Here is a 57171-nt window from a genome sequence, read left to right on the forward strand (position 1 = left end):
CAAGATCATCCAATGCCGTGAAACGGGTTAATGCTAAATTTCGGCATTGACTTTCGGCACGCTGTTGAGTTCTCAAGAATCGGACGCACACCGCGCTTGTTTCTCTCGATCCAAGCTCCGGGGCAACCCGCCAAACATTACTGTTCCGGCCGAAGCCAGTCAAATCGGCTTCTTTCATCCCAGTCTCCCGGCGTGGCCCAGTGACCGAAACCCGCTAAGGGCGTGTTTCGGCTGCTAAGACCTTCAGGGAGTCCGAAGCGGCCGGCCGCTTTCGCGTCCCGCACCCGCTCCAACAAGAAGAACATTACTGACATTCGCGGTGAAGATGCAAATCGGGGTTTGGACCTTGACCCAACCCTTGCACTGTCTCTTCGGCCCGCCGGCCGTCGTCCCTCTCGTCACACCAGTCACCCGCGTCTCCCCGGGCCACACCTCCATGATGCCGCACCCGTTCAACTCGCACCGGGGTCAAGTCGCAAGGGCAGGACCCCAACAGAGTCGGACACCGAAGAGGCGGACACAGCAGTGGGTGGGAACCGGAGTACCGGCTCCCACCCATCGAGTACTGCACCGTCCAGCAGACGCCTCTCGGCGAGTGGCCGCTCGTAGCGGCTGAGTGTGAGGCCCGGGGGTCATGTACCGGACGGCATCAGATGTAACCCACTCCCCCACGAACCTATTCCCAGCGCTCAGGCCAACCGGGAGCACTCCACTTCCACCCCGTCCTGGACGAACACCAAGCCGCCATCACCGGTCAGTCGCAGCTCCGCGTCCACGCCCCACCGCGCGCCGAAACGACCCTTCCCTCGCGGCCCGAACCTCAGCGCCGGTTGCCGATCGAACACCACCTCGAGGCCGCCATCAGCACCAGCCACCTCGAAGTACACGTTCTCTCGCAGCTGGTACCTGCCAGTGAGCCTCTTGAGCGCCGTCTCATCAGCGTCCGCTCGCTCAATGAGCTCCCTCGGGTAGCCCTGCCACCCGTACGACGCGGCCATCCGCGTGAGCACCTTCTCGACTACGTGAGTGCCGCCATCCCCGTTGGTCATCACCGCCGCGCCTTGGCCCGTGTCCCGGTAGGCGACCAGGTGGCATTTGAAGCCCTTGTTCGATCCGCCGTGCCCGAAGCGCGCACCGCCATCAGCCAGGAAGACCCCGAGCCCCAGCGCGTCCATTCCGTCGTAGGGATCGACCATCGGGATCTGAGGAGTCAACATCTCCCGCGCCAGCTCCTGCGAGACGAGGGCACCCGCGGCGCCTACATACGCGCTCTTGATTCCCAATGCGAAGGCCACTAGATCAGTGGGAGTGGTCCAGAGACCAGCGGCGGCAAGTTCGGGATACGAGTGCCATCTGCCCTCCACTGGACGACCGAGCTCATCGTGGGCAGTGGCTGCCCGATCCTGGAGTTCCGGCGGCAGTGGTTGGGCGAAGTCGCTGTCCGACATGCCCAGCGGTTCGAAGACGAGTTCCCGCGCGAGCTGGCGGAACGGCGTACCGGTGACGTCTTCGAGGAGTTGTTGCAGTACGACGGTCCCGCCGCCGGAGTACCGGAACAGGGTGCCGGGCACCAGGTCGACGCGGACTCCGAACGTGTTGGTCGGGTTGACGCCATTGAGGATCTCGACCGGCGTTGGCAGCTCGGCGCCACGCTTGTACCCCGGAAAGCCGGGAACCGTCAGGCCGGCGGTATGGCTCGCCAGCTGCCGCAATGTGACGACCGGGCGCCATTCACCCGTGGGTGGAATCTGCCACGACGTAAGCCATCGGTTGACGTCGTCATCGAGGTCGAGCAGTCCCCTGTCGACCAGCCGAAGCATGGCGAACACCGCGACCGGCTTGCTGATGGAGCACGCCTGGAAGAGCGTTCCGGTGGTGATCGGGGTCGTTCCGCCGGCTTCGGCAACGCCTAGGCTGCCTTGCTCGGCAAATACGCCGTCGTCGATCAACGCCCAGCTCGCACCCGGAACCTTGAATTGCTCGAGATCCTCGCCGGTCAGTACGTCAGCCAACGCGTCCTCCCCTGTCAGGTCACTCCGAGCCTAAGGGTGAGCAGACGCGAACAGCACGGCCGCGGGGTGTTGGGGCCGCGGCCGTGCCGCTGGATCAGCGGGATGGTTGCGGGGCTTCGCAGTCGATCTTCGGGTTGGCGCCGAGGTAGTTCAGCGGGCCGGCCACGATGGTGAACGCGATCGTACTGATCTTTGCGCAGCTGGCATCCGATCCTCTGAAGTAGTTTCGCTGCGCGGCTGCCGCGACACCGATGAGCAACCACACGACCACAAGGATCGTGAGGACACGAGAACCAGTCGTAGAGGCTCTACGAGTGACCATCTCCACCTCCTGACGAGACCACCCCCGTGGATCCACACTCTGGTGCCCGCCGGTGACACACCGAAACGTCGCGGCTCAGACCTCAGCGAAGTCGAAGTAAGGCTTGATCTGCGTGTTGACGTAGTTGCCGATGCTGGGCGCGGCAAGGAGACCGGCGTACGTCGGCTGCGGCACTTCGTAGTACTGGTAGACGCTGCCGTTCACGTACTCGAGCTCGAGCGTGCCGGTGGACATGTCGTAGCCCACCGACCGCACGCTCGTCGAGGTCACCGGTCGTCGCCTCATCTGTTTGTCCCTTCGCTTTTCAGCGAACGACAGTTACGTAGTACCGGCCGGTCGTCAAGGCGGGCCGGGTGTCTCGCTGGAGCCGACGGCTCTGCCCGCCATCTGTACATCCGCGGTCCGCAACGCGGCGAGGATGCGCGACAGTTCGCCGACCGCGGCGTTCAACTGGTCGACCATCGAATCGTCCAGCGCCGAAAGCTCGGGCTGCGGTACGCCGAGACTCGCGGCGAAGCGCGACTGCGCTTCAGGCGACGCCAAGTGGAGCGACGTGTCGAGCGCCTCCTGGAGCTGTGGGCTGGGAACCATGTCAGGTCGCTTTCGCCACTTGGCCACGGTGCGTGGCGAGATGCCGAGGTGTTCGGCGAAGGCCTCGCCGGTCAACCGCATCGCCGCCTGCAAGGCGCGCGCGTGCCGGCCCGTCCATTGGTCGATGACTGTCATCGGCCCGCTCCTCCCAGCTGTGCTCGATCACTCTGTGCAATCAGATTACGTGGGTCGAGTGACCTCATGGGTGCACAATCGGTGCCCTGTGGATAGCGGTCCGGTTCATGGTGAAGCGAGGCCGGCGAGCGTTGACTGTGGGCCATGGACGAGATCAGTGGCAGACCAGCGACGATGCTCCGGCCACCGCGCAGACACCTGAAAGTCGCCGCGGCCGCCGGACCACGACGCTTCCATCTCCTTCGGCACGTCGACGTCTCAGGTGTGAGCGGCACCGGCGTCGTCGCCGAGGGCGTCGAATGGTCCGACGGCACCGTCACCCTCCACTGGGGCGGCAGGTTCCCGACCACGACCGTCTGGCAGGACGGCATCGACGCCCTCCTCACCATCCATGGTCACAACGGCGCCACCACAATCCGATGGATAGACAACTGACAAGCCCGGTAGGGCCGGCCCCTCCCCTGCACGCGGGCCGGCCCTATCGACCAAGCCGATCAGCCTTGTTCCGAAGGCTTTTCACCTTGATCGTCGGCCTCGTCGGCCGGCTGTTCCTGTTGTCCCGACAACTCCGGTACTACGAGCGCCAGTTGGCTGTGCTCGTTGTCCCAGCGGTGTTCGAGGGTGTCGAGCGGGATGTCGTTGGCGGCCGCGGACAGCCGGGTGAGCGTGCCCAGCAGGTCCACGCACTGGGCAACCTCGCCAGGGTTGTTGGCCAGCCACCAGACGACCGCCGAGCCCGGCGTGGCGAGCACGTCGTCCCGCAGATAGGCGCGTTTGTCCTGCTCCAGTTGTCGTTCCAGCAACAAGGTCTGTGCCCGGCGCTGAAGGGCGGTGATGTTCTGAAGGTGCTTGAGGTCCGCCTCGGGGAGCTTGAGCCGTACTTCGGTGGCCCAGGTGCGGACTTGGCCTTTCTCGTCAAGATCCGGCTCGCCGAGCACGGAGGCGAGACGATGCTGGTTCAGCGCCTCCTCCGACGGTTGCTGGGTCGCCGTCAGCGCCTTGGCCCTGCTGAGCAACGCGTCGACGGCGACGCTGCCGAGGTCGGCGTGACGCAGTCCGGTCATCACGGGCGACCACTGAACGATCGCGGAGAAGCTGAAGTGGTAGTCGGGCGATGCCGATGGCAGGCGTACTCCGGCGATGGTTCGCGTCGGTGGTGCCGTGAAGACAGGTTCCCGATCCACGGGCTTCGGAGCCGGTGGCGCGACAGGTGCGGCGGGAGCTGGCTTGTCCGGCGTCCAGACCAGGGCCAAGAGGATCAGCACGAGTGTCGAAGCAAGCGCGGCAGCCCACGGCGGCATGCTCAGGATCATTGCGAGGAGGTAAGAGCCGGCGACGATCGCGGCCGCCGTGAGGAGTGTCCGTCGCGTGGGCGTCATCGCGGACCGCCTTCAGCTCTCTTGGCGAGAGGGGCGACTGCAGTTCTCGGGGCGAGACCGACGACTGCAAGTCTCGCAGTGAGACGGACGGCTAGCAGGATCGGTGCGGAGTTCCGCGGGTGGGTAATTGCTGCGGAATGCCGGAGGTGTTCGAGGATCGCCACGGCTGCTCGCCTTTCACCCCGTGCTGATCACCTCACATCAGAACCACAAAGAGTCTGACACGCATCACAGACGGTAGCGACGGCACGCGTGTCGCCGTGGTGTCGACCTGCGGGGGTGCCTGAGGAAGCTGGCGGATTGCTGCCGTCGGAGTTGGCGGAATCAATGCAACACCGGGCAGCATGACGCTGTTTGCCGCGCTCGCCGTAGCGGTCCTGTGAACGAGCTGCGCTTCCCGACGTAGTTGTTGCTGGCTGGACCGCGCTTCTCGACGTAGGGGGATCCGTCTGTGAGCGGACGTCATGCTGCGGTGGAAGACCTAGGATCGCGGCATGCAAGCGCGTATTGGTTCGTTTCGGCTGTCTGCGGTTGCGGTGGATTTGCTGCTTGCGCTGTTCATTACCGTGATGCAGGTCCAGGGCACTCTCGCCAAGGTGGCCGCGGATCCTCAATCCGTACTTCGGCCTCTCGGGGAGTTTGGCAACCTTGGCTACGTCCTGCTGATCGTTAGTGGTGTTGTGATCGCAGTGCGGCGTAGGTTTCCGGTGGCGGTTTTCGCGGTTACCGCGACCGCCAGTTTGGTCTACTACGCCCTGGACTTTCCCGACGCGCCCGGCTGGCTTGCGCTGTTTGTCGCGCTTTACACCCTCACCTCGTACGGCGACGGGCGGCGGTCGCTTGTGATTGCCGGGGTCGGGATCGCCGTGCTGAGTACCGGTTGGTTGCTTGCTGCAACGGATATTGAGCCGGCCGCCGCGGTCGGGTGGGTGTTCTTCCGGATCGGGGCGTCTGTGATGAGCGCGGCGCTCGGTGAGTCGGTACGGTCCCGCCGCGTTATCGCCGCCGACGCGTTGGAGCGAGCCGAACTGGCTGAGCGGACCCGCGAAGAGGAAGCTCGCGCTCGGGTCGATGAGGAACGACTCCGGATCGCCCGCGAGGTCCACGACACGGTCGCTCACGCCATCGCGGTCATCAACGTCCAGTCCGGAGTCACCGCCCACCTGCTCGAAAAGCAGCCCGAACGGATCCGCGAGACGCTGCTGGCCATTCAGCAATCCAGCTCGCAGGCGCTGCGCGAAATGCGGTCCATTCTCGGCGTACTCCGGGACGCTCACGACGGGCGAGTGCCGCATCCCGGCCTCGGGCAGATCGACGAGCTGATCACGAAGGCACGCCAGGCCGGACTCGACGTCACCCTCGAGAACCCACCGCCCGCCGCCGAACTGCCCAGCGCGGTGGACTTTGCCGCGTACCGAATCGTCCAGGAGTCGATCACCAACGTGATCCGCCATGTCGGGCCGACCCGGGTGAACGTCGGGGTCGGGTACGGAGTTGACTCTCTCGAGGTGAGCGTGACCAACGAAGGCGGCCCTGTTCCCGCCAAGGCATCCGCAGTACCGGGGCGTGGGATCATCGGCATGCGCGAGCGGTGTCAGCTGCTCGGCGGTCGGCTCGACGCCGGTCCGGTGGCTGACGGCGGGTTCGCGGTCACCGCACGACTGCCCTATGCGCCGGTGGGAGAGACAGACTCTTGAACATGTCCTTCGACGACGACCCGATCAAGGTGCTGCTCGTCGACGACGAGGGTCTGGTGCGGTCAGGGTTCCGGGCGCTGCTGGACGCCGAGGACGGGATCGAGGTGGTCGGTGAAGCCACCAACGGTGCGCAGGCGGTCGAGCAAGCCCGTGCCGCCCGGCCCGATGTCGTGCTGATGGATATCCGGATGCCGACGATGGACGTCATTGAGGCGACCAGAGAGATCGTCGGGACGCCGGGGCTTCAGGATGTTCGCGTCCTCATCCTGACCACGTACGACACCGACGCTTATGTCTTTGAGGGTCTGCAGGCCGGTGCCAGCGGGTTTCTGCTCAAGGACGCCGGTCCGGCCGAGCTGCTGCACGGCATCCGGGTCGTGGCCGCCGGAGACTCGCTGCTCGCTCCGCGGATCACCCGTCGGCTCATCTCGCAGTTCACCGCCAGGCGAGCAGCCAGCCAGACCTCCGAGAAACGGCTCGCGGTCCTCACCGAGCGTGAGAAGCAAGTCGTGGCCCTGGTCGGTCATGGCATGAGCAACGACGAGATCGGCGCCGAACTGTTCCTCAGCCCGGCCACCGCACGCACCCATGTCAGCCACGCCATGGTGAAACTCGCCGCCCGCGACCGAGCGCAACTCGTCGTCATCGCCTACCAAACCGGCCTGGTCACGCCCTGACCAGTTGTCGCACAGCTGGCGCGGCAGGGCGGCACGGGGCGAGGTGGCACGGGGCGAGGTGGCACGGGGCGAGGTGGCACGGGGCGAGGTGGCACGGGGCCGGGGCGGCACGGGGCGGGGCGGCACGGCGGTGGCACGGGCGGGGTGGCACGGGCGAGTGCCGGGGCGGGGCGGCGGGGCGGCACGGGGAGAGGTGCCCGGGCGGGGTGGCACGGGGTGGGGTGCCCGGGCGGGCTGGCACGGGGCGAGGTGCCAGGGCGGGGTGGCACGGGGCTGGTGGCGTGGGGCGAGATGCCGGGCGGGGTGGCGCGGCCGGAGTTACCCGCCACGCTTCCGCGGCGAGGCGGCGCGGCGCGGCGCGGAGGGCACTGGGCGGGTTAGTAGCAGGCGCGGTGCGCGGGGCTGGGCGGCACGGGTGGGGGTCCACGGGGCTGGGCTGCACGGGGCGAGGTGCACGGGCTGGGCGGCACGCGCGGGGAGCACCAGGCGGCGTGGTACGGCGGGGTGGCGCGGCGGGGGGACGGGCGAGGTGCGCGGGGCTGGGTGGTGTCGGGCGGGGTGTCCCGGGGCGGGGTGACGCCATGCTTTCGGGGTGGGTTGGTGGTGGGTGGGTGTTGGGTGGGGGTTAGCCGGCTAGGGAGCGGAGGGCTCGGCGGCTGGGGGTTAGGAGGACTGGTTTGTAGGGGCAGCGGGCGTCGGTGAGGGTTTCGTACGCCCGGATGGCTCGGTCGGCGGCGTCCCAGCCTTGCTCGGCGGGGCTTTTGCCGAGGCCTCGGTTGCGGATCAGGGCGCCGTAGAAGGCGGAGCAGAAGACAGTGGCCTCGTACCAGCCGACGACTGTGCTGGTGCCGATGTAGGTGATGTCGTCCTGGAGGCAGTCGCGGATCGCGCGTTGCCACTTGCCGATGCCGGTCTTGCAGCCGTCGGCGATCACCACGCCGCTGGCGATGCCCCAGGAGCGGTCCAGGAACCAGTCGGCGAGCGCGGTCAGCGATACCTGGGTCTGGCCGTCGGTGGACAGGAAGGAGGGCTCCTCGCTGTGGTCACCGTGAGCCATCACGTGCAGCACGCTCGACGGGGTGGTCAGGGCGGAGAAGGCGGTTTCGTGGTCGCGGGTGCGGACGAAGTTCACGTCGATCACCGGGCTGTTCCAGCCTGCGTTGATGTTGCTCGTGATGCCCTGGACGAACGTCATCGACGCGTCGAAGGAACTGTCCAGGCCGAGGTCCACCAGCGTGATCAATCGGTTCTTCATCGCCCACCCCTCACCATGCTCCGATCCCCGCGGAACCCCATGATGACCCAGCCCACCGACAATCCGCTGCCTACGTCTCGGCTGTCAGTCTCGGCCGTCCCGATCGGCCCCGATCGGCCGCCTGGCAAGGGATGGGGAGAGCGATTGCCGGTCGCGGGATACGGTGGCCGGGAGACCGCTGGCGCCGCTTTGGAGGATCGATGAGCACCGTTCCAACCGTCACTCTGAGCAACGGGACCGTCATGCCGCGGCTTGGGCTCGGGACCTCTCCGATGGGCGATGACGACGCCGAGCGGGCCGTCGTACAGGCTCTCGAGGTCGGCTATCGCCTGGTCGACACCGCCGAGAACTATCGCAACGAGGTCGGCGTCGGACGGGCGTTGCGGGCCTCCGGGGTCGCGCGGGACGAACTGTTCGTCACCTCGAAGTTCAACAAGCGGTGGCACAGCGTCGAGGGTGCGCGAACGGCGTTCGAGGCGAGCGCGGAGAAGCTGGGACTCGAGTACCTCGACCTACTGCTCATCCACTGGCCCAACCCAGACCAAGACCGGTACGTCGAGGCCTGGCGCGGGCTGATCGAGCTCCGCGAGGCCGGCCTGGTCCGTGCGATCGGTACCTCCAACTTCAAGCCGTCCCATCTCCAGCGACTCATCGACGAGACCGGCGTCGCCCCCGAGGTGAACCAGGTCCAGCTGAGCCCGGTGTGGACCAAGCAGACCGAGCGGGAGTTCCACGCGGCCCACAACATCGTCACCGAGGCCTGGAGCCCACTCGGCAAGGGCACTGACCTGCTGGACCACCCGACTGTCGCAGCAGTGGCCAAGACTCACGACAAGACGCCGGGCCAGGTCGTACTGCGGTGGGAGGTCCAGCAGGACGTAGTACCGATCCCTAAGTCGTCCAAGCGGGAGCGGCTTGAGCAGAACATCGCGGTGTTCGACTTCGAGCTCACTGCCGACGAGATGGCTGCCCTGGACGCACTGGACGGCATCGGCAAGGCTCCGGCCGACTCAGACAGGTTCGGCCACTAGGCTCACTAGGAGCCTTTGGTGGCGATGTAGTAGGCGTTGAAGGCGTCTGCCTCGACCTGAGCGACCTCTACTGAGGTGAAGCCGGCTTCGGCGAGCATCTGCTCTGCCTTCTGCCGGCCCCAGACCGTGCCGAGGCCGTCGCCGCCCAGCGAGAGGGACACCGTCATGCAGTGCAAGGTCGAGACGCCGTAGAGGAACGTGGCGAACGGGTTGTCGAGGTTGTCCTCCAGGTTGCTCGACGCCTGGATGTCCACCATCAGGAACACTCCGCCGGGTCGCAGCGAGGCAGCAATGCCTGCAAGCACCTGTGCCGGGTGGGCCTGGTCGTGGATGCTGTCGAACGCCGTGACCAGGTCGAACCGCTCCCGCTCCCCCAGCTCGGCCACATCCCGTACTACGAACTCCGCGTTCCGCAAGCCGAGTCTGGCGGCCTCCTCGCGCCCGGCGGCGACGCCTTCCTCGGAGAAGTCGTAGCCCGTGCAGCGGCTCCGCGGATACGCCTGGGCGATCAGGTTGACGGCGTGCCCGCTGCCGCAGCCGACATCGGCGACGTCGATCCCGCTCTCGAGCCGCTCGGGCAACCCCGGCACCAACGGGAGGATGTGGTCGATCAGGGCGGCATCGAAGACTGCCCCGCTGTCCTCCGCCATCAGCCGGTGGAACTCGCCGTACTCCGAGTAGGGCACGCCGCCGCCGTTGCGGAAGCAGTCGATCAGGTGGAACTCGACTCCGGCGAGCAGCGAGACGAACTGGGTCGCTCCGGCGAGGTTGCCGGGTCCCGCAGCACGGGTGAGCGACGCAGCGTGCTCCGGTGGGAGCCAGTACGTGCGGTCGGCGGCGTAGTACTCGACTACTCGTGCAGTGGTCATCGCGCCGAGCCATTCGCGCACGTAGCGCTCCTGGAGGTTCGCAGCGCCGGCTATCTCGTGACTGGTAGCGGGCGGCAACTGCGACAGCGTCTCGTACAGGCCGACCTGGTGGCCGATGCTGATCAGCAGCGCGAGAGTGGCGTTGTTGAGTACGCCGCCCATCTGCTCGCCGAAGGCCTCGGCACGGGCCTGGTCGAAGGCCTGGTCGGGTGCGGGGGTGAGTGTGTCGGTCATGATGACTCCTTCAGCCGGTTGCTCTGAGCATCGATCGGCGACCGGCCCGGAACATCGGTGAACTCACCTATTTCTGGTCGTGCAGCGCGAAGGCAGCGGCCTCGGTGCGGTTCCGCAGGCCCAACTTCGACAGCAGGCTGGCCACGTGATGCTCTACGGTCCGGCGACTGATGTAGAGGCGCTCGGCGATCTCCGGGTTCGGCAGGCCCTCTGCCAGCAGCCGAAGCACGTCCTGCTCGCGCTTGGTCAACAGGCCGACACCCCTCGGCCCTACCCGAGCCGCAGCCGCACCGGCCGAGCGCAACCAGTTGGCGGCCCTGTCAGCATCACCGGATGCGCCTAGGTCCTCGAACACCGCCAAAGCCCGGCGTACCTCGGCAACTGCCAGCTCGGCCTCGAGCGCGGTCGCCAGAGCCATCCGTGTGCGGGCCACTTCGAGCGGCATCTCCAGCTGGCTGAACCTGGCCTGGGCTGAGGTCAGCAGGGCCACCGTGCCAGTTGCCCGTCCCAGCAAGCGTTCCGCCCGTGCAGTGATAAGCACACTGTCTGTCTCAGCCCCAAGCTCAGCCAGCCGACGACCTTCGGCTGCTGCTCCCTCAACATCCCCCAGCGCCAAGCAGGCCTCTCCCGCCACCTCCAGAAGCCGAGCCTCCTCCAGGCCGGTCGCACTGCTGAGCTGACGCTGGACATAGGCCAAAGCCATCGTGTGCTCCTCGGCAGCCAGATAAGTGGCCGCAAGCACAGGCCTCACGACGAGGTGACCCTCAAACTCTTCGAGCAACCGCTGCGCTTCACCCACCCGCCCCTGAGCCAACCGCAGATCAGCAAGGTAGGCAGCAGCCTGAGCCCGTACTGCGGGCAGCGACTCCCTCGCCAACTCCGCAGCGGCAGCCAACTCCACCTCGGCCCGCGCCCAGTCGCCGGTCGACACCAGTACTGCGCCGTACGACGCCCGGCAGACCGCGTTGAGGTACGGACAGCCGTAGCGCGCGATGAAGTCGTCCAGCGAGCGAGTCCAGTGGACTACTCGGCTGAAGTCGGCACCTCGGACACAGCACTGCATCAGCACGCAACTGGTGAAGACGACCGTGTCCAGACTCGACCCCTCGCCACCCAGCGCACCGGTCAGCGCCTCGTCGAGCAGCGCAGTACCGGCTTCGACCTGGCCGAGATCGATCAAGACAGCGCCCCGCATGCTCAACGCGCAGAGCTCCAGGTCGTGATCGCCTGTCTCCACCGCGATCCGGTGGGCCTCCTCCGCATCGAGTGCGGCCTTCGCCGGGTCGTCCTCAGCGTCGGCGCGGGCGAGTAGCGCCCACGCATTGAGCAGAGGCACGCCCAGCGGCTCGGCCAGCCGGACCGCTCGGGCCGCCCAGCCCCGTGCGACCACCCGGTTCCCTGCGTTGGCTACGTTGAGCAGGCTGAGCCCCACGGCGACCTCAACGGCCTGAGCCGGGTCCGTGCGACTGAAGATCCCGTAGGCGCGCTCCCAACAGGAGAAAGCCTTCCGGACATCCCCCAGCCACCAGTACGCCGTACCCAGGCCGGAGAGGCTCTCGGCGGTCGCATCCCTCTCGACCAGCTCGCCGAAAGCCTCCCGTGCCTTGACCCACTCCCCGCCGGCCAACGCGGCTCCACCCGCCGCCAGCAGAGAAGCAACCTCCACCACACTCCGACGGTACTCCCAGGTCAGGTGGTGAAGGAGCCTGTGACGACCGAGTACGACTCGACGCCGTTTCGCTGTGACCAGAGGCGGATGCGGATCAGCGTGCCGTCCGGGACGGAGAAGTTGCAGAACGAGAAGCCCTGATAGTCGGCGACCGTGGTGTCGTCGAAGCACTCGTGAGCGTCGTACCAGAAGCCGACCTGGCTCTGGTAGAGCTGGATGGCCGCGCGAGCGCTGTAGCCATCAGCCTGGTCGTCATGCACGCCGAGCCATTCGCCGTCGGTGCAGTAGATCGCCGAACTGAGCCGCGAGTTGATGATCTCCTTGTTGTAGTGCTGGTAGCAGTTGGCTGCGGTGTTGGCATAAGCCGGCAGCGCAGCAGTCAGAGCTGATGCGGCCAGCACTCCGGCAGCGGCGAGCGCGGCCGCAGTACGGCGAAGAGAAACAGACATCGTGGGCGGCTCCTCAGATAGGCGGTCCGGAGAGCTTAGGCACCCACGACCACCGATACGACCACGATCCCCTGGCCAGAACCGGAACCTGTCCGGTACTTGCCAACAGCAAGCAGACGCACTGCGGCCCCCGGGGGAATGGGAAGTTCCCGGGGGCCGTGGTGCTATCAACCAGGGTCAGCTGCAGCGAAGGAGCTGCCGCAGCAACTAGCTGCAGCCGGAGGTGCTGCCGCAGCCTTCGCAGACGTAGCAGGAGCCGGAGGGGCGCATCTTGGTGCCGCAGGTGAAGCAGAGCGGGGCGTCGACCGAGGTGCCGGTGATGAGTTCGAACATCTCGGCGGTGGTGCGGACCTCGGAGCTGACCGGCTTGGCCGCCGCGGCTTCGGCCGGGGCCGCTTCCTCGGGCTCGGCCTTGTCGGTGATCGGCTCGACGGACTTCAGCGACTCGGCTTCCGACACCTCGACCGGGGCCGGCTCGTAGGAACCGGTGTCGAGCTGACGGGAGCGCTCCTCGGCGGAGTAGATGCCCAGGGCGGCGCGCTCGTCGAAGGACAGGTGGTCCAGCGCCAGCCGGCGGAAGATGTAGTCCATGATCGACTGCGCCATCCGGACGTCCGGGTCGTCGGTCAGACCGGCCGGCTCGAACTTCAGGTTGGTGAACTTCTGGACGTAGGTCTCCAGCGGCACACCGTGCTGCAGCGCGATCGAGATCGCGATCGAGAAGGCGTCCATCACGCCGGCCAGGGTCGAGCCCTGCTTGCCCATCTTGAGGAAGACCTCGCCCAGACCGTCGTCGGGGTAGGAGCCTGCCGTCATGTAACCCTCCGCGCCACCGACGCTGAACGAGGTGGTGCGGGACGGGCGGGACTTCGGCAGCCGCTTGCGGGTCGGCCGGTACTCGATGATCTTCTCGACGACCTTCTCGGCCGCGGCCTCGGTCGACGCGTCAGCCTTCTTGGCCTTCGAGTCCGACAGCGGCTGGCCGACCTTGCAGTTGTCGCGGTAGACGGCCAGCGCCTTCAGGCCGAGCTTCCAGCCCTGGAAGTAGACGTCGGCGATCTCCTCGACCGTCGCGGTCTCGGGCAGGTTGACCGTCTTCGAGATCGCGCCGGACAGGAACGGCTGCGCCGCCGCCATCATCCGCACGTGGCCCATCGGCTTGATCGCGCGCTCACCCATCGCGGTGTCGAAGATCGAGTAGTGCTCGGTCTTCAGGCCCGGTGCGTCGACGACGTGACCGTGCTCGGCGATGTACTCGACGATCGCCTCGATCGTCTCCTCGGTGTAGCCGTACTGACGCAGCGCCCGCGGCACCGTCTGGTTGACGATCTGCATCGAGCCGCCGCCGACCAGCTTCTTGAACTTGACCAGCGAGAAGTCCGGCTCGATCCCGGTCGTGTCGCAGTCCATCATGAAGCCGATCGTGCCGGTCGGGGCCAGCACCGAGGCCTGCGCGTTGCGCCAGCCGTTCTTCGCGCCGATCTTCAGCACGCCCTCCCAGGCGGCCGTCGCGTGCTTCTGCACGTCGGCGTCGATCTCGTGCACGGTCCGGATCGCGTCGTTGGCCGCGGCGTGCTTGCGCATCACCCGGGTGTGCGCGTCCTTGTTGCGCTCGAAACCGTCGTACGGGCCGACGATGCCGGCCAGCTCGGCCGACCGCTTGTACGACGTACCGGTCATCAGCGAGGTGATAGCGCCCGCCAGTGCGCGACCACCGTCGGAGTCGTAGGCGTGCCCGGTCGCCATCAGCAGCGCGCCGAGGTTCGCGTACCCGATGCCCAGCTGCCGGTAGGCGCGGGTGGTCTCGCCGATCGCCTCGGTCGGGAAGTCGGCGAAGCAGATCGAGATGTCCATCGCGGTGATGATCAGCTCGACCGCCTTGACGAAGTTGACCGAGTCGAACTTGTCGTCGTCGGTGAGGAACTTCATCAGGTTCAGCGAGGCCAGGTTGCAGGACGAGTTGTCCAGGTGCATGTACTCCGAGCACGGGTTGGACGCGGTGATCCGGCCCGTCTCCGGGGTGGTGTGCCAGTCGTTGATCGTGTCGTCGTACTGGATGCCCGGGTCGGCGCAGGCCCAGGCGGCGTGGCTGATCTTGTCGAACAGCTCGCGGGCGTCGACGGTCTCGATGATCGAGTTGTCGATCCGGGCCCGCAGGCCGAACTCGCCGCGCTCCTCGACCGCGCGCATGAACTCGTCGGTGACCCGGACCGAGTTGTTGGCGTTCTGGTACTGCACCGAGGTGATGTCGCGGCCGCCGAGGTCCATGTCGTACCCGGCGTCGCGGAGGACGCGGATCTTGTCCTCCTCGCGCATCTTGGTCTCGACGAACTCCTCGATGTCGGGGTGGTCGACGTCCAGCACGACCATCTTGGCCGCGCGGCGGGTGGCGCCACCGGACTTGATGGTGCCCGCGGACGCGTCCGCACCGCGCATGAAGCTGACCGGGCCGGACGCGGTGCCGCCGGAGGACTGCAGCAGCTCCTTGGAGGAACGGATCCGGGACAGGTTCAGGCCGGCACCGGAGCCGCCCTTGAAGATCAGGCCCTCTTCCTTGTACCAGTTCAGGATCGAGTCCATCGAGTCGTCGACGGCGAGGATGAAGCAGGCCGACACCTGCTGCGGGGACGTCGTACCGACGTTGAACCAGACCGGCGAGTTGAAGCTGAAGTACTGGTGCAGCAGCATCCAGGTGAGCTCGTGCTCGAACACCTCGGCGTCGGCCGCGGTGGCGAAGTACCCGTGCTCCTCGCCGGCCTTGCGGTAGGTCTTCACGACCCGGTCGAGCAGCTGCTTGAGGCTCCACTCCCGGTTGTCGTGACCGACGGCGCCGCGGAAGTACTTGGTGGTGACGATCGTCGAGGCGTTCACGCTCCAGTAGTCGGGGAACTCGACTCCGCGCTGCTCGAAGACGGTCTCACCCGTCTTCCAGTTCTGCTGCACGACGTCGCGGCGCTCCCACGTCACCTCGTCGTAGGGGTGAACACCCTCGGTCGTGAAGATGCGCTCGATGGTGAGTCCCGCGGGCGCGTTCTTGCGCCCCCGGAACCCGGCCGCCGACCTCTTGGTCGACCCCGAGTGGCCGGTCACCGTCTCTGTCATGATTGCTCCTCGCCTCTGAAATGCGCCCTGTGTCAAAGCCACGATCTGTCGGGATCGCCCCGTTGAGTGCTGCACTGCGGTAACGCCTGGTGCTGCGGTTCCCCGATTTATGTCTGTACGGACGGCTCGGTGCCCTGGGGCTCCTTCTCGGCCCTGAGCAACGCGATCTCCGTCTCGAAGTCGTCGGCCGACTCGAACTGCCGGTAGACACTCGCGAAGCGCAGGTACGCGACCTCGTCGAGCTCCCGCAGCGGTCCGAGGATCGCCAGGCCGACCTCGTGGGCCGGCACCTCCGGCGAGCCGCTGCCCTTCAGCGCGTCCTCGACCTGCTGGCCCAGCCGGGCCAGGGCGTCCACGCCGACCGGCCGGCCCTTGCAGGCCTTGCCGACTCCGTTGATGACCTTCTCCCGGCTGAACGGCTCGGTGGCGCCGGAGCGCTTCACGACCGTGAGCTGCATCTGCTCGACGGTGGTGAACCGCTTCTCGCAGACCGGGCACTGCCGGCGGCGGCGGATCGCTCCGCCGTCCTCGGCGACCCGGCTGTCGACCACCCGGGAGTCCACGTGCCGGCAGTACGGACAGTGCACGACGAATCACTCCTCCCGTGAGGCGCCGAACGCGACGCTTGTGGATCAGCCTGGGGACAACTTGTGTATGACCTGTGAGTAACTGACCACTACCTGTGGAAAATTACACCCGTGTAACCACTACATCTAGGGATGCTACGTCCCTGCTCCGACAGTTTGCAAGAACGCCCGGATCTCGCGCGCGTCTCCTTGTTCCAACACCCGCACGGGCCCGTGTAGTCCCGCGTGGCGCCGTCGCGAAGCCCGTTCCGAGGAGCAAAATGCGGCCGGCCGGACCCCGGGGTGACCTACCCTGGAGCCCGGCCGGCGGAGTGTTGTCACCGCCTCCCGAGGAGTGCGATCAGCGCGTCGCGAGGAGTCGTGACTCGGTCACGATCAGCTCCCGCCGTACTGCGCTCAACCCCGCCGCGGCGGGGGTCGCAGCGTACGTGGCCAGTACGCCGTACTGGCGCCGGCCGACCAGTCCGGTCATCGTGGCGACCGCATTCTGAGACGCGCCGGAGGTCAGGATGAGATGGGCGAGGCCGGTCGGTGTCGGGACAATCTCGAAGGTGGACGCCGCGACCGGCGTGTCGGCGGTCAGCACCTTGATCTCGTGCGGACCGAGGGCCAGGGTGCTGGCATCCACGACCGTGCCATTGGCCACCGGCCGGCCGTCGAGAGTGATCGACTCCCCCACAGTCGTCGCGATCGTGATCTGCTGAGCACGATCGAGCTTCGCTCCGGCCGCCGGAGACAGGACGCGCGGCTTGTCGCGCTGCAGGAAAGCCGCGTTCCAGCCGGCCAGCTCGGCGGGACGGTTCGTGATGATTCCGTCCACACCTGCCTTCTCGAGCGCGTCCCAGCGCGCCGCGTCGTCGACTGTCCACACGTTCACGGCGACCCCGGCTGCGTGCAGTTCGTTGACTGCGGCCGGACGAGCCGCCAGGGCGGCATCCGACGGGTTGTACGCCGAAAGGCCGAGGTCCTTGGCGATGGCGACCGGATCGGGGTCGAGCGTGCTGCGGAGCAGGCCGAGCGGCAGTTCGGGCGCCAGCTCGTGCATCCAGCGCAGGTGCTGCGGCTCGAAGCTCTGCACGAAGACCCGGCTGCTCATCCCCCTGCTCCGGATCTCACTGACGATCCGCGCGACCGAGTCCTCGGTGTGCACTCCCTTGGTCTCGAGCAGCAGGTTGCCGCCCCGCGTCTTCAGGCCGTCGAGCTGAGAGGCCAGCGTCGGAACCCGCTGCCCCGCGAAAGCGGGAGCGAACCACGAACCGGCATCCAGCGCGGCAACTTGCGCTGCGGTCAACGACCGAACGGCACCGGTCCCATCGGTGGTCCGATCCACCGTGGTGTCGTGCAGGATCACCGGTACGCCGTCCTTCGTCGGCTGGACGTCGTTCTCGATCCACTCGGCCCGGGCACGCCGCGCGACCTCGTCCGAAGCAGCCGTGTTCTCCGGCGCGGCCGACGAGGCGCCGCGATGCGCCCAGACCCGCAGCGGTTCACCGGGCTTGCGGATGAACGACTCCCGAGCCAACGGAGTCACCTTGAGGTCATCGAAGGACACCGTCGCGCCATTGACGACCAGCGCCTGTACTCCGCCAGGCGTGCGACTCACCATGCTGGTTCGCAGGGACTCGCGGCCATCGACGTACCAGGTGGCCCTGGTACCGCGGACCTCGACGGCGAGGGCGACCTCCTTGCCGACACCGACGAGCAGTGGAGCGGCGGCCGTGTCGGTGACCTTCCAGGTGTTCGCGGTCGTCCGTTGTGCGAACTCGAGCCCGTTCGTGGCGGTCGAGCCGTTGCGGAGGGTCGCGATTGACCAAGGGACTGTGCCGGCCGGGGCGAGGTCGAGGCCGAAGGCGACCCAGCGGGCAGCATCGACGGCCGAGTCGAAGCGGAGGTGGCTTTCGATGCGGTAGTCGGTCAGTGGGGTGCCGAAGGTGATGCGGCTCAGCTGGCTGGAGGATGTCGACGTACCGACGAGGCGGCCGCTTTGGACCTTCCAGGTGCCGTCGACCGCGTTCCAGCCGGTCGGGAGCGCGGCGCCGTCGAACGTCTCGTTGACCGTGGGCGCGGCCAAAGTGTCGTTGGCCGTTGGGGCGTTGGCGGAGGTTGCCGGGGGGTCGGCCTGCGCTGGAGGAGCGGCGAGCAAGGCGGTGATCGCGACGAGCGCGGTGAGCGCTGCTCCGGGGCGGTGTCGAGTGAGCTTCATGGGCACCGAACGTAGGAAAGTAACGCGAACTTCGCCAGAGCCGGTGATGAATTGACCGCCAACACTGGACGACCGCGGCGATGGGCGAGGATGGCAGACATGAAACCGGTCATCCTCGACGTCGACACCGGACTGGACGACGCCTGCGCCCTGCTCCTCGCCGCCCGGCACCCCGATCTCGACCTCAAAGCAGTCACCTGCGTCGGCGGCAACGTCGGCCTGGACGAGGTCGTCGTCAACACGCTGACGGTGCTCGATGCAGCCGGCCGCCCGGATGTTCCGGTCGGCCGCGGCGCCGCACTCCCTTTGCTGCAACCCGTCCGCGCGGCCCCTCATGTCCACGGCGTCGACGGCCTCGGCGACATCGACTGGCCGAAATCCACCCGTACTGCGGACGCCCGGCACGCTGTCGAACTGCTGCGTGACGCGCTGCTGGAGGCTTCCCGGACCGGCGAACTGATCACTCTGATCCCGTTGGCACCAATGACCAACATCGCGTTGCTCCTCCGGACCTATCCCGAAGCGGCCGCGGGGCTGCGCGAGATCGTCTTCATGGGTGGCGCTATCGGGATCGGCAACGCGACCGCGTCGGCGGAGTTCAACATCTGGACCGACCCGGAGGCTGCCGCGATCACGCTCAACGCGGCCACTGAGCTCGGCGTACCGGTGACCATGTACGGGCTGGACGTGTTCTACGACGTGATGATTCCGCTGGCCGAGGCGAAGGCGCTCAGTGGATCCGAGTCGGCCGAACTGGCTCGGCGGCTGATCGAGAAGCGCAGTGCGCTCTACGGGTCGGATGGAGCGAGCATCGGCGACGGGGGTGCGGTCTGCGCGGTGATCGATCCGGAGGGCCTGACCACCCAGGCGTTCCCGGTGCGGGTGGAGTTGTCGGGTAGTTGGTCGCGGGGGCGCACGCTCGTCGACACGCGGGACTGGACGGGTGATCTGACCAGCGACCCGTACGGCGCGGCGCCGTCCGTAGTACAGGTGGCGACGGCGGTGGACGGCCGGCGCTATGCCGATCTCTGGCTGGCGACGGTGCGGTAGTCCTTGGTTGGCCGAAGTACGCGTAACTCTTCGGCTGGGTCGTGAGGCGTCCGGAATCGGCCACCGGGTTGTTCGGACAAAGCGGGCGTGGTTGCATGGCAAACGTTTGCCGCTGCCCGCTTGGCCTCACGAGGAGTCCGTTTTGTCCACAGTTGCCCAGGAACGTCGCCGCTACGCCGTGGTCGGACTTGGAGCCCGCGCCCAGACCTTCGTGAACGCCCTGGCCGGCCCGTACGCCGATCGCGCCGAACTGGTCGGCTTCTGCGACGTGAACCAGACCCGGATGGCGGTGCACAACCGTTGGCTGGCCGAGAAGTTCGGCGCGGCCGCAGTTCCGCAGTACGACGCTGCCGACTTCGGCCGGATGCTGACCGAGCAGCGCGTGGACGCCGTCGTGGTGACCTCGATGGACCGGACGCACGACGACTACATCGTGACCGCGCTCGAGGCCGGGTTGGACGTGATCACCGAGAAGCCGATGACGATCGACTCCGAGCGGTGCCGGCGAATTCTGGCGGCGGCGGAGAAGTCGGCGGGGTCGGTGCGGGTGGCGTTCAACTACCGGTACAACCCGGTGCACGCGAAGGTCCGTGAGGTGATCGCTTCGGGGGCGATCGGGGACATCGGGTCGGTGCATTTCGAGTGGCTGCTCGACGTCCGGCACGGCGCGGACTACTTCCGCCGCTGGCATCGCGACAAGGCGAACGCGGGCGGGTTGATGGTGCACAAGGCGACCCATCATTTCGACCTGGTCAACTGGTGGATCGGTGCCGAGCCGGTGACGGTGTTCGCCGACGGGAAGCTGTTCTTCTACGGGGATGTGAACGGGAAGAAGCGCGGGCTGGCACGTGATTACGAGCGCGCCGATTCCTCGGCCGCGGCGGCGGACGATCCGTTTGCGATCAAGCTGGCCGCGACGCCGCAATTGCGGGAGCTGTATCTGGAGGCCGAGCACGAGGACGGCTATCACCGCGACCAGAACGTGTTCGCGCCGGGAATCACGATCGAGGACGACATGGCGGTGCTGGTCAGATATTCGACTGGGGCGTCGCTGAGCTATCACCTGACGGCGTACTCGCCGTGGGAGGGCTACCGGATCGGCTTCAACGGGAGCGCGGGGCGGCTGGAACTTCTGGTCCGGGAGAACACCTACGCGACGCCGCCGGAGGACCAGCAGCACGCGACTGCGGTGCAGCACGGTGATGCGAAGCCGGGTGAGACCGAAGCGCTGCTGACCTTGCACCCCCTGTGGGAGCCGCCGCAGACGCTGCTGCACGGCGAACTCGGCCAAGGCCACGGCGGCGGAGACGCTCGCCTGCTCGAGTCCCTGTTCGGCGACCCCACCGAAGACCCACTCGGCCGAGGCGCAGACCACCAAGACGGCGCCCGCTCCCTCCTCATCGGCCTAGCAGCCAACCAGTCCTTCGAAACCGGCCAGGCAGTACAGGTCAGCACCTTGCTGAGCTGACCGGGCAGGTCAGCGGACGGGGACCTGGAGGGTTTGGCCGGGGGTCACGTCGGCGGCATTGCGGAGGTTGTTGAGGTCGGCGATCTTCTCGACCACGACGGTCGGGTCCTCGGTCGGGTTGGTCTCCTGGGCGATGGACCACAGCGTCTGGCCGGCGCCGACCTGGACCTGGATGGTGTGGTCGAACGTGGGCTGCGGGTCCAGGACGCCGGCCACCCGGAGGCCGAGGACCGCGATGGCCGCGCCGAAGACCAGGACCGAAGCGGTGGTCAGCAGCATGCGGCCGCGGCGGGTCAACCGGAGGGCCGGGGGCTCGATGTCGGTCGACCAGGCGGCCCGGGCGCGGCTTGCCGCCGAGCCAGGCCGCTCCGCAAGACGCGCCTGGATGTGCCTGTCCAGCGCCTCGCGACCCAGCACCTCGCCGGAGCAGGCGCGAACAGGGAGGGGCTCCGTGGTCGTCCCGGGGATCCGGCGGCGCCGACGCGTCTCGCCGGGTGACTGGGTCACCTCGGTCGCGGGCGTCACCACGCCTGATGTCAGGGCTCCTGACGTCAGTGCCGCTGTGCTCATCGGATCCTCCAGACCTCGTTCGTTGCAGTCGTTCGGGTGCCTCGTTCGGTGTCGATCCCCTGTCTATCGGCCGCCACCGACAGTTTTCGGCGAGCCGGCCTGTAGACCGCTCCCGGACCGTTCCGGGCGACCGATCCGAACACCTGTTCGATCGAACGCCTGTACGAATGATTAACCGACAGCCGCCCGGTACGCAACCATTTCCAACCATGACACGCCGGAGAAATTCCCGCCCGGGCCGGGCCCTATAACCCGACACGCGAACAAACGTGCGAACCGACACGCCTTCGAACAGATGTTTGAAGAATCTCAGGATTCGGTCTACGGTCTTCTCAGTCGACAAAGCCTGGCCGGTGCCCGACCGCCGGCCCGACCCGAGGAGAGCCAGACGATGGCCAGGACGCCGAGCGGTTCCAGCAAGGACGATCGCAGTACCGCGGAGGTTTCCGCCAAGACCGTGTCCGAGCTGCCCGACGGTCCTGCCGACGCCACCGGCCTGACCCCGCGCCAGCGGCGTGTCCTGGACGTCATCCGCGACTCCGTCGACAGCCGGGGCTACCCGCCGTCGATGCGCGAGATCGGCGAGAAGGTCGGCCTGACCAGCTCGTCCTCGGTGTCGCACCAGCTGAAGGTGCTCGAGCAGAAGGGCCTGCTCCGCCGCGACCCGAACCGGCCGCGCGCGATCGAGGTCCGCTACCCCGGCGAGGTCGCCGACGCGGCCCGGCGCAGCTCGCTCGGCGCCGTCCGGCAGACCGCGTACGACGAGACCGGGGCCGGCGACGCGCACCCGGCCGCGGCGTACGTGCCGGTGGTCGGCCGGATCGCCGCCGGTGGCCCGATCCTTGCCGAGCAGGACATCGAGGAGGTCTTCCCGTTGCCCAGGGCAATGGTTGGGGAAGGCACCTTGTTCATGCTGAAGGTCAAGGGTGAGTCGATGATCGAGGCCGCCATCTGCGACGGCGACTGGGTCGTCGTGCGCCAGCAGCAGACCGCCGACAACGGTGACATCGTCGCCGCGATGATCGACGGCGAGGCGACCGTGAAGACGTTCAAGAAGACCGCGACCGAGATCCTGCTGCTGCCGCACAACCCCGCCTTCGAGCCGATCGACGGCAAGGACGCGGTCATTCTCGGAAAGGTCGTAACAGTTCTGCGGCGTGTCTGACATCTCAGACGGCGCGCGGAGTCGCGCGGGACATGTCAGGATTGAGATATGACGACTGTCTATGACTTCAGCGCCACCCGGATCGAAGGCAATGAACAGTCTCTTGCCGACTTCCGCGACCAGGTGCTCCTGGTGGTGAACACGGCTTCCCAGTGCAGCCAGACGCCGCAGTACACCGGACTCCAGAAGCTCTACAAGACCTACCGCAAACAGGGCTTCTCGGTGCTCGGTTTTCCCTGCGACCAGTTCGGCCACCAGGAGCCCGGCGACGAGAACGAGATCGCGAACTTCTGCTCGACGATCTACCACGTCACGTTCCCGATGTTCGCAAAGATCGACGTGAACGGTTCCAAGACGCTTCCGCTGTACAACTGGCTGAAGCGCGAGCAGGGCGGCCTGCTCGGGGGCCGGATCAAATGGAACTTCACCAAGTTCCTGATCGGCCGCGACGGGGGCGTGATCGCGCGCTACGCGCCGACAGCGACACCGGAGAAACTGGCGGACAAGATCGAGGCGGCGCTCGCCGTACCGGTCTCCAGCCGGCGCGAGTCGGCCGACTGATCCACCAGCGGTAACTGGCATCGATTCCGGGCCACGCCTGGAATCGATGCCGTTTTTCTGCCTGCGACACTGTGTCAACCCACGTCGCAGTGCAAACCACAAACGGCCACCCGCCGCCTCCCGTCGTCGGCCCGGTGAAGCAGCCGTTGGTTGAAGAACACGTGTGCAATTACGGACAGGCCGTTTGATCTTTGCTGAGATCTGGACGTTACGGTCATGGCCGTTATACGGTCTGGGGATCCGTCGCAGGGAGATCCGCCATGATTCCGCGCCGTCGTTCTCTTCAGCATGCCTTGGGGTTCGCGCCTCGTTCCCACTCCGCTTCCGCTCGTCGCCGACGGCTCTGGCCGGGGTTGCTCGCGGTGCTGGTCATGTTCGGTGCGGGTGTCGTGCCGATCTCCGCGCAGGCCGCACAGGTCACGCCCACGGCCGATGTCATCCAGGACCTCGGCACACCGCTCACCTCGCTGACGGTGATGGAGGGCGCGTTCGGGCGAGAGGCCGACGGGCGCGCCGTCGTGTACGCCGTACCGGCCGGTGAGAACGCGCAGCTCAACATCGTCGACCTGCAGACCCGGGAACGCCTGCGCACCATCCCGCTGGCGGGAGCCGCCGGGGCGTGGGCGATCACGATCGCCAGCGACGGCAGCGTGTACGTCGGCACGTATCCGAACGCGCACCTCTACCGCTATCGCCCCGAGACGCAAACCGTCACCGACCTCGGGGCGCCGGTGGGTGGTGAGACGTTCATGTTCGGGCTCACCGCGGGCCGGGACGGTGCCGTGTACGCCGGCACGTACCCGAATGCGCACGCGTTCAAGTACGACCCGGTCACCAACAAGTTCACCGACTACGGCTCGATGGACCCGGTGCAGCAGTACGTCCGGGCCGCTGCCTACGACCCCGATCACAACGCGCTGTTCGTCGGACTCGCGACGCCGGTGGGGAAGCTGATCAGGATCGACCTGGAGACCGGCGCCAGGGAGGACCTCACTCCCCCGGACCTGCATGCCAAGGACATCCAGGAGCTGGACTACGCGAACGGCCGGGTTTTCGCCAATGCCGCCGGGCGGTTGGTGGTGTTCGACGCGGTGACCGGCAAGCAGCTCGTCTTCACCGACCGGACCACCAACACCCCGATCACGGAGTACCCGATCGGCGCCCGGGGCGTCTCGCCGGCCGGGCCGGGTGGCGTCTACTTCACCTCCAACCTGAATCTCACCCGCTACGACACGACCAACGACACGGTCGGCCCGGTGGACTCCGGAGTCCGGGTCACCCGAGGTGGCGCGATGGGGTACGGGTGGATCGTCGAAGGCGGCCGGCCGATCCTCTACGGCCTGGGCGGAAACTACTCCGGTGGCACCTGGCGCTACGACCCACAGACCGGCGTACTGCAGCAGTGGTCGTCGCCGTTCCTGTACGTGCCCAGCCCGTTGATGCACACGATCGCTGATCCGGTCACGGGAAACATCCTGCTCAACGCCTTCCTCAACGGCACCACCGCCACCTACGACCCAGCCACCACCCGGACGATAGTCACCGCCCGGCAAGGACAGGTCGAGGGCTGGGCCTGGAACGCTGCGAACCAGCTGTACGTCGGCGTCTACCCGTACGGCCGGCTGCAGCACTGGGACCCCCATGCCCCGGCGAGCCCGACCAATCCACGGATTCTCTTCGACCTGGTGGACAGCCATCTGCAGAACCGGCCGGTGTCGGTCGTCCCCTCAGGAGATCGCGTCTACGTGGGCACCACTCCCGGGTACGGCGAGTACGGCGGCGCGTTCACCGTCTACACCATCTCCACGGATCAGTTCGTGGTGCACCGAAACATCGTCGCCGACCAGACGATCGCGTCGATTCAGCCCGTCGGCTCGGCCGTGTGGGCCGGCTCCAGCATCGAGGGCGGGCAGGGCACCGAGCCGCGCGCGACCGAGGCGCACCTGGTCAAGGTCGACCCGGCGACCGGCGCGGTGACCACGGACCTCGTACCGGTGCCGGGTGCGGAGAGCATCACCGAGCTGAGCATCGGACCCGACGGCAAGCTGTGGGGACTGGCCGACGGCACGGTGTTCGTCGCCGACCCGACGACCGGTGAGGTCAGCCGCCGGATCGCCGTCTTCGACAGCGAGACCGGATCCGCCGACGGTGCAATGTCCTGGCGCGACGGCTACCTGTACGCCGTCAACGACGGCCGGCTGTTCGTCGTGGACAGCCTGGCGGGGACGAAGACCATCCTGCGCGACCGCGGGCTCCTCCGGCTCACCCAGGCGCCGACCGGTACCTACTACATGCTGCTCCGGCCGGACGGCGACACCAGCCACACTCACATCGCCTCCTACACGCCGCCAGTCGATCCCTGTCCCAAGTCGGATCTGCGGGCGACCGTCTGGACCGGCAACATTGACAGCAAGGTGGCCAACCGCCATCTCCGCTATGGCTGCACTCTCATCGACGAGCTCCCCGACGCCGAGGCGACGTGGCCCAGCCACAAGGCCTACGTCAACGCCGTCGGTGCCAAGGTCTCGCAGTTGGTGCAGGCCGGCCTGATCACCTACCCGGAGGGCTACACCATCCTGCTCTCCGCCCAACGCTCCAACGTCGGCCGCTGACCCGGGGGCCGGCCGGCCGCTGGTCCAGGGCCCGTCCGATCCGCTGGCCGGCCGCTGATCCGGGGCCGCCCGATCCGCTGGACGGCCGCTAGCGGATCGGGCGGTACCGCAGGTTCACCTGCGCGGTGGGTGTGCCGTTGACCAGTTCCAGGTTGACCGGCGCACCCCCGGGGTTGTCGAACAACCGGATCCCGTCCCCGAGCAGGACCGGCGCGACGTGCAGCTCGATCTCGTCGATCAGCCCGCGGTCGAGCAGCTGCCGCCCGATCGAGGCCGAGAAGACCTCCAGGTTCTTGCCGTTCGCGGCCTCCAGACCGATCCGGACCGCCTCGGCCACGTCGCAGTTCAGCAACGTCACGCCGTCGACCTCCGCCGCGTCCTCGGGATGGTGGGTGAGGATGAAGACCGGGCCCTGCCACGCGCCGCCGTAGATGCCGCTCGGATCGGGAAAGGCCTCCCACCCGTCCCGGCCGCCCAGTACTGCGCCGGTCGTCTCGGCGTACTCGTCGACCAGGCTGGAGCGGTTCGACCCCGTCATCCAGTCCATCGAGTGGTTCGGGCCGGCGACGAAGCCGTCCAGCGACATGGTGAAGTGCCACAGCACCTTGCCCGCCGCGGTCTGTGGATCGGTGTCGGAAACCTGCATGGTGATCCTCTCCTCATGACGTGACTGTTGCCGGTACGTCGGAGGCGCCGCCGGCAACTCGACAAGGGGTCAGCGGATGACGGAGTCCGGGTCGATGTCCAGGCGGAGACCTCGCCAGACGGGGTGCCGGAGGCGGCCGTCGGCAGCCCAGCCGGAGTAGGTGATCTCCGCGACCAGGAGTGGGTCGAGCCAATGCGCCGCGCGGCGGTCGGCGTTCGGAATGGTGGCGGGGTTGAACGGCGGGGTGTCGACCTCGAGGGCCGCCAGCTCGGCACTCAGCATCTCCAGCATGGCGAAGTCGAGGCCGGAGCCGACCTTGCCGATCAGGACCAGTTCTCCGCCGGGCGAGTCGTAGGCACCGCAGTACAGGGAGCCGATCTTGCCCTCGCGGTTGCCTTCGCCGGGGTGCCAGCCGCAGAGGATCACGTCGCGGGTCAGGACCGGCTTGACCTTGATCCAGTCGGAGCTGCGTTTGCCGGGCAGGTACCGCGACTTGCGCCGCTTGGCCACCACGCCTTCCAGCCCGGTCGAGGCGGACAACTCCAGTGTCTCTTCGCCGTCGGTGTACGCCGGTGGCACCTCCCAGAACGGGTCACCGAGCTCGAGGGAGTCCAGCAGCGCCCGGCGGTCGTCGTAGGTTGCCTCCAGCAACGACCGGCCGGCGAACCGGAGTACGTCGAAGACCCGGACCGAGACGGGCACCTGCTTGATCAGCTGGGCCAGCTGCCGCGGGTCGCGAACGTGCATCCTGCGCTGCAGCAGCCCGAACGACGGCGCACCCGACTCGTCCAGCGTGACGATCTCACCGTCCAGTACCGCAGGCAGCTCCAGCCCCGGCGCCGTGGCGAGCCCGAGCAGCTCCGGGTAGCCGCCGGAAACGTCCCGGCTGTTCCGCGACCACAACCGGCAGCCGCTCGCGTCGACCTCCGCGATCACCCGGATGCCGTCCCACTTCATCTCGTACGACCAGCCCGGCCCGGACGGCATCTTGCCGAGCGCCGCCATCATCGGCAGCACCGGTGGGCTGGTCGAGGGACTCATGAGTCCTGGAGTCTCTTCAAGGCGCCGAGCACCTTCTCACGATCGGCGGTCGGCCACATCGGAGGCAAGGAGGCGCGCAGGTAGCCGCCGTACCGGGCGGTGACGATGCGTGGATCGAGGATCGCGACCACGCCGCGATCGGTGGTCCGGCGGATCAGCCGGCCGGTGCCCTGCGCCAACAACAAGGCGGCGTGCGTCGCGGCGACCGCCATGAAGCCGTTGCCGCCGGCTTCGTCCACAGCTCGCTGCCGGGCAGCCATCAACGGCTCGTCCGGACGCGGGAACGGCACCCGGTCGATGATCACCAGGTTGCAGGTCGACCCCGGGACGTCGATGCCCTGCCACAGCGACAGCGTGCCGAACAGCGAGGTCTCCGGGTCGTCGACGAACTCCCGGGACAATTCGCCCAGCTGCGCGTCGCCCTGGCAGAGCACCTTGAGATCCGTCGCCTCCCGGACGGCCGCCGTCGCCGCCTCGGCCGCGCGCCTCGACGAGAACAACCCGAGCGTCCGGCCGCCCGCGGCCGTGATCAGGTCGATGATCTCGTCGAACTGCTTCTTGCCGAGCCCGTCGCGATGCGGTGGCGGCAGGTGCTTGGCGACGTACAGGATGCCTTGTTTCTCGTACTCGAACGGGGAGCCGACGTCGAGCCCGCGCCACGGCAGCGGGGCGGTCTCCGAGTCGGTGTCGACCGACGGCATCTCGTCGGCGGGCTCCAGCTTGTCGGCGGGCCGGAGCCCGACCTGCCGGGCGATCGCGTCGAAGTCGCCACCCAGGGTGAGGGTCGCCGAGGTCAGGATGACGGTGCGGTCCTTCAGCACCAGCTCGCGCAGCAGCCCGGCGACGGTCAGCGGCGCGATCCGCAGCTCGCGGCCGAACCGGTCCCGGTCGACCAGCCAGACCACGTCCAGGTCGCTCAGCGCGGCGACCCGCTCGGCGACGTCGAAGATCTCCTTGACCGCACCCTTGGACTGCCGTTTCGCGCCGTCGGGGTCGTCGTCCTTGTCGTCGGACTTCTTGTTCAGGTCCGAGTACACGCTGCGGGCCGCGTCGCGGACCAGCGCCGCGGCCTCCAGGACAACCCCGTTCGACGCCTCGATCCGGCCTTCGCGCGTCTCGTCGAGGGCTGCCCGCAGCGCGTCCGAGGCGTCGATCAGGTCGTCGGCCTTGTCGTCGTCGATGAATCGGCGGGCCCGCTTGGCGGCCCGCTCGACCATCTGCGGCGACAGCTCGTCCCCTGCCGCGCCGGTCACTCGGGCCGGCAGCTCGTGGGCCTCGTCCACGATCACCACGTCGTGCTCGGGCAGGACGGTCCGGTTCTCGAACGCGTCGATCGACAACAGCGCGTGGTTGGTGATCACGATGTCGGCCTTGCGCGCTTCTTCCTTGGCCTTCTCGGCGAAACACTCCTCGCCGTACGGGCACTTCTGCGCGCCGAGGCACTCACGGGCGGCGATCGCGACCTGCTGCCAGGCCTGGTACTGGTGGGAGGGCGCGTGGTCGCGGTCGCCGGCCTCGCCGTCCAGGAGTTGCTGCTCGGCCCAGTCGCGCAGCTCGAGCACCTGCTGGCCGACCGGGCCGGCCGGTGGCATGTCGATCAGCATGCCGTCGTCGTCGGGCGCGCCTTCGCGGATGCGGTGCAGGCACGCGTAGTTGTTGCGGCCCTTCTGGATCGCGTACGACGGGCGGCGCGGCAGCAGCTTCTCGGTGGCGTCGAGCAACGCCGGCACATCCCGGTCGACCAGCTGCGACTGCAGCGTCAGGGTCGCCGTCGAGACGACCACCCGGCGATCCTCCACCGCATGGATCAGGGCCGGCACCAGGTAGCCGAGCGACTTGCCGGTACCGGTGCCCGCCTGCACCAGGAGGTGCGATCCGTCGTGCATCGAAGCGTTCACCGCTTCGGCCATCTCGACCTGGCCCGGACGCGTCTGACCACCGATTCCGGAGACCGCGGCCTCCAGGAGTTCCCGCACTTCGACACCCACCGCATCACCCTAGCCGCAGGGCCGGACAATCTCCGAAGCACAGTCCGCGTGCCTGTGGACAACCGCCCACAGGCACGCGGAAGGCTCAGACGACGGCGCCGCGATCCGGCTCGGCGTCGCGGTCGCGCTGCTTGACCTTCGGCCGCGGCGGCGGTGCCGGGAAGCGGCGCTCCAGCTCGACCAGCAGCGGTGCCGCGGTGAGGTTCGACGAGTAGGTGCCGACCAGGATGCCGAGCAGCAGCGCCAGCGCGAAGTCACCGAGCGACTCACCACCGAGGAAGAGCAGCGCGGTGAGGATGAACAACGTGCTGATACCGGTGTTGATGGTGCGCGGCAGCACGTTGACGATCGCCGTGTCGACGACCGGCCCGAAGACCTCGGTCGAGCGCGCGTTGCGGGTCTCCCGGATCCGGTCGAAGACGACCACGGAGTCGTTGACCGTGTAACCGATGATGGTCAGCATCGCGGCCAGGAAGATGCCGTCGATCGGCTTGCCGGTCCAGGCGAAGACACCGACCACGACCGCGACGTTCTGCAGCAGGGCCAGCACCGCGCCGGCCCCGAACGTCCACCGGAACCGGGCGGCCAGGTAGGCCAGCTGGGCCAGCAGCGCGATACCGAGCGCGATCAGCGCCTTGTCCCGCAGTTCGCTGCCCAGCGACGGGCCGATGCTCTCGTTGCGGATCAGCTCGGTGCCACCGCCGACCTGGGCGATCGCGGCGCGGATCTTCTCGGTCTCGTCGTCGCTGATCGTGCCGGTCCGGACCGTGATGTCGTCCTTGCCCGAGGCCTGGACCACCGCGTTCGGGTAGCCCGCCTCGGCCACCGCGGAGCGGGCCTGGTCCGGCGTGATCTGCTGGGCCGTGCTCACCTCGAGCAACCGGCCACCGGTGAACTCGATGCCGAGGTTCAGCCCGTTGACGACGACACCGGCCATGCTGACGACGATCGCCGCGGCAGTGATCAGCAGCCAGCGACGGCTGTGCTTCATCAACGGCGGCTTCTTCGCCTCCAGCCAGGTCCGGACCCGGCCGTGCCCGGCGATACCGCTGATCCCGGGCCGGTTCAGGACGAACTTGCGGGAGACGACGAACTCGGCCAGCACCCGGGTGATGACGAGGGCGGACAGCATCGAGGCGATCACACCGATGCTCAGCGTGACACCGAAGCCGCGGACCGGGCCGGCGGCCAGGAAGAACAGCAGGCCGGCCGCGAGCAGCGTGGTGATGTTCGAGTCGGCGATCGCGGACAACGCGTTGCTGAAACCACTCCGCAGGGATCGCCGCAGGCCGTCGGTGCGGCCGCCGATGTAGTCCTCTCGGGCTCGCTCGAAGACCAGGACGTTCGCATCGACCGCCATCCCGATCGCCAGCACGAAACCGGCCAGGCCGGGCAGGGTCAGGGTGGCACCCATCACCGTCAGCGCGGCGTACGACAGACCGGCGTACGAGATCAGGCCGAGGACGGCCATCAGGCCGACGAGGCGGTAGACGATGACGATGAACAGCGCGGTCAGCGCGACGCCGATCAGGCCCGCCAGCGCGCTGGCCTGGATCGCGTCCTTGCCCAGCGACGGGCCGACGACGCGCTGGTCGATGACCTTGACCGGGACCGGCAGCGAGCCGCCCTCGATCAGCGCGGCCAGGTCCTTGGCCTCCTCCTCGGTGAAGGAGCCGGTGATCGTGCTCTGGCCGCCGACGATGCCGATGTTGCAGAGCTGGTTGCCGCCGTTCGGGTCGACCTGCGGGGCGCTGATCACCTCGTTGTCGAGCACGATGGCGACCTGCCGCGGCGGGGTGTTGATCGGCTGACAGGCCGCCTTGCCGGTGATGTCCGCCCAGATCTTGCCGCCGTCGTCCTTGAAGTCCATCTGGACGAACCAGCCCTGTGCGGCCTGCTGCGGGTCGATCAGCCCGTCCGCGCCGCTGATCTTCTCACCGGTCATCGCCGGCTTGGCCAGGCGCAGGAAGCCGGGGCCGTTGTCGTTGGGGAGGTACAGCTCGCCCGCCGCCGGCTTGGCCGGCTTGGCCTCGACCAGGTCGAGCACCTGGTGGAAGGTCAGCTGGGCGGTCTTGCCGATCACCTTCGCCGCCTCGCGCGGGTCCTGGACGCCCGGCAGCTCGACGATGATCCGCTTCTCGCCCTGGCGGGTCAGGGTCGGCTCACTGACGCCGAGCGCGTCGACCCGGCGGCGCAGTACCTCCAGCGCCTTGTCGGTGGTCTCCTTGTCCGCCTTCACGTTCGGCGCGTCGCTCGCCTCCAGCACGATCTGGGTACCACCGCGCAGATCCAGGCCCAGTTCGGGCTTGGCCGTCAGGACGACGTACGTCGACGCCGCGAGGACGAGGAACGCGAACAGCGCGCGGACCAGGGACGAGCGGGACACTTGGGCCTCCGGGGAGTGGGCACCCTTGGTGCGGGTGTCGTGACACAGAGCATTCCACTGGGCGTGGAAACGCACAGTCTACGAACGAGCGCAAGCCACGGATCGTGCCCCGTCCCCCGCCACCGCACGGGGGCCGGCCTGTCAGCGCAGTGCCATGGCATCAGCGCGCTAGCGAACTCATTGACGCGTCAGGCGAGCAGGCCCTAACTTCTCATCCACTCACTCCGTAGTCGCCTGTGGACCGAGTGTGATCACCCCTCCGCCCGGTGGGTGATGAGTTCCCTGAGGAGGAACAGTGCGTCGAAGCATCCGCCTGAGTCTGGCCGCCGCCATCGTGCCGGCCATCGCCCTGACCACCGCTCTGAGCACCGCCAGCGCCGCTCCCGTCCCCGACCCCAGCGGCCGGATCATCCTGGTCCAGCCCGCGTCCGCCGAGCCCGGCGTGACCGCGGTGAAGGACACCTACATCGTCGAGCTGAAGAAGGGCAGCCGGCTCGGCAAGTTGAAGAGCTCTCTCGGGGTCACTCCGCAGCGCGAGTTCAGCACCGCCGTGACCGGCTTCAGCGCGAAGCTCACCGCCGGCCAACTCGCCGCGCTGCAGAAGCACCCGGACGTGGTGGCGATCTCGCAGGACGTGCTGTACCAGGCGCTCGACACCACCCAGACGAACCCGCCGTCGTGGGGTATCGACCGGATCGACCAGCGCAACCTGCCGCTGTCGCGGTCCTACACCTACACCCGCACCGGTACCGGGGTGCACGCCTACATCATCGACTCCGGCATCGACGCGACCCACCCGAACTTCGGCGGCCGGGCCAGCTTCGACTTCAACGGCATCGACGCCAACAACACCGACTGCAACGGGCACGGCACCCACGTCGCCGGCACCATCGGTTCCACCTCGTACGGCGTGGCCAAGAACGTCCGGCTGCACGGGGTGAAGTGGCTCAACTGCAGCGGTGGCGGGACCGCCTCGTCGGCGATCGCGGCCGTCGACTGGGTCACCCGGAACGCGGTGAAGCCCGCGGTCGCGAACGCGTCGTGGAACTTCAGCCCGAACACCACGCTGGAGAACTCGCTGCGCGCGATGATCAACTCCGGCGTCTTCCTGGCCGCCTCCGCGGGCAACACCGGCGCCAACTCGTGCGACCGGCTGCCGCGGCGGATCTCCACCGCGCTGGTGGTGGCCGCGAGCACCAACACCGACGCCCGCGCGTCGTACTCGAGCACGGGGTCCTGCGTCGACGTGTACGCACCGGGCTCGGCGATCATCTCCACGCTGCCGGGGAACACCACCGGCTCCTACAACGGCACCTCGATGGCCACCCCGCACGTCGCCGGTGTCGCGGCGCTGTACCTGCAGACCAGCCCGTCGGCCACGCCGGCGACGGTCAAGTCGTACATCGAGACCAACGCCACGCCGAACGTGGTGAGCGGCGGCGGTACCGGTGGCACGGTCAACCGGCTGCTGTTCTCCAACGGCCTGTAGTAGCAACAGCTAGACCCGCCTGAGTACGCCGTACCGGTTCCGCCCCAACCGGTACGGCGTACGCGCGTTACTCGTCGTCTATGCCGTTCTCTATCGCGTAGCGGACCAGCTCTGCCCGGTTGTGGAGCTGCAGCTTGCGCAGGGTGTTCTGTACGTGGTTCTCGACAGTCCGGTGCGACAGCACCAGCCTGGTGGCGATCTGGCGAGCGGTCAGCCCGCGCGCCACCAGCCGTAGTACCTCCGTCTCGCGGTCTGTCAGCTGCGGCACCTCTGGCCCAGCCCCCAGCCGCCGGTACTCCCCCAGCAGCAACCCGGCGAGCCCTGCACTGAAGACCGCATCGCCCTCGGCAGTACGCCGTACCGCGTCGTCGAACTCGTCCAGCGATGCCGACTTCACCAAATACCCCGAGGCACCGTTCTTCACCGCAGCCAGTACGTCGGCCTGCTCGGCGCTGGCCGACAGGACGAGCACCCGCGTGTCCGGGAGCGCCGCGGTGATCTCCCGGGTCGCGTCCACTCCGGAGCCGTCCCCGAGTTGCAGGTCCATCACCACCACGTCCGGCTTGGTCGCCAACGCGATCCGGACCGCGCCGGCCACGTCCGAGGCGGTCGCGCAGACGTCGTACCCGCGGCTGCCGAGATCCCGCGCAACGCCTTCCCGCCACATCGGGTGGTCGTCGACGATCATCACGCGCGTACTCATGTCTTGCTCACCTTCATTTCCCATTCGGTGCCTTCGCCGGGGGCGGTCCGGACTGTCACGCTGCCGCCGAGGTCGGCGATCCGGCCGCGGATCGACTGGCTGACCCCCAGGTGCCCGTCCGCCCGGTCCACCTCGAGCCGGTCCACCGTCGTTCCGACTCCATCGTCGCGGATCGACAGCAGCACCTCGGTCCCGAGGTCCTCGACCACCACCCAGGCGCGCGCCTGCGGCCCCGCATGCTTGGTCACGTTGCTCAACGCCTCCTTCACCACGGCCACCAGTTCGGTGGCCTTCGCGGTCGGCAGCAGCACGGTCTCGGCCGGTACCACGACGTCGACCCGAGGCGTTGCCAATGGCAACAAAAGCATGCACAGATCGATCCGCCCCCGGTCGCCGGTGGCCGGCCGGGTCGCCATCAAGGTGCGCAAGGCAACCTCCTGCTCGGCCGCGAGCACCGCAAGTTCCACCGCTTCGCCGCCGATCGCGTGACCGCGGCGCTGCACCTGGGCGAGCACCTGCAGTACGCCGTCGTGGATCGACCGGCTGAGCCGCAACCGCTCGGCCGTTGCGCTCTCCGCGGCGATCGCCTCGCGCAGCCGGGTGGTGGCCCGGCGCATCGCGGTGGCGGCGTACCCGACGACCAGGCCGGCGACGAGCAGCAGCTGGACGTTGCTGAGCACCTTGGCCGCGTTGTCCACGCCGCGCAGGGACAGCAGCGCCAGGCTGATCGTCGCGGCGCCGAGCAGACCGCCGTCGCGGCCGCGGGAGATGCCCAGCGCGAGCACCGGACCGGCCGCCCAGACCGAGGTCAGGACCGAGGCACCGCTGCGGATGTCGAGCAGCGGCTGTGCGAGCAGCGTGAGGTACATGCAACCGACAGTGACGATCAGGTCGGCGAACGCGAGCCGGGTGTTGCGGCGTCCCCAGTGGCGGCTGTAGCCGATCGAGACGATGACGGTCCACACCCCCATCACGGCCAGCTGGATGACCGCACCCGACGGCCGGTGGATACCGTCCCAGCGACTCCAGACTCCGAAGCAGGCGAACCCCCAGGTGATCGCCCGGAACACCACCAGCGCGCGCCACAGCGGCAGCATCAGGTCGATCGCGTCACCGCGTGACCGGCCGGCTTCGGTGCGCAGAGGTTCCATGACGCACAGTGTGCCAACGCGCCCGGCCGGCACGCTGCGTCGTCGTACTCCAGTGTGTTGAGTGGTCTTACTCATGGACACAGCGCTGCGTGCGCGAATGATTCCCCGCTGATGCTCGGAAAATTTTCCCGAACCACTTCAGCAACGCCCGATTTCCCCGTACTGTCGCGGCAATTGTCAACGCTCGGGGGAGCCATGACCACGGTGCGTCACCACGCGCGGCGTGAGTTTCAGTAGCAGGGAGGGAATCGTGCGCAAGCGCAAAATATCTGCCGGGCTGTTCAGCCTGGCACTGGCGGTGACGTTCGGCCTGACGTACATGTCGGCCGGCAACGCCGCTTCGTCCAGCCAGGCAGCGGCCACCGCGGCCGACGCGGCCGCTCCGGCCGCGAACGAGGCCACGCCGGCCTCGGACGAGCTGCCCAGCCCGCTGGAGGACAAGCGCCGTGAGCTGCGTCAGGAAGCCCTGACCAAGGTCCTCAACGGCACCGCCAAGGCGGAGAAGCGCGGCGCCAGCACGGTGGTCAAGCTCGGCACCAAGACCAAGACCGCCGGTGCCAAGGGTCAGCGGACCGCCACCACCGCGGCCAAGGTCGACCAGTACGTCGAGCTGAGCCGCGAGAAGACCGACCGGATCTTCGTCGTGCTCGCCGAGTTCGGCAACGAGCGGCACCCGAACTACCCGGACAAGGACACCGCGCCCGCCATTCCTGGCCCGGCGACGTTCGAGGGACCGCTGCACAACGCGATCCCGCAGCCGGACCGTTCGGTGGACAACTCCACCGTCTGGCAGGCCGACTACAACCACCAGCACTTCCAGGACATGTACTTCGGTTCCGGCAACTCGGTGAAGAAGTACTACGAGAAGCAGTCGTCGGGCCGCTACAGCGTCGACGGCACGGTCACCGACTGGGTCAAGGTCAAGTACAACGAGGCCCGCTACGGCCGGTCCAACGGCTACCCGTGCACCGGCAACGTCTGCAACAACACCTGGGCGCTGGTCCAGGACTCGGTGAACCAGTGGGTCGCCGACCAGAAGGCGGCCGGCCGGACCACGGCGCAGATCACCGCCGAGCTGAAGACGTTCGACCAGTGGGACCGTTACGACTTCAACGGCAACGGCAACTTCAACGAGCCGGACGGCTTCATCGACCACTTCCAGATCGTCCACTCCGGTGGCGACCAGGCCGATGGTGACCCCCAGCAGGGTGAGGACGCCATCTGGTCGCACCGCTGGTACGCCGGCTTCCCCGGCGGCCCGGCCAACAACCCGGTCGGCGGCGCCCAGATCGGCGACACCGGCCTGTGGGTCGGCGACTACACGATCCAGCCGGAGAACGGCGGGATCAGCGTCTTCGCGCACGAGTTCGGCCACGACCTCGGTCTGCCGGACCACTACGACACCTCGGGGCCCGCGATCGAGAACGGCGTCAACTGGTGGACGATCATGGCGCAGAGCCGGGTCGGCAAGGCCACTGACGGCGGCATCGGCGAGCAGGCGGCCGACTTCGGCGCCTGGGACAAGCTCCAGCTCGGCTGGCTGGACTACGAGATCGTCAAGGCCGGACAGGACCGGACGATCGACCTCGGCCCGCACGAGTACAACTCGGCCAAGGCCCAGGGCATCGTGGTGACGCTGCCGAAGAAGTCGGTGGAGAGCCCGTTGCAGCCGCCGGCCAGCGGCACCAAGTCCTGGTGGAGCGGTGAGGGCGACGACTTCACCCACACGATGAACCGCCAGCTGGCCCTCCCGGCCGGTACGTCGACCCTGACGATGCAGGCCAACTGGGACATCGAGGACTGCGACACCACCGCCTGTGACTACGCCTACGTCGAGGTGAACGACGGCACCGGCTACAAGCCGATCGCCGGCTCGATCACCAACCCGGCCGAGGGCAACGGCATCGACGGCAAGAGCAACGGCTGGAAGCCGGCCACCTTCGACCTGTCGGCCTACGCCGGCAAGACGATCGGTCTGCAGCTGCGCTACACCACGGACGCGAACACCGGCGGCTTCGGCTTCCACGCGGACGACATCAAGGTGACCAACGGCGCGACCACCCTGCTCGAGTCGGGCGCGGAGGCGTCGCCGGAGGGCTGGACGCTGAACGGCTTCAGCTCGGTCGGCTCCACGCTCACCACGCTGTACGACAACTACTACCTCGCGTCGCACATCAACTACGTCTCGCAGGACAAGTACCTGCAGACCGGCCCGTACAACTTCGGCTGGGCCAGCACGCTGCCCGACAAGGTGGAGCACTTCCCGTACCAGGACGGCCTGCTGGTCTGGTACTGGGACACCTCGCAGCGCAACAACAACACCAACCAGCACCCCGGTGAGGGCCTGGTCCTGCCGGTCGACTCGCACCCGGTCCCGATCAACCGTCTCGACGGTGGCATCTGGCGCCCGCGGGTCGGTGGCTACGACGCTCCGTTCGGTCTGGAGAAGGCCGACTCGTTCACGCTGCACCTGAACGGCCAGGCCAGCTACATCCGCGGCCAGGCGGGCGTCCCGACGTTCAACGACTCCAAGACCTACTGGTTCGCCGAGCAGCCGCAGGCCGGCGTCAAGGTGCCGAACAACGGAGTCAACATCAAGGTCCTCTCGCGCGACGGCACCTCCATGAAGGTGAAGGTCTCCAAGCGCAGCTGATCTGACTCAGTACGACGAACACACCAGCGGCCCCGGGGTTTCCCGGGGCCGCTGGCCTTTGTGCTCAGCTGGTCGAGGCCAGCGCTGCTTGCATCTCGCCCATCCACTGAGCAGCCAACTGCCGGCCGTCCGGGAGCTGGTCGTCCCGGTCCCAGCGCCACGTCGTGATGATGGCCAGCATGAGGATCCGGCACGCGCGGAGCAGGTCGCGATCGACCCCTGGATAGTGGTCGCTGACCTCGGCGGGAGCATGTGCGAGGTCGAACTCGACCGGGCCGCGGCAGCAGGTTTCCAGATCGATGAACACCGGCCCGCCGACGGCATTGAGCAGGTTGCCCGGATGCGGCTCACCGTGCAGGAGCTGCTCGGCCGGCTGCCGCTCCTCGATGGCTCGCGTCATGCGTCGCAGCGTGCTGCTGAGGAGCTCCCGGTCCGCTTCGGCGAGGTCCGGGGTGTGGTCGCGGTCGGCCAGACTCTGCAGAGCCTCCTCGACCCGATCGGTGAAGCGCGGCGACCCGACGTCGACCTTCAGCATGCCGGCATGGAACTGCTCGAGCGCCCGGGCGTAGTCGGACGGCGAAACCTCACCAGTTGCTTCGTAGTATGTCCACAGCGTGACCACGAATCCGTCGAGCTCGTAGGCCCGCGGCTCGACCCGTGGATCGAGCGCGGCCACCGGGCTACCGACATCGGCGAGCCGCTGAGCCACCTCGAGCTCGAACTCGGCATTCTGCTCGTGCTTCGGCGCGACCCGCGCCAAGACATCACAGGGCAGCAGCCGCAGGGTGAGCTTGTTGGAGTTGTTGAGAATGACCGCATCATCAACCTGCAGCCCGAGCGACGAGACGAGAGAGCTTGCTGCCGCCACTGCCTGCTGAGTTTCCTTCGATCGCACAGAGAACCTCACGTCATAGAGAAACAGCCCGGGAACAACGAGTTCCCGGGCTGTTCAGTCGTGCTGGGGTCAGGCGGTGACCGCGTACGGGGTCAGGTCGCCGGCCAGGTCCGCGTGGACCCGGGCGGTGAGCCTGGTGCCGTCGGCGGTGTGTTCGAGCTGGTCCACCGCGCCTTCGGAGTGGATCCGGGACATCAGGTCGCCCCGGTCGTAGGGCAGCAGCAGGTCGACGGCGACGTCCGGGCTCGGCAGGGCTGCCTCGACCAGCGCGCGCAGCTTGTCGATGCCTTCGCCGGTGTGCGCGGACACCACGATCGCGCCGGTCTCCCGGTGCAGGATCGGCGCCAGCGCCATCGGGTCGGCCACGTCGCCCTTGTTGATCACGATGATCTCCGGGACGTCGGAGGCACCGATCTCGCTGAGCACCTCGCGGACCGCGTTGATCTGGGCGATCGGATCCGGATGCGAGCCGTCCACCACGTGCAGCAGCAGGTCGGCGTCCGCGACCTCCTCCAGCGTCGAACGGAACGCCTCGACGATGTCGTGCGGCAGGTGCCGGACGAACCCGACGGTGTCGGTGAAGGTGTAGACCCGGCCGTCGGAGGTCGTGGTACGACGCGTCGTCGGGTCCAGGGTCGCGAACAGCGCGTTCTCGACCAGCACCCCGGCGTTCGTCATCCGGTTCAGCAGCGAGGACTTGCCCGCGTTCGTGTACCCGGCGATCGCGACCGACGGGATCGAGTGCCGGCGACGCTCCTGGCGCATCGTCGAGCGGGTGCCCTTCATGTCCTTCAGCTCACGGCGCAGCTTGGAGATCTTGGTGTTGATCCGGCGCCGGTCGGTCTCGATCTTGGTTTCACCAGGACCACGACCACCGATACCGCCACCGGCCGCGCCGACCCGGCCACCGGCCTGGCGGGACAGGTTGCCACCCCAACCACGCAGGCGCTGCTTCATGTACTGCAGCTGGGCCAGCTCGACCTGGGCCTTGCCTTCCTTGCTCTTCGCGTGCTGGGCGAAGATGTCCAGGATCAGCGCGGTCCGGTCGACCACCTTGACCTTCAGCTTGTCTTCCAGGTTGCGCAGCTGGGCGGGCGCGAGCTCACCGTCGGCGATCACCGTGTCGGCGCCGAGCGCGGCGACCAGGTTGCGCAGGTCGGCCACCTTGCCGCTACCGATGAAGGTCGCGGCGTCCGGCTTCTTGCGGCGCTGGATCACCCCGTCGAGCACCTCCGAACCGGCGGTCTCGGCGAGCAGCTTCAGCTCGGCCAGCGAGTTCTCGGCGTCCTCGGCGCTGCCGTCGGTCCACACGCCGACCAGCAGCACGCGCTCCAGCAGCAGCTTGCGGTACTCGACCTCGCTGATGTCCGTCAGCTCGGTCGACATCCCGACCACGCGCCGCAGCGCCTGGCGTTCCTCGAGCTCCAGGCCCTCGGTGCTCAGCTCCTGGTCATAACCCGACGAAGTCTCCTCGTCGTCGAGCGCGTCGTCCTGGATCAGGTCGAGGTCGACGTCGGTCTCTTCGTATGCGTTCGAATGGGTCGTCATATACCTTCCATCGTGGCACGGCTCACCCCCACAGGCGACCCGATTTACCTTCCAACGACCACGCGCCGCCCCAAATTCCCGCTCAGGCGGGCAGCCAGGCCCGATCGAACTCCCCACGAGCGTGCACCACGGCCGGTCCGGTCAGTTCGAGATGATTGTCCTCACGCCAAGTGACCGAGACAACACCCCCCGGTACTACGACCCGGTACGTGACCGGCAGGCTCTGGCGGGCGGCCCGGGCGGACGCCACGGCCACGGCGCACGTGCCGGTGCCACACGAGCGGGTCTCCCCCGCGCCTCGCTCATGGACCCGCATCTCCACCTCGTTCGGGCCCTTGCGGACGACGAACTCGACGTTCACGCCGTGCGGGAAGGCCTCCAGCGGAGACCAGCCGGGCTGCTCGACCAGCCAGCCGGGCTCGGCGAGGCTGTCCACGAACGCGACGGCATGCGGGTTGCCCATGTCGACGTGCAGGGCGGGCCACTGGTGGCCGTTGGCCTCCACCACGATGCCGGCCGGGCCCGGAAAGCCCGGCTCGCCCATGTCGGCCGTGATCGTGCCGTCGTCGTTGAAGACGATCTCCTTCACACCGGCACGAGTGCCGACCCGGACCGGCTTGTCACCGGTCAGGCCGGCTTCCTGCAGGTAGCGGGCGAAGACACGGATGCCGTTGCCGCACATCTCGGCGACCGACCCGTCGGCGTTGCGGTAGTCCATGAACCAGTCGCCGCCGTCCTCGACGTACGACTGCTGGGAGCCCTCGATCACGCGCAGGACGCCGTCGGCGCCGATTCCGGCGTACCGGTCGCAGAGGAAGCGGACCAGGGCGGCGTCGAGGTCGCCGTGCACGCTCCCGTCGGGGTCGGGCAGCAACACGAAGTCGTTCTCCGTGCCGTGCCCCTTCAGCCAGGGAAAGGTGCCGGTGCTCATGGGGGAATCGTACGGTTTGCCCATGGCAGACGAACTGGTGGCGTACTTCTGGGAGCAGGAGGACGCGGAAGAGGTCGCCGAGCGGCTCGGCGGCGTCGTACGGCGCGGCCGGTTCCAGGGCGAAGACGACGATGAGGACCACCCTTGGATGGTCCTCATCGCGGCCGGCGCCGACAGCGCAGTACTGGAGACGCTCGTTGCGGAGTACGACGGCTGGCTCGACGCCGGCGATGCCGAGACACCGCCGGTCGAGCCGCCGCCGCTACCCGATGCTCCTCAGCGGCTGAAACGCGGCTAGCGCGGCCAGACCTGATGGACCGTGCCGGCCGCACCACCGCCTCGACGCTTGGGCTCGGCCGCGGCGAGATAACCACCGCCAGGCAGCACCTCCAGCGCCGCGACCGCACCGATCTCCGCGGCCGACGTGAACGCGTCACCGGCCTTGACCAGCGTGTGTCCGTAGGGCTTCAGCTGGGCGTCATAGGCATCGATGAAGGCCTGCTCGGCGGTGACGTTCGGCGTGTTCCGCTGGGACGCGCGCGGCGCGGCGACCGCCTCCGGCAGCGTCATACCCCGGTCGAGCCGGTTGGTCAGCGTCTGCAGGACAGTGGTGATGATCGTCGAACCACCCGGCGAGCCGAGCGCGAGGAGCGGCTTGCCGTGCTTGAGCACGATCGTCGGCGACATCGACGACCGCGGCCGCTTGCCGGGCTGGATCCGGTTCGGGTCCGCCGGGTCGTACACGGTCGAGAAGTCGGTCAGCTCGTTGTTCAGCAGGAAGCCACGGCCCGGAACGGTGATCCCGCTGCCGCCGGTCTGCTCGATCGTCAGCGTGTACGAGACGACGTTGCCCCACTTGTCCGCGGCGACCAGGTGGGTGGTCGACACGCCTTCCGTGTCAGGCCTTTCCTCGGTCGCGACGCTGGAAGCACAAGCGGAGTACGAACCGTCCGGCGAGCCGGCCTTCACCGGCTTGACCGCCGCCTTCGCGGGGTCGATCAAGCAGGACCGCTCGGCACCGAATCCCTTCGACAGCAGCTCCTTGGTCGGCACGTTCACGAATGCCGGGTCGCCGACGTACGCGGCCCGATCGGCGAACGACAGCGCCGACGCTTCGAGGTAGGTGTGCAACGCCTGCGGGGTGCTCTGCTTCGAGATCTGCTGCGGCGTGAGGATGTTGAGCGCCTCGCCGACCGTCGTACCGCCCGAGGAGGACGGCGCCATCCCGTAGACGTCGAGGCCGTCGTACCGGACCTTCGTCGGATCCTGCCTGAGCACCTTGTACTTCGCCAGGTCGGCCGTCGTCAGGTAGCCGGGCATCACCGGCAGAGTGGTGCCCGGAGCCTTCGGCGGAGTCTTGACCGCCGACTCGATCTCCTTGGCCAGCGGGCCGGTGTAGAAGGCGGACGGGCCCTGCTTGGCGATCAGCTCGTAGGTCTTGGCGAGCTCGTTGTTCTGGAAGACCGACCCGACGACGGGCGCGTCACCGTTCGGCAGGAACAGCTTCGCGGTCGGCGTGATCGCCGAGAAGCGCGTCTTGTTGTCGAGCGTCTGGCTGCGGAAGGTCTGGTCGACCACGAAGCCGCGGTCGGCCAGCCGGGCGGCCGGCTTCAGCGCCTTGCCCAGCGACAGCGTGCCCCAGGAGGCCAGCGCCGCGTCCCAGGTCGCCAGCGTGCCGGGAACGCCGACCGAGACGCCGGAGGTGACCAGGTCGGGCGTGAACGTGTACGGCTTGCCCGTCGCCGGGTTGATGAAGGCGTCGTTCGGCATCGTCGCGGGCGCGGTCTCGCGGCCGTCGATCGTGTAGACCTTGCGGTTCTTGGCGCTGTAGTAGACGAAGTAGCCGCCACCGCCGATGCCGGCGGAGTACGGCTCGGTCACGCCGAGCGCGGCGGCGGTCGCGACTGCCGCGTCGACGGCGTTGCCGCCACGGCGCAGTACGGACAGGCCGATGTTGGTGGCGTCGGGGTCGACGGACGCGACGGCGCCACCGAAGCCGATCGCGGTGGCGTGCTTGGCGGGTGGCCGCGGGGCGCGGGTACCGGTCTGCGTCTCGCTCTGGGTGGCGGTCGCAGCCGTTGCGGTGCTCGCGGTCAAGCCGGCCAGGACGAGCGCACCCGCTGTCAGGGTGGCGGCCAGGCGTTTCGAGGTCACGGGTCCTCCGCTGAGTCGGCGTACAGGGACAGGCCCCTGCCTACCTGCTCAACGGCGACTGCGCCAGTTCTGGCGCGTCAGGAACCTCAGTTGACCTGGCAGGACCCCATGAAGCGGCGCAGCAGCTCCTCGTTCCAGTCCTTGTTGCCGGCCGGCAACTGGACCAGGAGCCAGCGCTCCCCGAGCAGTACCTGGCCGGCCTCACGGCCGTCCGTGGTGCCGAAGTGGAACACCTTCCCGGACTCCTTGGTCGCCCTGGTGGCCTCCAGGCTTCGTGCCTCCGGCAGAGCCCGCAACTCCAGTCCACTGCCCGGCTTGAGGTCGGCGGTCCGCACGTTCGGCGGCATCAGCAGGACGTGGTCCCCGCTGGTCGCCCGTTGCGCGGCCCAGCCTTGCGGGGCGAGCGAGCAGTCGATGTTGCTCCAGGTCTCCTTGTTGGCGACCAGCGAGACGGCGCCGGCGGAGTACATGGTGTAGGTGTCCCCGGTCTGCGGGCTCGGGCCGGCGGACATCGGGGTGGCAACGGCCTCAGGCTCTGATCCGGCGGCTGCCGTTGGAGTCTCCTCAGACCCACCTGCCACCTGCGCGTTGCCTGGGTCCCACCAGTTGGTCTGGTTGCCCACGGCGAGCACGGCGGCCGTCGCGGCAGCGATGCACAGCACGCCGGTGACCCGGCGGCGCGCCCTGATCCGGCGCAGCGCGCGACGGCCCCGCGCCACGTCCGCATCCATGTCCGCCGGCGGCAGGCCGTCGACCGCACGGTCGGCGAACTCCGTCAGCAGAGCCTTCACGTCGTCCACTTCTCAGCTACTCCCCGTCGCGGGATCCGTGGCCGGATCCTCGACCATCAAGTCCTTCAGTCGTTTCAGCGCTTTCGCGGTCTGGCTCTTCACGGTGCCCTCGGTGCAGTCCAGGATCCGGGCGCAACTGGCCACGTCGAGATCCTCGAAGTACCTCAGCACCAGGACGGCCCGCTGCCGCGGCGCGAGCTCCAGCAGCGCCTTGCGGACGGCCAGCGTGTCCACCGGATCCGTCTGCTCGGACAGCCTCGGCTCGAACGTCTCGGCAGTCACCACCTCAGGGTGGCGGCCGGCCCGGCGGCGTTCGTCCAGGAAGGCGTTGACCAGGATGCGGTGCGCATACGGTCCGGCGCCCTCGTGCCGGATCCGGTGCCAGTGCACGTACACGCGCGTGCAGGCGGTCTGGACCAGATCCTCGGCGGTGTGCACATCCCCCGCGGTGAGCAGCATCGCCGTTCTCATCAGCCTGGTGCGATCCGCGACCAGGTACTCGCGGAACTCGGTCTCCCGGTCACCCCCTCGCATCCACAGCCCCCAGGCCTGCTTCCACCTCGACTACGTTCTCGGGGGCGTTTTGGTTGCCTCGTACTACGGACAACGCGCGGTCCACCAGATCCGGGGCATCCCAAGGCAGCCAGGTGATCCGCGGGTCCTTGCGGAACCAGGAGTCCTGCCGCCGGGCGAACCTGCGGGTCGCCTGAGCCGTCCGCTCCCGCGCCTCGGTCTCGGACAGCTCGCCGCGCAGCAACGCGATCACCTGCGAGTAGCCGAGCGCCCGGTTCGCCGTACGGCCCTCCAGCAAACCCTTGCCCAGCAGGTCTTCCACCTCGGCGACGAAGCCCTGCTCGAACATCCGGTCCACCCGGCGATCGATCCGCTCGTCGAGAACCGGCCGCGGTACGTCGAGTCCGAGCTGGACGGCTCCCGGGTAGACATAGCGATGCTCGGGCAGCGTCGCGACGTACGGGCCGCCGGTGATCTCGATGACCTCGAGCGCGCGCACGATCCGCCGGCCGTTGCTCGGCAGGATCTGCTCGGCCGCGGCGGGATCGACCTCGGCCAGGCGCGCGTGCAGGGCACCCGACCCGCGCTCCTCGAGCTCGGCCTCCAACCGCTCCCGTACTGCGGGGTCGGTGCCCGGGAAGGCGAAGTCGTCCAGGATCGCGCGGACGTAGAGCGCCGACCCGCCGGCCAGTACCGGGGTCACCTGACGTCCCAGGCAGTCGTCGATTGCGGTCCTGGCCAGTTCCTGGAACTCGGCCACCGTGGCGGTCTGGGTCACGTCCAGGATGTCGAGCAGATGGTGCGGTACGCCGGCCCGCTCGGCCGGGGTGATCTTGGCGGTGCCGACGTCCATCCCGCGGTAGACCTGCATCGCGTCGGCGTTCACCACCTCGCCGGGCAACTGCTTGCACAAAGCAACCGACAGGTCGGACTTCCCGGCCGCCGTGGGACCGACGACGGCGACGACCAGTGACTCGACCATCTCCTTAGTGTGACAGTGCCGCCCGGGCCGGACGCCGGGTGGCGTGAACTCTGGGACAAAGAACACCGGCCGGGCTTGTGGTGACCCCCTGAGTTCGGTAGGAACAGGGGCAAGAGTTACGGTCCGGACCGCATTGGCGATTCGGGGGGCCGAAACACATCGCAGCAGCACCGACTCGGGAGGAACATTCCGTGACGAATCAGTTCGAAGAAGGCACCGACGCCGCCAAGGACGCCGTTGACCAGGCCGACAGCACGGCCGAAGGACTCAAGCGCAGCGGCGGCGACGTCGAGGCGCCGGGCGACGGCGGCACCGACTCCGGCGGCGACGTCGAGTCCGGCGGTGACGTGGAGTCGGGTGGCGACGTGGAAAGCGGTGGCGACGTCGAGGGCGGGACCACCGGCGACGGAAGCTGATCACCTCCCACACCTGGGGCCCCGTTGGTGGGAAGATCACCGCTAGCTGTCTGTAAGTAGTTCACTACGCTAGGAATGGGAGCCCCCGAGATGGGCATCTTCGACAAGTTCAAGGGCAAGGCCGAGGACCTCAAGGACAAGGCCGGGGACCTGGTCGACCAGCACGGCGACAAGGTCGGCGGAGGACTCGACAAGGCCGGCGACTTCGTTGACGAGAAGACCGGCGGCAAGTACGGCGACAAGATCGACCAGGGTGTCGACGTCGCCAAGGACCGTCTCGACGGTCTGGACGGGCAGGACGACGACATCGCGAACAACCCGAACAAGCCCGCCTGAGCTTCACACCCGAGGGCCGCAAGGGAACTCCCCCTTGCGGCCCTCGGTCTTTGCTGTCGGCGATCACCCCTAGGGTTGGCCGACATGGACCGGTTTCAGGTGATACCCGCTGCCTATGTGGCCTTGCGGCGCGGCGACCAGGTGCTGTTGCTGCTCCGGGCCGGCACCGGCTACATGGACGGCTTCTGGGCGGTGCCGGCCGGGCACGTCGAGAAGGACGAGTCCGTGCTGGCGGCGGCGATCCGCGAGGTCCGCGAGGAGGTCGGGGTGGAGATCGACCCGGCCGATCTGACTCCGGTCACCGCGATGCACCGAACCGGCGGCAACGGGCTGCCGATCGACGAGCGGGTCGACTTCTTCTTCACCGCCACCCGCTGGACGGGTGAGCCCCGGCTGATGGAGCCCGGCAAGGCATCCGGGCTCGGCTGGTTCTCGCTGGACGAGCTGCCGGATCCCGTCGTACCGCATGAGTTGCGGGTGCTGACCGGCCTGCGGGACGGCAGCATCCCGCCGGTGATCGCCCACGGTTTCCGGTAGTTCTCCTGGTGTTCACAGGGCGAGGTGGTTGCGGGCCTAGAGTGCCGACGACGCGCCGGGGCGGTGAGGCACCCGGCGGTTCGAGGCCGGAGGCACCATGGGCACGCAGTACGACGGCACGAGCAGGCGGCGGGTTCTTCAGGCGGGAGTCCTCGGAGCGGGCGCGGCCGTCGGAACCGCGGTGACCGGCGTACCGGCTGCTTCTGCCGCTGGTACTCACTCCGGTGGCCGGCCGGATCCGGAGAATCCGCGGTTCACGCTGGCCGTCGTACCGGACACGCAGTACCTGTTCGATCTCGATCGTGGGGACGCGGCGCCCTTGACCGCGACCTTCGAGTACCTGGTCGAGCGGCGCGGGGTGGACAACATCGTCTTCACCGCACACCTGGGTGACGTGGTCGAGAACGCGCAGGCGAGTGAGTTCGCGCAGGCCGACCCGGTGTTCGCGGTACTGGACCGGGCCCGGATGCCGTACAGCGTGCTGGCCGGCAACCACGACATCGACGCGAGCAAGGACGACCAGCGCGGCGATTCGGCGTACCTGCGGGTGTTCGGGCCGCAGCGGTTCCGGCGGATGAGCACGTACGGCGGGTCGACGCCGGACGGGTACAACTCGTACCACGTGTTCCGGGCCGGCGGCCGGCAGTGGTTGCTCCTGGCAATGGACTGGCGCCCGTCCGATGCGGGCTTCGCCTGGGCCCGGAAGGTGATCGCGCAGCACCCGCGACTGCCGGTGATCCTGACCATCCACGATCTCGTGCACGCCGACGACGGGGACGGCGTCGCGCGGTTCTCCGAGCACGGCGACCGGGTCTGGAAACAACTTGTCGAAGGCAACGACCAGATCTTCCTCACCCTCAACGGCCACTTCTGGCCGTCCGGCCGGACGGTCCGCACGAACGCCGCCGGCCACGACGTCCACCTGCACGTCACCAACTACCAGGACCGGTACTACGGCGGTGCCGGGATGGTCCGCCTCTACCACTTCGACCTGGCCCGCGACACGATCGACGTCGAGACGATCAACCCGTGGATCCTGGCGCAGAACCCGGCCCGGCGCAGCCCGCTGGCCGAGGGCGAGATCGAGCTCACCGGCGATGTCGACCGGTTCAGCGTGCCGATCGACTTCACCGCCCGCTTCGCCGGTTTCGCCCCGGAGCCGTTGAGGCCGGCTCGTCCGGCACAAGAGCTGGTGATCCCGGGGACCGTCGCCTACTGGCGCCTGGACGGACCGGTCGGCTCCCGGGTCGTGGACCACTCGGGGCGCGGCAACGACCTGACTCCTGTGCTGCTGTCCGGCTCCCCCGCCGACAGCCTCCGGGCCAGCGCCGAGCACCACCCGGATCAGCCGGGCCACGCGAGCTGGGTGTTCGGTGGTCGCAAGAACCCGGCTCGCGGTGGCTACCTGCGGACGGCCGACAACGCACCGCTGAACCGGCTCACCTTTCAAGGGGGCTACACCATCGAGGCTTTCGTGAAGCTGGCCGACGACGGGCTCGACCACGCGTGGGAGGGGCTGCTCAGTCGGCTCGGCACGGGAGCCGATGCGGGCAAGACCGGCGGCGACACGTCGGAGCCGGTCGTCAATCTCGCATTCTCCGGTGGGCGGCAGCTGCAGTGGGCTGTCTATCCGCTCGACCAGAACGACACCTTCACCAACTGGGGCCACGAGGAGATCGCGGGTCGGTGGCTCCATCTCGCGGTGGTCAACGACGGGCGCCGTACGACGCTCTACATCGACTCGTCAGAGCTGCTCCGCAACCCGGCGACGCGGTCGAACGGGCTCGCGACCACCGGTGCTCCGTGGCTGCTGGGCGCCAACCACTACGCCAACACGATCGAGCAGACCTTCGCCGGCCACATCGGCGAACTCCGCATAGTCGACCGCGCCCTCTCCCCCAAGCAGTTCCTCAACGCGTGAGCAGGTGCGAGCGGATCAGGTCGGCCTGAGCCGGGAGTAGCGCTTTCTCGGCCGGAGTGAGGGTGGTGTTGGCGGCGCGTGCGGCGAGGGCGGCGTCCAGACCGGGAGTCGGGTCGATGGAGTTGGCGAGGTAGGTCGACAGCGACTCTCGGAGCAAGCCGGACAGGGAAGCGAAGGCCGGGTCGAGGGCTACCTGGGCGAAGATGACCGCGGTCATCGCGATGTCGAACTCCGCGGTGCCCTCGGTCGCGTTGCGCCAGTCGATGACGACCGGGCCGGCAGCGGTCAGGATGACGTTCTCGGGGTGCAGGTCGCCGTGGACGACGACCTGACCCGGTGTGCCGCTCGGCGCGGGGATGGCGTGCAGACGGCGGTGCAGGTCGGCGTGCATCAGGCCGAGTTCCGCGGGTGAGAGGTCACCGGCGATCCCGGCTTCGGCGACGGTCGGACCGGTCAGGCGCTCGATCACCATGTCCGGCCCCTCGACCTGACGGACGGCCGGGACCGGGTAGTCGTACCTCGCCACCCAGCGCATGTACTCCGCTTCGTCCCGCACCGGATGCCCGTTGCGGTACCGCCGCAGTACCCAGCGCTCATCGACCGAGTACACGTCCGCATCCCGCCCAGCCGCAAACGGCTCGGCTCCCTCCGGGATCAGCCAACCGGCCCCGGCATCGGAGCTCGCATCAGACGTCGAGCCCAAGTCAGTTGACCTGGCAGCCGCCGGTTGCCGGCTCCAGCGGGGCTGGCTTACCAAGAGCGGGCATGCCGAGCATGACGCCGGGTGCGCCGACAGCGGCTGGGGCGTCTTGGGCTCGTTCCCAGGCGTCGCCGGCGCGCGTACGGCGTACTGAGCCGAAGACGTCCGCGACCAGGTGGTGTGGCGCCGCGTAGGTGACCTCGACGGTTGCCATGTCGCCCGGCCGGGGCCGCTCGACTCCTTCGGGCAGCGCGAAGTGGACGAGGCGGTTGTCGCGGGCGCGGCCGGACAAGCGGTGGGTCGCGGCGTCCTTGCGCCCCTCCCCCTCGGCGACCAGCACCTCGACGGAACGGCCGACGATCAACTTGTTCTCCGCCCACGCCATGTCGTCCTGCAGCGCGACCAGCCGCTCGTAGCGCTCCTGAACGACCTCACGCGGCACCTGGTCTTCCATCGACTCGGCCGGCGTACCGGGCCGCTTCGAGTACTGGAAGGTGAAGGCGCCGGCGAACCGCGCCTGGCGGACCACGTCGAGCGTGCCCTGGAAGTCCTCCTCGGTCTCACCGGGGAAGCCGACGATGATGTCGGTGGTGATCGCGGCGTCCGGCATCGCGGCGCGGACGTCGTCGATGATCTTCAGGTAGCGGTCGCGGCGGTAGGACCGGCGCATCGTCTTGAGGATCTGGTCGGAGCCCGACTGCAGCGGCATGTGCAGCGACGGCATCACGTTCGGGGTCTCGGCCATCGCCTCGATCACGTCCGCGGTGAAGTCGCGCGGGTGCGGCGAGGTGAACCGGACCCGCTCCAGGCCCTCGATCGCACCGCAGGCCCGGAGCAGCTTGGAGAACGCGTACCGGTCGCCGAACTCGACCCCGTAGGAGTTCACGTTCTGGCCCAGCAGCGTCACCTCGAGCACGCCCTCGGCGACCAGCGCCTCGACCTCGGCGAGCACGTCACCGGGCCGGCGGTCCTTCTCCCGGCCGCGCAGCGCGGGCACGATGCAGAACGTGCAGGTGTTGTTGCAGCCGACACTGACCGACACCCAGGCGGAGTACGGCGACTCACGGCGGGTCGGCAGCGTGGACGGGAAGACGTCGAGCGACTCGAGGATCTCGACCTGCGACTCCTCGGCGATCCGGGCCCGCTCCAGCAGCACCGGCAGCGAGCCGATGTTGTGGGTGCCGAAGACGACGTCCACCCAGGGCGCCTTCTTGGTGATGGTGGCCTTGTCCTTCTGCGCCAGGCAGCCGCCGACGGCGATCTGCATCCCCGGCTTCTTCGCCTTCACCGGCGCCAGGTGCCCGAGGTTGCCGTAGAGCTTGTTGTCGGCGTTCTCGCGCACGGCGCAGGTGTTGAAGACCACGACGTCGGCCTGGTCCCCCTCGGGCGCACGGACATAGCCCGCGTCCTCCAGCAGCCCGCGCAGGCGCTCGGAGTCGTGGACGTTCATCTGGCACCCATAGGTGCGGACTTCATAGGTACGCATAACAGCCACCAAGCGTACGTCAGTTCCGGCGCGTCCTTGGTGGAGGTAGCTCCACCCCCTGGAGGGCGGCTGCAACCCCTGACCGCGGGCCCGCCGTCGACAACAGTGAGAGTCATGAACAGTTCCCGTCGTCAGTTCCTCGCCCGTACCGCCGCCGGAGCCGCAGTAGTGGCCGGTGGCGCCTTCGCCTCAACGCCCGCCTCGGCGTTCGTCAAGCCGCTCGCGGCCATCGGCACGACCCGGATCACCGCGCTGACCGGCGTCACGGTCATCGACGTCGCGAACGGCCGGCGCCATCGGCACCAGACCGTGCTGATCAGCGGCGACCGGATCATCGGCGTCGGCCGGCACCTGCCGGTACCGCGCGGCGCCGTCGAGCTCCACCTGCCCGGCAAGTTCGTCATCCCCGGCCTGGCCGACATGCACCTGCACTCCCTCGGTGACGAGCGCGTGACGCCGCAGCTGTGCCTGGCCAACGGGGTGACCATGGTCCGCGAGATGGCCGCGCCGGACCCGGTGGTCTACGACTGGCGGGACCGGATCGAGGCCGGCACGTTGCTCGGCCCGCGGATGATCGTCGCCAGTCAGATCATCGACGGCGACCCGACCCTGTGGGATCCGAACCTGCTCCACGTGCTCGTCGTCCAGGACGAGGCGAGCGCGCGGGCCGCGGTACGGCAGGTGAAGAAGGAGGGTGCGGACTTCGTCAAGGTGTACTCGCGACTGGGCCCAGCGGCGTACCGGGCGCTGCTGGACGAGGCGCGGCGGCAGCAGTTGACCGTGCACGGCCACGGACCGGACCAGGTTTCGGTCAAGGAGGTCAGCAACGCCGGTCAGCGCAGCATCGAGCACATCCACGCGCTCGCCGTGGCCGTGTCGAGCCGGGAGTCCGAGGTACGCCGGATGATGCAGGCGATCTCGGTCCGGACCGGCGACTACAACAGCTGGTTCCGGCAGATGCACCCGATCGAGTGGCTGGCGGCGAACACGTTCAGCCGGTCCCGCGCAGCCGACGTCTTCGGCACGTTGCGGCGCAACCGGACCCGGGTCACCCCCACCCTGACCATGCACAACGTGCTCGACCTGCCCGACCACACCGCGCCGGACCCGGCGACGCTGAAGTACCTGAGCGCGGACTCGCTGGGCACCTTCGAGTACGTGATCGAGCAGCTCTACAAGGCCAACCGGAGCCCCGAGGAGATTTCTCGCCAGCGCCAGATGTGGGAGTACCGGCAGCGCTTCGTCCGCGAACTCTTCGCCCACGGCGTGCCCGTCCTGGCCGGCACGGACACCGGTACGCCGTACATGGTGCCCGGCTTCGCCCTGCACGACGAGCTCGAACTGCTGGTCAAGGCCGGCGCCACCACCCAGCAGGCCCTGTACTCCGCCACTGCCGAGCCGGCCCGTTTCCTCGGGATGAGCGCCGACCTGGGCTCGGTGGAGTCGCGCAAGATCGCCGACCTCGTCGTACTGGACGGGGATCCGTTGCGGGACATCACCAACACGCGGCGAATCCACACCGTGGTCACCCGGGGCCGGATCATCTCCCCGGCCGTGCGGGACCGCATGCTCGCCGACGTGGAGGCAGCCGTCAAGAGCACCTCGACGGCAGCCGGTCTGGCTGCAGGTGGCTGCTGCGGAACGGGCCGTCCCGGACACTAACGGCCAACATCGAGCAGACTGTGACCGCACGGTCACGGCCTGCTCGGCGAGATAGCAGATCGTTACCACCGTGGAACCGGGGATCCGTGCAGTCACCCCCAGCCTCCGCTAGGTTCTCGCCATGAGCGAAACCTCTGCCGTCGACACCGTGACGACCACAGGTCTTGTCGCCCTGACAGGTGTGAACAAGCACTTCGGCGACCTGCACGTGCTGAAGGACATCAACCTGTCCATCAACCGGGGCGAGGTCGTGGTCGTGATCGGCCCGTCGGGGTCGGGCAAGTCCACCCTGTGCCGGGCGATCAACCGGCTCGAGCCGATCGACTCCGGCACCATCACGCTGGACGGCCAGCCGCTGCCCAGCGAGGGCAAGGCGCTGGCCCGGCTGCGCGCCGACGTCGGCATGGTGTTCCAGTCGTTCAACCTGTTCGCGCACAAGACGATCCTGCAGAACGTCACACTCGGCCCGCTGAAGGTCCGCAAGACCGACCCCAAGGCCGCCGAGCAGCGGGCGATGGAACTGCTCGAGCGGGTCGGGGTGGCCAACCAGGCCTCGAAGTACCCGGCCCAGCTGTCCGGCGGTCAGCAGCAGCGGGTCGCGATCGCGCGGGCCCTGGCGATGGAACCGAAGGTCATCCTGTTCGACGAGCCGACCTCGGCACTCGACCCGGAGATGATCCAGGAGGTCCTCGAGGTGATGATCGACCTGGCCAAGCAGAACATGACGATGGTCGTGGTCACCCACGAGATGGGGTTCGCGCGCAGCGCGGCCAACCGGGTGGTGTTCATGGCCGACGGCGAGATCGTCGAGGAGGCCACCCCCGAGACCTTCTTCACCAACCCGACCTCCCGGCGTGCGCAGGACTTCCTCGGGAAGATCCTCAAGCACTGACGAGACGCCCGGCCGGCTTCCGGGCCGGCCGCAACAGCAGTAAAAACACACGAAGGGGATCCCCAATGAGAATGCGCAACCTCGTCGCCACCGTTGGCGTCGCAGCGCTCGCGCTGACCGTCGGTGCCTGTGGCAAGGAAGACACACCGGCCGCCGGTGGCGGTACCGGTGGCAGCACCGGCGCCTGTGGCGAGCTCCACAAGTTCACCGTCGCCTCCGGCGGCGACGTGGCCGGCAGCCCGACCTTCACCAAGATGAAGTCGAAGGGCAACGCCGTCGTCGGCGTCAAGGCCGACCAGCCGAACCTGGGCTACAAGGATGCCAACGGCAAGCGCTGCGGCTTCGACATCGAGATCGCCCGGATGGTGTCGGCCCAGCTCGGCCTGGACCCGGACAAGATCGAGTACAAGGAGATCCCGTCCGCGAACCGCGAGACGGCGATCGCCGGTGGTGAGATCGACTACTACGTCGGCACCTACTCGATCACCGAGAAGCGCAAGAAGCTGGTCGGCTTCGCCGGTCCGTACTTCATCGCCGGTCAGGACCTGCTGGTCCGCAAGGACGACACCTCGATGGACGCCGGCAAGACCGGTCTGAAGGGCAAGAAGGTCTGCTCGGCGACCGGCTCCACCCCGATCCAGCGGGTCAAGGACGAGAACCTGACCGAGGCGAGCAACATCTCGGAGTTCAAGACCTACTCCGAGTGCGTCTCGCAGCTGCTGGACAAGAAGGTCGACGCGGTCACCACCGACGACGCGATCCTGAAGGGCTACGCGGCGAACGCGCCGGAGGAGCTGCGGGTGGTCGGCAAGCCGTTCAGCACCGAGAAGTACGGCATCGGCGTACCGCTGGCCGACAAGGCTCTGCGGGACAAGGTGAACGCCGGTCTGGAGACCGCCTTCAGCGACGGCACCTGGAAGGCGCTGTACGACGAGACGCTGGGCAAGTCCGGCGCCACCGCGACGGCACCGCCGCTCGAGAAGTACTGATCCACCCGGTCAGGGCGGCCCCGGATCGCCGCGGGTCGCCCTGACTGTTTTCTCTCCTCCTTGGGAAGGTCGCGATGCTCTCGGTCCTCACCGACAACTGGGAACTGTTCAGAGACGGCTTCTGGACCACGATCAAGCTGTTCGTGGTGTCCGGTCTGCTGAGTCTGGTCATCGGGACCCTGCTGGCCGGCTTCCGTGTCTCCCCGGTGCCGGCCCTGCGGGCCATCGGCACCGGCTACGTCAACACCCTGCGGAACACGCCGCTCACGCTGGTGTTCGCGTTCCTGGTCTTCGGCGCGCCGAAGGCGGGCCTCAACCTGCCGGACTTCTTCTGGTCGGCCATCGTGGCGCTGACCGTCTACACGTCGGCCTTCGTCTGTGAGGTGGTCCGGTCGGGTATCAACACCGTCTCGCCGGGTCAGTCGGAGGCCGCCCGCGCGGTCGGCATGACGTTCGTGCAGGTGCTCGGCATCGTCGTGCTGCCGCAGGCCTTCCGGGCCATCGTGCCGCCGCTGACGAGTGTGATGATCGCGCTGCTGAAGAACACCACCATCGCGGCCGGCTTCTCGGTGCTCGAGGCCGGCGCGATCCCGGCGGTGATGGCCGAACGCGGCCAGAACCAGATGCTCACCCTGGTCTGGATCACCGTCGGCTTCCTGCTCCTGATCATTCCCCTGGTCTCCCTGCAGCGGTGGGCCGAGCGACGGACGGCGGTGGCGGCATGACTGCCGTGTTGTACGACGTCCCCGGCCCGCGGGCCCGGGCGCGGAACCGGATCCTCAACGTCGTCGTGGTGCTGGTCCTGCTGGGCGTCATCGCCTGGGTGGTCCTCAAGCTCAACGACACCGGCCAGTTCGAGAGCCGTCGCTGGGCGCAGTTCCAGTACAAGTCGATCCAGGAGCAGCTGCTCACCGGTCTGCTGAACACGCTGAAGGCGGCCGCGCTGGCCGCGGTCTTCGCGTTCATCTTCGGCGCGGTGTTCGCCGCCGGCCGGATCAGTGACCACAAGTGGCTCCGGATCCCGGCGACCGCCGTGGTCGAGCTGTTCCGCGCGATCCCGCTGCTGATCCTGATGTTCTTCTTCTACTACGGCTCGCTGCAGTTCCAGCTCGGCATCTCACCGATGTGGGCCGTGGTGCTCGGCCTGACGCTGTACAACGGCTCGGTCCTCGCGGAGGTCTTCCGGGCCGGGATCGCCGCGGTGCCGAAGGGCCAGCGCGAGGCGGCGTACGCGACCGGGCTGCGCAAGAACCAGGTGGTCCGGCTGATCCTGCTGCCGCAGGCGGTCCGCGCGATGCTGCCGGCCATCGTCAGCCAGCTCGTCGTGCTGCTGAAGGACACCGCACTCGGCTTCATCATCACCTACAACGAACTCCTGTACGTCGCCAAGCAGATGGGCGGCCGGCTCGAGTTCGGCTTCCCCTACATCCCGACGTACATGGTTGTCGCGATCATCTACATCGGCCTGTGCTCGCTGCTGTCGGTCTTCGCCCGGTACCTCGAAGGCCGCACCCGCCGCAACCGCAAGATCGCCAAGGGCACGGTCATCCCGGCCGCCCCGTTGGAAGACGGCCTGGACAACACCCGCCTGTGATTCTTCGGCTGCTGAAATTGTTTTGCCTGGCGGCCCGTCCAGGCGTGAGACTGCTCGGATGGTCGAGAGCAGCAGCACGCCGGACGGGCGCGCGGGGATTGACGCCGGGCTGGTCAAACGCCTGGTGAAGGCGCAGTTTCCGCAGTGGAGTGAGTTGCCGGTGGAGCCGGTGAAGGTGGACGGGTGGGACAACCGCACCTACCGGCTGGGCGATGCGATGACGGTTCGGTTGCCCACGGCATCGTCGTACGCGCCGGCTGTGGACAAGGAGAACGAGTGGTTGCCGCGGCTGGCGCCACAGCTGCCCGTCCCGGTGCCAGAGGTGCTGGGCAAGGGTGTCCCTGGTGAGGGCTATGCCTTCAACTGGTCCGTACGCCGCTGGCTGGACGGCGAGACCGCCGCTGTGGAACGCATTCCCGATCTGCCGGGGTTCGCGGTAGCGGTCGCCGAATTCATCCGCGCACTGCAGCGCTGCGACGCAACCGGTGGGCCGGCAGCGGCGGCGCACAGCTTCTACCGCGGTGCGCCTCCTGCGTACTACGACGACGAGACTCGGCGCGCAATAGCTGCCCTGGAGGGACGCGTCGACACCGCGCGAGCTGCAGCCGTCTGGGAGGCTGCGCTCGAGTCGTCCTGGGACCGGCCGCCGGTGTGGTTCCACGGCGACATTGCCCACGGCAACCTGTTGGTTGTCGACGGCAAACTGTCGGCCGTCATCGACTTCGGTACGTCGGGAGTCGGCGATCCCGCCTGTGATCTGGTGATCGCCTGGACGATGTTCTCCGGCGAGAGCCGCGAGGCGTTCCGGCGTACCGTCGACCACGACGCGGCGACCTGGGCGAGAGCTCGCGGCTGGGCCCTGTGGAAAGCACTGATCGTCCTGGCTGACGTCATCGATGTCGACCCCGACGCCGCAGCGACCAACCAGCATGTGATCGAGGAAGTCCTCGCCGACCACGCTCAGGCCCAGTAGTCGACCGTCCAGGCCTTCACCAGGTCCCCGTCCAGCTCTAGCAGAACGCGGCCGGCGGGCCGGTCGGGCTCGGCCGACCAGGCGTAGGTTGCCTCGATCCGGCCCTCGCCGAACGAACTGTCGAGCACGACCACCTGGTCGTCCGGCGGGTTCGCC

Annotated in this window: 51 protein-coding genes (1 of these 51 only partly in view); 22 read left to right on the plus strand and 29 right to left on the minus strand. The window is 68.1% G+C overall.

Annotation, left to right across the window (positions count from 1 at the left end; all coding sequences use genetic code 11):
- Positions 1-689: 689 nt before the first annotated feature.
- The 4 genes from AB0F51_RS36680 to AB0F51_RS36695 form a co-directional block, all read right to left on the minus strand.
- Positions 690-2012, minus strand: a complete 1323-nt coding sequence (locus tag AB0F51_RS36680; protein ID WP_360287892.1) for a serine hydrolase domain-containing protein — start codon at positions 2010-2012, stop codon at positions 690-692.
- Between the two features lie 94 nt (positions 2013-2106).
- Positions 2107-2334: a hypothetical protein gene (locus AB0F51_RS36685; RefSeq protein WP_360287894.1), complete on the minus strand. Its 228-nt coding sequence runs from the start codon at positions 2332-2334 to the stop codon at positions 2107-2109.
- Positions 2335-2409: 75 nt separating this feature from the next.
- Complete coding sequence (locus AB0F51_RS36690; RefSeq protein WP_360287896.1) at positions 2410-2619, minus strand: KTSC domain-containing protein; 210 nt, start codon at positions 2617-2619, stop codon at positions 2410-2412.
- Between the two features lie 54 nt (positions 2620-2673).
- Positions 2674-3060, minus strand: a complete 387-nt coding sequence (locus AB0F51_RS36695) for a helix-turn-helix domain-containing protein (protein WP_360287898.1) — start codon at positions 3058-3060, stop codon at positions 2674-2676.
- A gap of 144 nt (positions 3061-3204) precedes the next feature.
- Here AB0F51_RS36695 and AB0F51_RS36700 point away from each other — a divergent pair, with 144 nt between their 5' ends.
- A complete protein-coding gene (locus AB0F51_RS36700; protein ID WP_360287900.1) occupies positions 3205-3495 on the plus strand; it encodes a hypothetical protein in 291 nt (96 codons plus the stop codon).
- Positions 3496-3554: 59 nt separating this feature from the next.
- Here AB0F51_RS36700 and AB0F51_RS36705 read toward each other — a convergent pair whose 3' ends face one another.
- Positions 3555-4439: a hypothetical protein gene (locus tag AB0F51_RS36705; RefSeq protein ID WP_360287902.1), complete on the minus strand. Its 885-nt coding sequence runs from the start codon at positions 4437-4439 to the stop codon at positions 3555-3557.
- A 707-nt stretch (positions 4440-5146) separates the two neighbouring features.
- Here AB0F51_RS36705 and AB0F51_RS36710 point away from each other — a divergent pair.
- A complete protein-coding gene (locus AB0F51_RS36710; RefSeq protein ID WP_360287904.1) occupies positions 5147-6136 on the plus strand; it encodes a sensor histidine kinase in 990 nt (329 codons plus the stop codon).
- Positions 6137-6138: 2 nt separating this feature from the next.
- Positions 6139-6813 (plus strand): response regulator transcription factor, encoded by a 675-nt coding sequence (locus tag AB0F51_RS36715; RefSeq protein ID WP_360287906.1) that lies wholly within the window; start codon positions 6139-6141, stop codon positions 6811-6813.
- A gap of 625 nt (positions 6814-7438) precedes the next feature.
- Here AB0F51_RS36715 and AB0F51_RS36720 read toward each other — a convergent pair.
- Positions 7439-8068 (minus strand): hypothetical protein, encoded by a 630-nt coding sequence (locus AB0F51_RS36720; protein WP_360287908.1) that lies wholly within the window; start codon positions 8066-8068, stop codon positions 7439-7441.
- A gap of 200 nt (positions 8069-8268) precedes the next feature.
- Between AB0F51_RS36720 and AB0F51_RS36725 the strand changes: the two genes are divergently transcribed.
- Positions 8269-9099 (plus strand): aldo/keto reductase, encoded by an 831-nt coding sequence (locus tag AB0F51_RS36725; RefSeq protein WP_360287910.1) that lies wholly within the window; start codon positions 8269-8271, stop codon positions 9097-9099.
- Positions 9100-9104: 5 nt separating this feature from the next.
- Here the strand turns inward: AB0F51_RS36725 and AB0F51_RS36730 are convergent, their stop codons facing one another.
- The 6 genes from AB0F51_RS36730 to AB0F51_RS36755 form a co-directional block, all read right to left on the minus strand.
- Entirely contained in the window at positions 9105-10202 is a 1098-nt protein-coding gene (locus AB0F51_RS36730) for a class I SAM-dependent methyltransferase (RefSeq protein WP_360287912.1), read from the minus strand.
- A 67-nt stretch (positions 10203-10269) separates the two neighbouring features.
- Entirely contained in the window at positions 10270-11871 is a 1602-nt protein-coding gene (locus AB0F51_RS36735; protein WP_360287914.1) for a LuxR C-terminal-related transcriptional regulator, read from the minus strand.
- Positions 11872-11891: 20 nt separating this feature from the next.
- Positions 11892-12320 (minus strand): hypothetical protein, encoded by a 429-nt coding sequence (locus AB0F51_RS36740; protein ID WP_360287916.1) that lies wholly within the window; start codon positions 12318-12320, stop codon positions 11892-11894.
- 207 nt (positions 12321-12527) lie between these two features.
- Positions 12528-15422 (minus strand): vitamin B12-dependent ribonucleotide reductase, encoded by a 2895-nt coding sequence (locus AB0F51_RS36745; RefSeq protein WP_360287918.1) that lies wholly within the window; start codon positions 15420-15422, stop codon positions 12528-12530.
- Positions 15423-15529: 107 nt separating this feature from the next.
- Entirely contained in the window at positions 15530-16009 is a 480-nt protein-coding gene (gene nrdR, locus AB0F51_RS36750; RefSeq protein WP_360287920.1) for a transcriptional regulator NrdR, read from the minus strand.
- 340 nt (positions 16010-16349) lie between these two features.
- Positions 16350-18212, minus strand: coding sequence for a glycerophosphodiester phosphodiesterase family protein (locus AB0F51_RS36755; protein ID WP_360287922.1), 1863 nt, complete (start codon positions 18210-18212; stop codon positions 16350-16352).
- A gap of 99 nt (positions 18213-18311) precedes the next feature.
- Between AB0F51_RS36755 and AB0F51_RS36760 the strand changes: the two genes are divergently transcribed.
- On the plus strand, positions 18312-19262 hold the full coding sequence (locus AB0F51_RS36760; RefSeq protein ID WP_360287924.1) for a nucleoside hydrolase: 951 nt from the start codon (positions 18312-18314) through the stop codon (positions 19260-19262).
- Between the two features lie 142 nt (positions 19263-19404).
- Positions 19405-20730 (plus strand): Gfo/Idh/MocA family oxidoreductase, encoded by a 1326-nt coding sequence (locus AB0F51_RS36765; protein WP_360287926.1) that lies wholly within the window; start codon positions 19405-19407, stop codon positions 20728-20730.
- Positions 20731-20739: 9 nt separating this feature from the next.
- Here AB0F51_RS36765 and AB0F51_RS36770 read toward each other — a convergent pair whose 3' ends face one another.
- Complete coding sequence (locus AB0F51_RS36770; RefSeq protein WP_360287928.1) at positions 20740-21300, minus strand: LysM domain-containing protein; 561 nt, start codon at positions 21298-21300, stop codon at positions 20740-20742.
- A 391-nt stretch (positions 21301-21691) separates the two neighbouring features.
- On the opposite strand from AB0F51_RS36770, the gene lexA reads away from it, so the two are divergent.
- The 3 genes from lexA (at position 21692) to AB0F51_RS36785 (ending at position 25638) form a co-directional block, all read left to right on the plus strand.
- Complete coding sequence (gene lexA, locus AB0F51_RS36775) at positions 21692-22465, plus strand: transcriptional repressor LexA (protein WP_360287930.1); 774 nt, start codon at positions 21692-21694, stop codon at positions 22463-22465.
- Between the two features lie 48 nt (positions 22466-22513).
- The gene (locus tag AB0F51_RS36780; RefSeq protein ID WP_360287932.1) at positions 22514-23026 is read left to right on the plus strand and encodes a glutathione peroxidase; all 513 of its coding nucleotides are present in this window, start codon (positions 22514-22516) and stop codon (positions 23024-23026) included.
- Positions 23027-23397: 371 nt separating this feature from the next.
- On the plus strand, positions 23398-25638 hold the full coding sequence (locus AB0F51_RS36785) for a hypothetical protein (protein WP_360288088.1): 2241 nt from the start codon (positions 23398-23400) through the stop codon (positions 25636-25638).
- A gap of 88 nt (positions 25639-25726) precedes the next feature.
- On the opposite strand, the gene AB0F51_RS36790 is transcribed toward AB0F51_RS36785, so the two are convergent.
- From AB0F51_RS36790 to secD, 4 genes are all read right to left on the minus strand, one after another.
- Complete coding sequence (locus AB0F51_RS36790; RefSeq protein WP_360287934.1) at positions 25727-26284, minus strand: dihydrofolate reductase family protein; 558 nt, start codon at positions 26282-26284, stop codon at positions 25727-25729.
- Between the two features lie 69 nt (positions 26285-26353).
- Positions 26354-27325: a non-homologous end-joining DNA ligase gene (gene ligD, locus AB0F51_RS36795; RefSeq protein WP_360287936.1), complete on the minus strand. Its 972-nt coding sequence runs from the start codon at positions 27323-27325 to the stop codon at positions 26354-26356.
- The gene (locus AB0F51_RS36800; protein WP_360288090.1) at positions 27322-29301 is read right to left on the minus strand and encodes an ATP-dependent DNA helicase; all 1980 of its coding nucleotides are present in this window, start codon (positions 29299-29301) and stop codon (positions 27322-27324) included. Before AB0F51_RS36800 ends, ligD begins: the two co-directional genes overlap by 4 nt.
- A 97-nt stretch (positions 29302-29398) precedes the next feature.
- The gene (secD, locus tag AB0F51_RS36805; RefSeq protein ID WP_360287938.1) at positions 29399-31699 is read right to left on the minus strand and encodes a protein translocase subunit SecD; all 2301 of its coding nucleotides are present in this window, start codon (positions 31697-31699) and stop codon (positions 29399-29401) included.
- Positions 31700-31994: 295 nt separating this feature from the next.
- On the opposite strand from secD, the gene AB0F51_RS36810 reads away from it, so the two are divergent.
- Positions 31995-33188, plus strand: a complete 1194-nt coding sequence (locus AB0F51_RS36810) for a S8 family peptidase (RefSeq protein WP_360287940.1) — start codon at positions 31995-31997, stop codon at positions 33186-33188.
- A gap of 67 nt (positions 33189-33255) precedes the next feature.
- Here the strand turns inward: AB0F51_RS36810 and AB0F51_RS36815 are convergent, their stop codons facing one another.
- Together AB0F51_RS36815 and AB0F51_RS36820 are read right to left on the minus strand one after the other, a co-directional pair.
- Positions 33256-33891: a response regulator transcription factor gene (locus tag AB0F51_RS36815; protein WP_360287942.1), complete on the minus strand. Its 636-nt coding sequence runs from the start codon at positions 33889-33891 to the stop codon at positions 33256-33258.
- Entirely contained in the window at positions 33888-35042 is a 1155-nt protein-coding gene (locus tag AB0F51_RS36820; RefSeq protein ID WP_360287944.1) for a DUF5931 domain-containing protein, read from the minus strand. The genes AB0F51_RS36815 and AB0F51_RS36820 overlap by 4 nt, the downstream gene beginning before the upstream one ends.
- Before the next feature lie 250 nt (positions 35043-35292).
- Between AB0F51_RS36820 and AB0F51_RS36825 the strand changes: the two genes are divergently transcribed.
- Positions 35293-37695, plus strand: coding sequence for an immune inhibitor A domain-containing protein (locus AB0F51_RS36825; RefSeq protein WP_360287946.1), 2403 nt, complete (start codon positions 35293-35295; stop codon positions 37693-37695).
- Between the two features lie 64 nt (positions 37696-37759).
- Here AB0F51_RS36825 and AB0F51_RS36830 read toward each other — a convergent pair whose 3' ends face one another.
- The 3 genes from AB0F51_RS36830 to dapF form a co-directional block, all read right to left on the minus strand.
- Positions 37760-38590: an aminoglycoside phosphotransferase family protein gene (locus AB0F51_RS36830; protein WP_360287948.1), complete on the minus strand. Its 831-nt coding sequence runs from the start codon at positions 38588-38590 to the stop codon at positions 37760-37762.
- A gap of 69 nt (positions 38591-38659) precedes the next feature.
- On the minus strand, positions 38660-40138 hold the full coding sequence (hflX, locus tag AB0F51_RS36835; protein WP_360287950.1) for a GTPase HflX: 1479 nt from the start codon (positions 40136-40138) through the stop codon (positions 38660-38662).
- 82 nt (positions 40139-40220) lie between these two features.
- On the minus strand, positions 40221-41069 hold the full coding sequence (dapF, locus tag AB0F51_RS36840) for a diaminopimelate epimerase (protein ID WP_360287952.1): 849 nt from the start codon (positions 41067-41069) through the stop codon (positions 40221-40223).
- A 22-nt stretch (positions 41070-41091) separates the two neighbouring features.
- Between dapF and AB0F51_RS36845 the strand changes: the two genes are divergently transcribed.
- Positions 41092-41367 carry a hypothetical protein gene (locus AB0F51_RS36845; RefSeq protein ID WP_360287954.1) on the plus strand — a complete coding sequence of 92 codons (276 nt, stop codon included), beginning with the start codon at positions 41092-41094 and terminating at the stop codon, positions 41365-41367.
- On the opposite strand, the gene ggt is transcribed toward AB0F51_RS36845, so the two are convergent.
- The 4 genes from ggt to miaA form a co-directional block, all read right to left on the minus strand.
- Positions 41364-43223 carry a gamma-glutamyltransferase gene (gene ggt, locus AB0F51_RS36850; RefSeq protein WP_360287956.1) on the minus strand — a complete coding sequence of 620 codons (1860 nt, stop codon included), beginning with the start codon at positions 43221-43223 and terminating at the stop codon, positions 41364-41366. The genes AB0F51_RS36845 and ggt overlap by 4 nt on opposite strands.
- Before the next feature lie 86 nt (positions 43224-43309).
- On the minus strand, positions 43310-44023 hold the full coding sequence (locus tag AB0F51_RS36855; RefSeq protein WP_360287958.1) for a hypothetical protein: 714 nt from the start codon (positions 44021-44023) through the stop codon (positions 43310-43312).
- A gap of 3 nt (positions 44024-44026) precedes the next feature.
- Positions 44027-44548: a SigE family RNA polymerase sigma factor gene (locus tag AB0F51_RS36860; protein WP_360287960.1), complete on the minus strand. Its 522-nt coding sequence runs from the start codon at positions 44546-44548 to the stop codon at positions 44027-44029.
- Positions 44535-45509, minus strand: coding sequence for a tRNA (adenosine(37)-N6)-dimethylallyltransferase MiaA (gene miaA / locus AB0F51_RS36865; RefSeq protein ID WP_360287961.1), 975 nt, complete (start codon positions 45507-45509; stop codon positions 44535-44537). The genes AB0F51_RS36860 and miaA overlap by 14 nt, the downstream gene beginning before the upstream one ends.
- Positions 45510-45700: 191 nt before the next feature.
- Between miaA and AB0F51_RS36870 the strand changes: the two genes are divergently transcribed.
- The 4 genes from AB0F51_RS36870 to AB0F51_RS36885 all read left to right on the plus strand — a co-directional run bounded on the left by AB0F51_RS36870 (position 45701) and on the right by AB0F51_RS36885 (position 48719).
- Positions 45701-45925 (plus strand): hypothetical protein, encoded by a 225-nt coding sequence (locus AB0F51_RS36870; protein ID WP_360287963.1) that lies wholly within the window; start codon positions 45701-45703, stop codon positions 45923-45925.
- Positions 45926-46015: 90 nt separating this feature from the next.
- The gene (locus tag AB0F51_RS36875) at positions 46016-46261 is read left to right on the plus strand and encodes an antitoxin (RefSeq protein ID WP_360288092.1); all 246 of its coding nucleotides are present in this window, start codon (positions 46016-46018) and stop codon (positions 46259-46261) included.
- An 84-nt stretch (positions 46262-46345) separates the two neighbouring features.
- Entirely contained in the window at positions 46346-46798 is a 453-nt protein-coding gene (locus AB0F51_RS36880; RefSeq protein ID WP_360287965.1) for an NUDIX domain-containing protein, read from the plus strand.
- Between the two features lie 97 nt (positions 46799-46895).
- Positions 46896-48719: a LamG-like jellyroll fold domain-containing protein gene (locus tag AB0F51_RS36885; RefSeq protein WP_360287967.1), complete on the plus strand. Its 1824-nt coding sequence runs from the start codon at positions 46896-46898 to the stop codon at positions 48717-48719.
- Here AB0F51_RS36885 and AB0F51_RS36890 read toward each other — a convergent pair.
- Both AB0F51_RS36890 and miaB read right to left on the minus strand, forming a co-directional pair.
- Positions 48709-49422: a phosphotransferase gene (locus AB0F51_RS36890; protein WP_360287969.1), complete on the minus strand. Its 714-nt coding sequence runs from the start codon at positions 49420-49422 to the stop codon at positions 48709-48711. The two genes, AB0F51_RS36885 and AB0F51_RS36890, sit on opposite strands and share 11 nt — an antisense overlap.
- A gap of 1 nt (position 49423) precedes the next feature.
- On the minus strand, positions 49424-50905 hold the full coding sequence (miaB, locus tag AB0F51_RS36895) for a tRNA (N6-isopentenyl adenosine(37)-C2)-methylthiotransferase MiaB (protein WP_360287971.1): 1482 nt from the start codon (positions 50903-50905) through the stop codon (positions 49424-49426).
- 114 nt (positions 50906-51019) lie between these two features.
- On the opposite strand from miaB, the gene AB0F51_RS36900 reads away from it, so the two are divergent.
- From AB0F51_RS36900 to AB0F51_RS36925, 6 genes are all read left to right on the plus strand, one after another.
- Positions 51020-52567, plus strand: coding sequence for an amidohydrolase family protein (locus AB0F51_RS36900; RefSeq protein WP_360287973.1), 1548 nt, complete (start codon positions 51020-51022; stop codon positions 52565-52567).
- Positions 52568-52688: 121 nt separating this feature from the next.
- A complete protein-coding gene (locus AB0F51_RS36905; protein WP_360287975.1) occupies positions 52689-53459 on the plus strand; it encodes an amino acid ABC transporter ATP-binding protein in 771 nt (256 codons plus the stop codon).
- 65 nt (positions 53460-53524) lie between these two features.
- Positions 53525-54448: a glutamate ABC transporter substrate-binding protein gene (locus AB0F51_RS36910; RefSeq protein WP_360287977.1), complete on the plus strand. Its 924-nt coding sequence runs from the start codon at positions 53525-53527 to the stop codon at positions 54446-54448.
- A 74-nt stretch (positions 54449-54522) separates the two neighbouring features.
- A complete protein-coding gene (locus AB0F51_RS36915) occupies positions 54523-55173 on the plus strand; it encodes an amino acid ABC transporter permease (protein ID WP_360287979.1) in 651 nt (216 codons plus the stop codon).
- Complete coding sequence (locus AB0F51_RS36920; RefSeq protein ID WP_360287981.1) at positions 55170-56042, plus strand: amino acid ABC transporter permease; 873 nt, start codon at positions 55170-55172, stop codon at positions 56040-56042. Before AB0F51_RS36915 ends, AB0F51_RS36920 begins: the two co-directional genes overlap by 4 nt.
- A gap of 58 nt (positions 56043-56100) precedes the next feature.
- A complete protein-coding gene (locus AB0F51_RS36925) occupies positions 56101-57015 on the plus strand; it encodes an aminoglycoside phosphotransferase family protein (protein WP_360287983.1) in 915 nt (304 codons plus the stop codon).
- On the opposite strand, the gene AB0F51_RS36930 is transcribed toward AB0F51_RS36925, so the two are convergent.
- Positions 57003-57171 carry the final stretch of a hypothetical protein gene (locus AB0F51_RS36930; protein WP_360287985.1) on the minus strand. The gene runs 170 nt beyond the window's last position, so 169 of the gene's 339 nt are visible here — the last part of the coding sequence; its start codon lies off the right edge, out of view; its stop codon occupies positions 57003-57005. The two genes, AB0F51_RS36925 and AB0F51_RS36930, sit on opposite strands and share 13 nt — an antisense overlap.

Origin of the sequence: Kribbella sp. NPDC023855, from assembly GCF_040639475.1 — a bacterium.
GTDB lineage: Bacteria > Actinomycetota > Actinomycetes > Propionibacteriales > Kribbellaceae > Kribbella.

Excerpts from the sequence above, each read along its gene's own strand:
- AB0F51_RS36900 (WP_360287973.1), top strand. The coding sequence starts at position 51,020 with ATGAACAGTTCCCGTCGTCAGTTCCTCGCCCGTACCGCCGCCGGAGCC.
- AB0F51_RS36860 (WP_360287960.1), bottom strand. The coding sequence starts at position 44,548 with ATGCGAGGGGGTGACCGGGAGACCGAGTTCCGCGAGTACCTGGTCGCG.
- AB0F51_RS36880 (WP_360287965.1), top strand. The coding sequence starts at position 46,346 with ATGGACCGGTTTCAGGTGATACCCGCTGCCTATGTGGCCTTGCGGCGC.
- AB0F51_RS36925 (WP_360287983.1), top strand. The coding sequence starts at position 56,101 with ATGGTCGAGAGCAGCAGCACGCCGGACGGGCGCGCGGGGATTGACGCC.
- AB0F51_RS36910 (WP_360287977.1), top strand. The coding sequence starts at position 53,525 with ATGAGAATGCGCAACCTCGTCGCCACCGTTGGCGTCGCAGCGCTCGCG.
- AB0F51_RS36785 (WP_360288088.1), top strand. The coding sequence starts at position 23,398 with ATGTTCGGTGCGGGTGTCGTGCCGATCTCCGCGCAGGCCGCACAGGTC.
- hflX (WP_360287950.1), bottom strand. The coding sequence starts at position 40,138 with ATGACGACCCATTCGAACGCATACGAAGAGACCGACGTCGACCTCGAC.
- AB0F51_RS36690 (WP_360287896.1), bottom strand. The coding sequence starts at position 2,619 with ATGAGGCGACGACCGGTGACCTCGACGAGCGTGCGGTCGGTGGGCTAC.
- AB0F51_RS36685 (WP_360287894.1), bottom strand. The coding sequence starts at position 2,334 with ATGGTCACTCGTAGAGCCTCTACGACTGGTTCTCGTGTCCTCACGATC.
- AB0F51_RS36780 (WP_360287932.1), top strand. The coding sequence starts at position 22,514 with ATGACGACTGTCTATGACTTCAGCGCCACCCGGATCGAAGGCAATGAA.
- AB0F51_RS36700 (WP_360287900.1), top strand. The coding sequence starts at position 3,205 with ATGGACGAGATCAGTGGCAGACCAGCGACGATGCTCCGGCCACCGCGC.
- AB0F51_RS36695 (WP_360287898.1), bottom strand. The coding sequence starts at position 3,060 with ATGACAGTCATCGACCAATGGACGGGCCGGCACGCGCGCGCCTTGCAG.
- AB0F51_RS36905 (WP_360287975.1), top strand. The coding sequence starts at position 52,689 with ATGAGCGAAACCTCTGCCGTCGACACCGTGACGACCACAGGTCTTGTC.
- AB0F51_RS36715 (WP_360287906.1), top strand. The coding sequence starts at position 6,139 with ATGTCCTTCGACGACGACCCGATCAAGGTGCTGCTCGTCGACGACGAG.
- AB0F51_RS36720 (WP_360287908.1), bottom strand. The coding sequence starts at position 8,068 with ATGAAGAACCGATTGATCACGCTGGTGGACCTCGGCCTGGACAGTTCC.
- AB0F51_RS36705 (WP_360287902.1), bottom strand. The coding sequence starts at position 4,439 with ATGACGCCCACGCGACGGACACTCCTCACGGCGGCCGCGATCGTCGCC.
- AB0F51_RS36760 (WP_360287924.1), top strand. The coding sequence starts at position 18,312 with ATGAAACCGGTCATCCTCGACGTCGACACCGGACTGGACGACGCCTGC.
- miaA (WP_360287961.1), bottom strand. The coding sequence starts at position 45,509 with ATGGTCGAGTCACTGGTCGTCGCCGTCGTCGGTCCCACGGCGGCCGGG.
- AB0F51_RS36725 (WP_360287910.1), top strand. The coding sequence starts at position 8,269 with ATGAGCACCGTTCCAACCGTCACTCTGAGCAACGGGACCGTCATGCCG.
- AB0F51_RS36790 (WP_360287934.1), bottom strand. The coding sequence starts at position 26,284 with ATGCAGGTTTCCGACACCGATCCACAGACCGCGGCGGGCAAGGTGCTG.
- AB0F51_RS36740 (WP_360287916.1), bottom strand. The coding sequence starts at position 12,320 with ATGTCTGTTTCTCTTCGCCGTACTGCGGCCGCGCTCGCCGCTGCCGGA.
- lexA (WP_360287930.1), top strand. The coding sequence starts at position 21,692 with ATGGCCAGGACGCCGAGCGGTTCCAGCAAGGACGATCGCAGTACCGCG.
- AB0F51_RS36875 (WP_360288092.1), top strand. The coding sequence starts at position 46,016 with ATGGGCATCTTCGACAAGTTCAAGGGCAAGGCCGAGGACCTCAAGGAC.
- AB0F51_RS36745 (WP_360287918.1), bottom strand. The coding sequence starts at position 15,422 with ATGACAGAGACGGTGACCGGCCACTCGGGGTCGACCAAGAGGTCGGCG.
- AB0F51_RS36845 (WP_360287954.1), top strand. The coding sequence starts at position 41,092 with ATGGCAGACGAACTGGTGGCGTACTTCTGGGAGCAGGAGGACGCGGAA.
- AB0F51_RS36885 (WP_360287967.1), top strand. The coding sequence starts at position 46,896 with ATGGGCACGCAGTACGACGGCACGAGCAGGCGGCGGGTTCTTCAGGCG.
- AB0F51_RS36920 (WP_360287981.1), top strand. The coding sequence starts at position 55,170 with ATGACTGCCGTGTTGTACGACGTCCCCGGCCCGCGGGCCCGGGCGCGG.
- miaB (WP_360287971.1), bottom strand. The coding sequence starts at position 50,905 with ATGCGTACCTATGAAGTCCGCACCTATGGGTGCCAGATGAACGTCCAC.
- ligD (WP_360287936.1), bottom strand. The coding sequence starts at position 27,325 with ATGAGTCCCTCGACCAGCCCACCGGTGCTGCCGATGATGGCGGCGCTC.
- AB0F51_RS36915 (WP_360287979.1), top strand. The coding sequence starts at position 54,523 with ATGCTCTCGGTCCTCACCGACAACTGGGAACTGTTCAGAGACGGCTTC.
- AB0F51_RS36730 (WP_360287912.1), bottom strand. The coding sequence starts at position 10,202 with ATGACCGACACACTCACCCCCGCACCCGACCAGGCCTTCGACCAGGCC.
- AB0F51_RS36815 (WP_360287942.1), bottom strand. The coding sequence starts at position 33,891 with ATGAGTACGCGCGTGATGATCGTCGACGACCACCCGATGTGGCGGGAA.
- AB0F51_RS36755 (WP_360287922.1), bottom strand. The coding sequence starts at position 18,212 with ATGAAGCTCACTCGACACCGCCCCGGAGCAGCGCTCACCGCGCTCGTC.
- AB0F51_RS36770 (WP_360287928.1), bottom strand. The coding sequence starts at position 21,300 with ATGAGCACAGCGGCACTGACGTCAGGAGCCCTGACATCAGGCGTGGTG.
- dapF (WP_360287952.1), bottom strand. The coding sequence starts at position 41,069 with ATGAGCACCGGCACCTTTCCCTGGCTGAAGGGGCACGGCACGGAGAAC.
- AB0F51_RS36820 (WP_360287944.1), bottom strand. The coding sequence starts at position 35,042 with ATGGAACCTCTGCGCACCGAAGCCGGCCGGTCACGCGGTGACGCGATC.